Consider the following 57,671-nt stretch of genomic DNA (forward strand, 5'->3'; position numbering starts at 1 on the left):
CCTGAGCGATCGCCTACTGCTCGTCTCAGGGGAAGGGATTGGTTGTAATAATCTAAAGCTTTCTGATTTTCTCCCAATTCTGAGTAGATACTGCCGATGTTGCTGAGGATGGTAGCTTCTCCTGAGCGATCGCCCACTGCCCGACTCAGGGGAAGGGATTGGTTGTAATAATCTAAAGCTTTCTGATTTTCTCCCAATTCTGAGTAGAGGATGCCGAGGTTGTTGAGGGTGGTAGCTTCTCCTGAGCGATCGCCTACTGCTCGTCTCAGGGGAAGGGATTGGTTGTAATAATCTAAAGCTTTCTGATTTTCTCCCAAATCTGAGTAGACTTTGCCGATGTTGTTGAGGGTGGTAGCTTCTCCTGAGCGATCACCGGTTGCCCGTCTCAGGGGAAGGGACTGGCTGTAATACTCTAGCGCTTTCTGTTTTTCTCCCAATACTGAGTAGACACTGCCAATTTTGTTGAGGGTGATAGCTTCCTGCGAGCGATCGCCTACTGCCCTAAACAGGGGAAGGGATTGGCTGTAATACTCTAGCGCTTTCTGTTTCTCTCCCAATTCGGAGTAGACTTTGCCAAGAACCAAGAGGCTAAGTGCTTGCGCTCTATTGTCGCCCGCTTCACGATACAGTTTTAATGCTTCTTCAAATTTGACGATCGCACCTCTTAAAGCTTCCGCCGTTCCTTGCTTGTATAGTTGCACTCCCTGATTTGCTGCTTTTTCAGCAGCCTCGCTACTGTTAGTTTGTGCTGTTTGTACGACTTTACCAACGGGCACGGCTGCTGCAACTGGCTGACTTAGCTGAACCGAAAGTGCGATCGACATACCAGCCACAAACCATTGAGCGCGATCGAGCATAGCCACCCCTTTTGTATTTGCTTCAATCTTACTCACTAGCCCGCTTAGTGTAAAGGCAGGAAGAAGTAAGGGCGATCGGCATTTTTGCTAGAGTTAACGAGTAGTGCGATTCCCTGCGGGATCGCTACGCACGCGCGTACTTTTTCCCAGCATGAACAACATCCTAACTACCCCCGAGCCCGTAACCAGCCACTGGGATTGCCCCGAATGCGGCGGCACCGGTACCCTCAGCCCCGAAATTTGCCCTGTTTGTCTCGGAGCAAAATACATCGATCTCGCTACAATAACGAACTGGATGCTCGATTTTATGGAATCTCGCGGCTGCGATCGAGCTGAGATCGATCGATTGCGAACCGAAAGCCCAGACCCCCTAACATTAACTTTTTGCCTCGAAGTTTGTATCGCCCTGAAATAAACAAGGATATCAAGTCTGCTTAATTGCTTATAAATCATTTACGGGCATCTGGCATCGGGCATGGTCGGAAAAAAAACGCACTCTACAAGTTGATTTAACTGAAACGAAATAATGCCCAATTCCCTATTCCCAATGCCCTATTCCCAATATTCAGTGTCCCTTAACCGGATGTTGCCCGTAAAAAGGCAAAGCACCCGACCAATCAGGGCGACTTCCTTGTTTCCACTCCAAATAAGCCAATTCCAACACACTAGAAACCGACCAACCCAACTCGCTACCAACTTCAATTAACTGATAAGAATTCCCCCAATTATCCAATTTTTCCTGCCAAGATTCAGGAGTCATCACCGTATCGGTAAACAACTCAGTTAAACCAGAATCTTTGTTAACTGAATAAACCGCCCCAAACAATTGTCCCCGCTGTGCAGGCATTTGCAGCGCAATATCCTCTCTCAAAAGCCCCCCCTTAGCAAGGGGGAGTTCTGCACTCAAAAGCCCCCCCTTACTAAGGGGGGGTTGGGGGGGTTCTAATTCCCAAATCCCCTTAGCAAGGGGGGGTTGGGGGGGTTCCGCCCAAGCGACAGCGGCCAAAGTTGAAACCGCAAAAACCGGAATATCCAACTGTTGAGCCAAAGTCCGCGCCGTCACCATACCCATCCGAGTCCCCGTGAAACCTCCGGGCCCCTTCGCCACTGCAATAAAAGCCAAATCCGCCCATGTTTGCGGCCCAATAAACTCGACTAAATACTGATGCAAATGAGTGGCTAAATCGCGATCCAAATTCCAAGTTTGACAGCGAGAATCCCCGGCAAAATTGCTGATGGCTAAACCGAGATCGCGACTAGCTGTGTGCAGGGCTAAGCCGTATTTTTTAACAGATGTTCCGTCTTGGGGATTGCTATTCACGATTACTGATAATTTTCCTTAACAAAAAACAGCGGCAACGCCACAACTAAGCAACCCAAAAGAATGCCAAATATTCCCGTGTTTAAAATCCTGGAATTACCCATGCCCCCAGTCATCAAAAACAGCACTACTAAACTTGCAAATAAATTTTTATTGGCAAATTCTTTGTGTTGGGAAACTTGATGCTTCACCGTCATAAAACCCGAGGTAACTATTAGCGCAAACCAAGAATTAAAAATGACTATTTGAGAGCCAAAGATAAACCAAACTAAGGCAAACATTAGCGCATCTATCCAAAAATCCTGAGTTTTCAACTTCGGCCGCCAAAATTCTTGGGTAGCAACAGGGGCGATTTTCTTGAGTAATTGATTGTGTTGCAGCCGCACGAGTTTGTTTCTCAATTTAATCTTGGGCTCGATTTGCAATAGTTCCTTCCACTCGGGGACGCGAGAATTGTTGACTCTTCCCAACAGCTTCACGGCTGCGACTTTATTTAACTGCAAATGGGTGAGTCTGGTGGCAATTATTTGGGATAAGTGCGGATAGTAAACGGGATTGTCTTCGGTTCTGTTGATGACGATATTGAGCTTTTGCTTGGCTTGACTGAGTTGGATTGTAACATTGTACGGGGCGAGATCCTCTTGCAAAGCTTGCTGAATTTCGGCTTGCTCTTGGCGAGTGAAAAGCGACACACCGGGCGCGGGTGTAACCACCCGTTCTGCGGGCGTTTCCGGCGCGTCTAGCACGGGCGGCGCGTCTAAATACACCGGCTTGGGGTTTAACTGCCGGATGACTGCGGATGCTGAACTGTAGCGCCGATTGGTGGCACTTTGGAGCATGGTGTCGAGGATGCGGCCGAAATCGTCGCTAACAGCAGTCTTCAAATAATTTCGCCAAGCCCAAGAATCCTCGGCGCTGTCGAACAAGTCGAAGGGGGGAATGTGAGTCAGCAAGTGAATGCAAGTAACGCCCAAACTGTAGATATCGCTGGCAAAAACTGCTTTTCCCATCAATTGTTCTGGGGCTGTATAAGCAGCGCTGCCGATCATTGTACCAGTTTGCGGCAATCCGGTTGCTGTTACTTTCTTTGCTGCACCAAAGTCTACTAAAACGATATCTTTTTGGAAAGGAGAGGGTTGATAGGAATTTTCTAAGGCGGGTAAAGGGGCTGGAGATAGGCGGCGGCGAATGATATTTTCGGGTTTGATATCGCGGTGAATGACTTTGGATTTGTGGACAAAGTGGAGCACGGGCAATAAATCGTTGAGGATTTGCCGAATTTGAGTTTCGGTGAATGCTCCTTTTTGTTCTAATTCTCGGGCTAGGTTTTTGCCGTCTATAAATTCTTGTACTAAATATTGTCTGCCGTCTTGTTCAAAATGTGCGATTAATTCGGGAATTTGGGGATGTTTCCCCAAGGTTTCTAGCTGGGCGGCTTCTTGGTGAAATAGTTGGGCGGCTTTTTCGGCTGCGGTGTTTTGCGGGAAAGATTGCTTGATTACGCACTGCGAAAAAGTCTGGGGTTTGGTTTCATCAACTGCTAGAAATGTTCTGCCAAATCCTCCTTGCGCGATCGGCTTTATGGTACGGTAGCGAGATGCTGATGAGGCTTGTGCGTTAGTTAACAACAATTTTGAGCCGCAACTTTGGCACAATTCTGCATCACCGGGGTTTTGCGGATTCTGACAAGTTGGGTTTAAGCAGTAGGACATTGGATTTTAGATTTTGGATTTGTTATTAGTTATTAGTTATTGGTTATTGGTTATTAGTTATTGGTTGTTGGTTATTAACTATTAGTTATTGATGAGTGGTTATTAGTTATTGGTTATTAGTAGTTTTTTGTCAGTTATTATTACCAACAACGAACACCGAAAAACCCACAACTAACTAATAACTAATAACTAATAACTAATAACTAATAACTAATAACTAATAACTAATAACCACTGACTTGGGCTTAAGTCGGGACGAGTTCGCCGGGCCGCAATGAGGCCCATTTGCCGGTCTCTTGCTTGAAACTCAGACATCCGACTACATCCCATTCCATTTCTATTTCGTCTTGGCGGGGGCGGATGTTGACGTTGATGGTGGGTTCTACGGGGTCGAAATCGGGTGTTTCGGTGAGGTGGATTTGTTCGTGCTGTTCTTCTACGGCGTGGTAGGTGAAGCAGCGGTCTACATAGTGGCAGTTAATACAAATACACATTCTTGATATCCTCTGTGCATTTCAAAAAGATTGGTGAAATTTGAGCTTTCTGTTAATCTAGCGTAGCAAGAGTTTAATTGTTTGTAAGGAAAGTAGATTTTTGTTGCGATGCCGATGAATTTGCCACCTGCGCTATCTCCTGAGACTTGGCCGTTTGATTTGGAACTGCTGACACCGCCTGTTTATTTGGTGGGCGGCGCGGTGCGGGATGCGCTGCTCGGCCGCCGATCGCACTATTTTGATTTGGATTTCGTTATGCTAGCACGAGCGGTGAAAACTGCTCGAAAAATTGCCGATCGCACGAAAGGTGGATTTGTGTTGTTGGATGCGGAACGACAGATTGCGCGGGTGGTGTTTGCGGGCGGTACGGTGGATTTTGCACAGGCTTTCGGGGGGAGTCTGGAGGGGGATTTGCTGCGCCGAGATTTTCGGATAAATGCGATCGCCTGCAATCCTTTTACCGGAGAAATCATCGATCCTTTGGACGGTCAAACTGATTTGCGCTTGGGTTTGCTGCGGATGGTTTCGCGGACAAATTTGGAGGACGATCCGCTGAGGTTATTAAGAGCTTACCGCCAAGCGGCGCAGTTGGGTTTTGCGATCGAGCCGGAAACTCAGTCGGCGATTCGGGAATTGGCGCCGCTGTTGAGTCGGGTGGCGGTGGAACGGGTGCGGACGGAATTGGGTTATTTGTTGAGCAATAATAACGGTGTTCCTTGGATTTGTAGGGGTTGCGAAGATGGGTTGTTTTCGATTTGGTTTGAAAGTGCGATCGACCGTTTCGATATTTTGACAAAAATTGACTCGTGTGCTGCTGATTTGGCGATTGTTTATCCAGAGTTGGGGAGAGAATTTTCGCGATCGATTCGAGATACAATTAAAACGCCGTTGTTGGCGATCGGGAAGTTGGCTGTTTTGGCAAATTCCGACCCGACAATCGCTGAAACCGAGTTGCTGCGGTTGAAGTACAGCAATGCAGAGATTAAAAGTGCGATCGGGCTTTTGACATACTTACCAAAACTGCAAGCAAAACCGATTGCGGAAATGTCGTTGCGAGAACAGTATTTTTTGTTTCGCGAGGTAGGAATAGTATTTCCAATTTTAGCAGTTTTAGCCGTGGCGGCGGGAGTTGCGGTTGATGAAATTTCGCTGTTAATTAATCGTTATCTCGATGCCGATGATATTGTTGCTCATCCGACACAATTAGTTAGCGGCAACGATTTAATGGAATATTTGAATTTGCCCAGAAGTCCGCGCATCGGTCAATTGTTAATGGAGATTCAATTAGCGCGGGTGGAGGGGAGAATTGCGACTCGCGAAGATGCGCTGAAATTGGTGGCCGAGTTGGTTGATGTTGATTGATATTTGGGAAATATCGCAACAGTGCGATATCTTCAAAAATCTCTTGACAATCATCAATACAATTACTATGATTGAAGTGAAAATTGTTTAAAATAAATAGTTAAATGCAAGCTGTGAGTCTGATATCATCTGTGAAGGCAGCCGATGCGGGATTGCGAGAGGTGTATCAAAGCGAATACGGCATTCTCTACCACGAAGACTGTCTCAAATTTTTAGGTATTATTCCCGATTCCTGTGCGGATATTGTGTTTGCAGACCCGCCATTTAATCTCGGCAAAGATTATGGTAACGGTACGAGCGATCTCTTGAATTCCCGCGATTATCTTGCTTGGTCTAAACAGTGGCTAAAAGAAAGCATTCGAGTGATCAAACCGGGCGGAAGTCTATTTATTTTCAACTTACCTAAGTGGTGCATTGAGTACGGTGCATACTTAAACCAACAGGGCATGGAATTTCGTCACTGGATAGCCTGTAGAATGCCTAAAGCCTTTCCTCGTGGCAAGAAAATGTCTCCCGCCCACTACGGATTGCTTTACTACACAAAAGGCGAACCAGCCGTTTTCAATAAAGTTTATACGCCGATTCAAGTTTGCAGACATTGCGGCGGAGAGATTAAAGATTACGGCGGACACCGCAAAAAATTAAATCCTCAAGGTATTAACTTAATGGATGTTTGGGATGCTCCAGAAGATGTCTGGGAAGATGCTTCTGAGGATATTCGGTCAGAAAATTTGTGGACGTTAATTGAGGAAATGTGGACAGATATTCCGCCAGTAAGACACCGACAGCACAAAAAAAGGGGAGCCAACGAATTAGCTCCGATCATGCTGGAACGCATCGTTGCTATGGCATCGCATCCGGGACAAGTTGTAATCGATCCTTTTGGAGGTTCTGGCACTACATTTTATGCAGCAGAGAAGCTGGGTAGGTATTGGCTGGGTACAGAAATCGGCGATATTGAACCAGCAGTGAAGCGGTTACAAGACTTGGCAAATGGCAACGTAGAAAACTGGGAATCAGCAAGGGGAAAGACAAAAAATAAAATCCAAAAAATTCAACAAAACGAGTCACTCCAACTCGAATTGTTTTCTTGAAAAACAACATTTTATATCATGTCCGTTTGATTCGGACTTGTATCATTTTAAGTCTTGTAGGGGCGGGTTCGCTCTGATATTTGATAATTATCGACAAATTACATAAACCCGCCCCGTCCATACCCAGGACGATCCTACCGGACACAATATTATATTAAAGCGCGACCATCTGTGCCTTTAGTAATTGTAGGTACGCTGCTGTCAACGGCATCATGTTCAATGACAAATATGGCTAAAAAACCTGCTGGGATGTTAACGGCGCGCCAGACATCAAAGTAAGGTTCTAGTTCCTCATAGTTACCAATTCTATCAGTGAGATAAGGGTACAGTTTGCGGCTGGGCAATACTAATGCCGTCCCTAAAAAAATACCTCGTAAAATACCGAGAACCAGTTTGTTAACACTGCGGTGACTTGATGAGATATTTCCGGTTTCCCATTCAAAGGCAAATAAATCATTGTCTAAAATTTTGGTAGCATCTACTCGTCCGGGGGATCTAGTTGCAAATCTGATTTTAGTTTCAAGCTGCCATCCAAAATTGTCCTGTAGAGCAGCCATACAAGCAGTTTTGATAGGTTTGACACCGTTTCCGTGCCTGGTTGGATTTATCGTAAAGTTTGATGCACCCACAGGCCAGGCGATGGCGTCAATAGCAATCCTGATTTCATTTTTAATCACTCCCCATTCCGCTGACTCCTCAAAGTTACCGCGACTAATAAGTGATATTTCTTGAACTATTTTCACAGCATACTAAGCCTGTTCATTGATACTGGCTGTTAGTTCTTCCGGCAGTTCAAACTTGCCATCTGCACCCGGTTCAAACTCAACAACTTTCAACACAGCATCCACATTCAGCGGCCCGTAAATGTGCGGATAATCCTCACCGGCGGCAAATTCATACTTAAGTTCAGATTCTACTTTTTCCGAGTCAATCCACAGCAGCAGCAATCCCGTTTGTCCCACAAAGAATTTATTGGCAGATTTAAGAACTTGCGGCAGAGTCGAACAGTGGATAAATCCTTCTGTATCTAGCGTATCGCCGCGATAGGATTGCACTTGTTTTGCTTGTTCCCACTGTTGGCTGCGGGTGATGTGAAAGATAACGCTCATAGTTTAGATGGGTTTAGCCGTGCGATCGACAATTGGCAGTAAAATCTGAGAAGGACAACTCCCGCCGCAACTTACTGTCAGCGTCACAATTTTAGCATCGATCGCCCGCGCTGCACCCGGAGGCGCGCCAGTTCCCGGATTCACGTCGTAAGCGGGAAAACAAGCCGCACTCAAACTCAGGCGCAAAGCATTACCTCGGGCAATTTGCATACAAGTTGATTGCAGCACAATTCTCACAGGTGTTTCACCTAAATTCACCCGCACGTAACCTTGAGTAAAATTGTAGGCGCTGCCATTATCTTTGACTTCCGAAAGTATGGCGCACAAGTCAAAAGTCGGCGCATCCGCAGTACAAAATACTTCGACAAATACTTCTCCTGCAAGGTGCAAATCTGCTGCGAACGGTGCAGAAGTGTATGTTAGCACATCGGTGCGGCAGTCAATTGTCGATCGCTCGATCGCACCAGCAGGAAAAGCCGCGTGTCCTCCCAACGACGGCACCGGGCGCCAAGGGTCATGTACGAATATATCATCAGTGGAAACATCCGCGCAAGTTTCTGTTAAAATACCCGCATCTTCTCGCATCGCCGCAAGTCCGGTACTTGCTAAAAAATAGGATTTATGATTATTGTGAGGCCACTTATCAAACTTCTGCCAATCATTCCTCCCCATCTCAAACAAAGAAATTGGCCGCTCATCTAATATTCCTGTATCAACTTTTTTCAGAAAGCGATCGAACCAGCGAATTTGCAACTCATCCACAGGATTAGAAGCTGCCAAACCGTAATCCACCGCTCCAACTTTTCGCCCCCAAGGTAAATGCGCCCAAGGCCCAACAATCAAATGCTGCGGATAGGAACTCCGGCCCGCCATTTCCTTGTAAAGATGGATTGTTCCCCGCAAATAAGTATCAAACCAACCGCCAACGTGCAGCATTGGCAAGTCTAAATCTTTGATGTTTGGTGAGAGTTTCTCCCAATACTCGATCTGTTGATAATTATCTAACCAATCGTGATAATATGAGTCTGGTGCTAATTTTTTAATAATCTCAGGACGCGCTGGGACAGTATCGTATAGTGGCAGGTTTCTCGAAGCTGCGTAGAGGGATTGATGGGCAGAAATATCGCCTTGTAAGCGAGCGGTTTCGGCGGCTAGCTGAATTGCCCAGCCGAGATTTGATTGCAAACAAAATGCGCCGCCTTCATAGGCCCAATCGGCGTATAAATCGCAGCCTACCATTGCCGGACAAATTGCGCTCAAGGCGCTGGGTTTAGCAGCCGCTGCGTAGAGTTGAGTCATGCCTTGGTAGGAAAAGCCGTACATTCCCACTTTGCCGCTGCTTCCGGGCAAATTAGCGGCCCAATTGACGGTATCAAAACCGTCTGCTGTTTCGCTAACAAATAAGTTGAATTCGCCTTCGGAAGTGCCGCGCCCCCGCACGTCTTGAATGACCACGATGTAGCCGTGTTTGGCGTACCATGCTGGATGGGAATATACTACCGTAGATGCGATCGCCCTGCCGTAAGGTTGCCGCATTAACAATACTGGAAATTCGCCCGCCGCATCGGGGCGGTAGATGTCAGCATCCAAACGCACGCCATCTCTAGTTAGCATTGATGCTGTTTCTTTCGGGCAAACTTTCAGCATAAATCATGAAAAAAATTAAAAAACAGGTTCGCAGTTAGGAATACAAGTCCTTTCTTTTCTTTTGAGGACTGAAGTCCTCACTACAAACTGGTTCGATCGTTCAAAATGCAAGTTTTTTCTTTTGCGGACTGAAGTCCGAACGATCGAACCTAACACGGCACGAGTACATCCGATCGCCCTAAAACTCTCATATCTTCCTCATCGAGTTCGACTGGCGTACCGCTGCGAATTAGTTCCACAAAATCCTCGTTGGGAACCATAATGCACAAAGTGTAAAGACGTTCGCTGCCTGTATTCTCAATGAGGTGAGTGCCCGTTGGAGGCACTAACAAACTATCACCCGGTTTAATACTAACTGTTTTGCCGTCGCAAGTCGCTTGCCCTCTTCCTTTGAGTACAAAAAACATTTCTACCGCAAATTGATGGCGGTTGGGAGGAGTTTTTCCGCCCGGATCGAAAATCTCGACGCAAACAGTTAATGAAACATTAGCTGTTGCCGGATCGAAGACGATCGCTAATCTATTCGTATCGCCCGGGCTGATGCGAAATGCTTGGTAATCTTGAGGAGATTTCATAACAGGAATCATGCACTGATTTGTCATTTTTTTTATGGTGAGTTGTGAGTTGTTATGTTTCTGCTGTCATTAGTGGGAATCCAGAGTCATTAGCCCGTGGCTCAACCTCCCAAGTTTATTGCTAATGACGGCAGGAGTGCTGACTGATGACTTCTGACTGATGACTGCTATTTAATTGCTTCTAACATAGCCTGAGAATCAGACAAAAACCCAAAACATTGTTTAACGTTATAAAGAGTAGCGTGCCAGCAATACTCGGGAGATGTCGTGGCGGTACAATCTTTGAGCAAGATGCAGTCGTAGTTGAGAAAACTAGCATCTTGCAGGGTAGCCATGACGCACTGATCGGCGTTGACTCCTGCAAAGAAAAGTGTAGTTCTTCCCAGGTTGCGCAGGATACTATCTAAAGGAGTATCCCAAAAGGCGCTCATGCGATATTTATCAATGCAAATATCCTCTGGTTTCTGTTCTAATTCATCGACAACGGCGGCCGCCCAACTCCCCGCCATCAATACAGATGCGCCGTTTTTTGGTAGCGGATCTCCCAAACCTACGCCGTCGCCTGTGGGATTGTAAACGTGGCGCGAAGCTGCGCTAATATTGAGCAAATCCGGGCGGTTTCCCCAGTTTATCCAAATAATGGGCATCGCGTGCGATCGCAATTTTGGCAGCAAATTTTGTAAAGGATTAATTGGAGTGCGGGCGGGCGTTACATCGACGCCAATGTGTGCTAGCCAACCGTCGGGGTGACAGAAATCGTTTTGCATATCTATCACCAACATTGCTGCTTTTGCTAAGTCCAAACGCAGGGTTTTCGTTTCTGTTTCTAGGGTAACAGGTTGAGGCGCGATCGGCGATCGGGTGATGTCAGCAATTTTAGCATCAACTTTCCAAGCATTCGGCGGCACGCCCAAGGTGCGGAGAAGATCGGGATTCATATTGATTGTCACTCAAAAACAACTTCTATCTTATAACTCTTTTATTGTTGCTAACTTGTGATACCTTAAATCTTTGCTAAGATTAAGTATCAGACGTAACTGTTTTGATTAATTTTAGGATTTATTTCTCGTTCCCAGGCTAGGCCTGGGAATGCCTTGCAGGAGGCTCTGCCTGCAGTAAAGCACAGGCGAGGCAGAGCGTCGCTTATCTGCGTTCCCCGGCTAGGGCTGGGAACGAGATTAATAGATGTGAATTCACAAAAAAGGTAAATGTGTGATACAATTTACAATAAAAATGCCATTGTAGGCAATCTCCCAACCCTTGATTCATCAGCAGTCATTCCCAATCTAAAATCTCAAATCTAACATCTAAAATGGTATGAGTTTTACAATCAAAAATGCTTTAATTCCGGTTGAGAGCGGTTATGAAACAGCCGACGTGCAAGTGGCGGATAACTGCATAAGTGCGATCGCCCAAAATTTAGATTCTGCGGGAACAGTAATCGACGGCAAAAATAAGCTGCTGCTGCCCGGTTTTGTCAACGCGCACACTCACTCTTCTGAAATGTGGCAGCGCGGGATTATTCCCCCTTTACCGCTGGAATTGTGGATTGGCGAACTGTACGATTTCACGCCTCTCGATCCCGAACAAGTTTACTTGAGCGCGTTGGGTACTGCGGTAGAAACATTGCTCTCGGGCGGCACAAGCGTAGTCGATCATTTAGTTTTGATTCCGGGAAAAGAATTAGAGACGATCGCCGCCGCAGTTCGCGCTTATCAAGAAATCGGCATCCGAGCTTTTATCGGGCCGCTAATTCAAGATGAATCCCTGACAGCGGGAATGCCTGCGGGCGATGGCAGCATCGAACACGCGGCTTACATTCGATCGACAAAGGCAACTTTAGAGTTAATGGAGTCGGCCATAAAACAGTTTCACAATTCCGAAAAAGGTGTTAATATGTTGTTGGCGCCGACGGGAATTCAACTGTGCTCCGATGCTTTGTTTGAAGGCTGCATCGATTTGGGCGATCGCTACAATCTTTGCCTGCACGCCCACCTCTTGGAAACACCCGCTCAAAAACAGTTAGCTCAGGAAAAATACGGCTGTAGCGCCGTCGAACATTTGCAACAAATCGGTTATTTAAGTCCGCGAACTTCCTTAGCACACTGCGTTTGGCTCGACGATTCCGACATTGCGATTATGGCAGAAACCCAATCGACAGTCGTACACAATCCCCTCAGCAACCTGCGCTTGGGAAGCGGGATTGCACCGATTTTGAAATACCGCCAAGCGGGAGTCAACGTATCTTTCGGCTGCGACGGCGCCGCTAGCAACGACTCTCAAGATTTGCTGGAAGCAATTAAAATGGGTTCGATTTTGCACAATATCACGGATTTGGATTACCGCCACTGGATTACACCGCGCCAGTCTGTAGAAATGGCATCGCTGGGCGGAGCAAAAGGCTTGAATCTCGGCGATGAAATGGGTTCGCTGACGGTCGGCAAAAAAGCAGATTTTGTGCTGTACGATTTAACCAGTTTATCATTGTTGCCGCGCACAGATCCGATTGGCTTGCTAATTTTGGGGCGCCCGACAAATGCGGTAGACAGCGTTTGGGTAAACGGCAAACAAATTGTCGCTGAAGGTAAGGTGAAAACGATTGATGTTGATGATTTGAGGCGGCAATTATTCGATCGCAGCGAGTGGAGCAGCAAGCGTCAATCGCCAATGGTGGGCGAGATTGAATCGCACTACCGCCAAGTGATGAAATTGCCGGGTTATTCTTAAGGGGCTCGCAGAAACTCGGCGCTTGAAACCGCGTCTATACAGACAAAACCCGCTTGTATAGCGGGTTGAAGAATAAAGGTGCGCCATGCGCACCCTACAGTATGATGTTAAGCTGTGGTGTTTGCGAAAAATTGATGATTAAACTGCACAAATGGCGGCGGATACTGGCTTTAATAGTTGTTTTTGCGATCGCCCTTACATCCTCCGCAATTTTCTCCCCCCGAATGGAGGCTCAAACTGCGCCCAAAACCCCAACAACCGAATTGCGCGGCATCTGGCTGACTAACATTGACAGCGACGTTATTTTCTCCCGCAGCAACATCATTGACGCTGTAAATCGACTGGACAAACTTAACTTTAACACCATCTATCCCACGGTTTGGCAAGGAGGCTATACGCTTTATCCGAGTGCTGTCGCCAAACGAGTATTCGGAGAGCCGATCGATCCATCGCCCGGATTGCAAGACCGAGACATCCTCAAAGAAATTATAGCACAATCGCATCAAAAAGGTATAGCAGTAATCCCGTGGTTTGAGTTTGGTTTCATGGCTCCCGCAGAATCGGAATTAGCCCGACTTCATCCCGACTGGCTGGCGCGGCGGCGCGACGGTTCAACTATTTGGAAAGAAGGCGTACACGATCGAGTTTGGCTGAATCCTTTTCATGCCGAAGTCCAGAAATTTATCTTAGATTTAATCCTAGAAATTGTCGATAATTACGATATAGATGGCATTCAATTTGACGACCATTTCGGTTTGCCCGTAGAATTTGGCTACGAGCCGCTCACAGTGTTAATGTATCAGGAACAAATCAAAAGCCCTCCCTCCAACGATGCCCGTGAAACCTTCTGGGTGCGCTGGCGCGCCGACAAAATCAACGACTTCATGGGGCGAATTTCCCGCGGCATCAAATCCCGCAAACAAAAATGTATTGTCAGCTTATCTCCCAACCCCCTGCACTTTGCTTTACCCGCCCACTTGCAGGACTGGTTTACCTGGGAAAGACGCGGCTATATCGAAGAACTTATAATTCAGGTTTATCGCAGCGATATCAAGCGTTTTAATGCCGAACTGGAACGGGAAGAAGTCAAACTGGCCAAAGCGCACCTTCCAACTGCGATCGGCATTTTGACAGGTTTGAAAAATAGTTCTATTCCGCTGAAACAAATTCAAGAGCAAGTGCAAGAAGTCCGAAACAGAAATTTTGCAGGCGTTTCGTTCTTTTTCTACGAAAGCTTGTCGAGTTGGGCCAGCGAAACCCCCGATCGGCGCAATGGGGCATTGCGAGAATTCTTTCCCACAAAAATGCAGCGCCCGCCAGTTTAAAACCGTTTGTAGTGAGGACTTTAGTCCTTCTTTTTAGGATTGTTAAGGACTTGCATTCCGATGCTGCGAACCTTTGGTTAAGGACTAAAGTTTTCACTCCGAACCTTTGCTTAAGGACTAAAGTCCTCACTGCGAACCAAATTTCAGTTGGTAGTCAGGACTAAGGACTAAAGTCATTATTACAAACCAAATCTCAGCAAATTGGCGGTTAAAAAATTATTCTAGATGAGACTTCACCCGTTTGCAGGAGTTGGGAAATATTAGATATGTTTTAATTAATGCGCGGTTTCAAGAGCCAATGTTTGATAAAATGTCAAGTTAATCTAAGGTGAAGTTTATGAATGTAATTCCAGCGATCGACCTTTTGGACGGAAAATGCGTCAGATTGTATCAAGGAGACTACACCAAGTCGCAAACTTTTAACGAAAATCCCGTCGAAGTCGCCAGACAGTGGGTAAATGAAGGGGCGACAATGCTGCATTTGGTAGACCTCGACGGCGCCAAAGCGGGTCATCCCGTCAACCTAGCCGCCATTGAGGCGATCGTCCGCGCAGTAGACGTTCCCTGTCAATTAGGAGGCGGAATGCGCGATCGCCCTTCTGTCGCGGCAATTCTCAAATTAGGCGTTCAGCGCGCCATTCTCGGCACTGTCGCCGTCGAACAACCGCAATTAGTCGGCGAATTGTGCGCCGAATTTCCCGGTCAAATTCTCGTCGGAATCGATGCCAGAAACGGTAAAGTTGCTACCAGAGGCTGGCTGGAAACTTCCGAAGTTTTAGCGACAGAATTGGCGCAAAAAATGGCAGAATTAGGTGCCGCTGAAATTATTTACACCGACATTCACCGCGACGGTACCATGGAAGGGCCGAATTTGGAATCTTTGCGAGAAATTGCTAACGCTATCTCGATTCCGGTGATTGCTTCCGGCGGCGTCAGTTCGATCGCAGATTTGTTGAGTTTGTTGGCTTTGGAACCAATTGGTGTCAAAAGTGCGATCGTCGGTAGAGCAATTTATACCGGCGATATCATACTAAAAGAAGCAATTCAAGCAGTCGGACAAGGGCGGTGGCAGGATGTACCGCCAGATTTAGGTTCTTCGAGTTTTGCGTAACAATAGATCTCTTGCACTCATTACACAAACTCTCTCGAAATTATCTGGGTTCATTTGTTTTGTGTTTATCTGCCTTTCATCTGCGGTTGACTTATCAATCAAAGATTTATGCAAGAGGTCTAATCTAAATCCGCACAGCCCGCGTTAACAAAACCGGAACCCTTGAGTTTGTCTGCGTCCGGGATTATCTGGTTTCAACGTCTTTCTTACCAGAAAGAATTGGTTTAAAGCCGAAACCCCGATCGGGAGAAATTAAAAGAAGACTATTCATTACTCCAATCCTCGGACTTCCAAGTAGAGGTCGCCCCCCGTGCGGTCAACTGTCAACTGTCAACTGTCAACTGTCAACTGAACATCATCATACCCATGTTTTTGAACCCTACAATTACAGCTTTAAGTTCTGGGATGGCATCGCTAATTGCTCCCATACCTTTGTTAGCCACACTCGATCCCGAAAATTCGCCGATCGTACTCAGCGGAGTTTTGCTCAGTTTAGTAGTGATATATCTCGCCAGTAAAATCGGCGCGGAAGTGGCTAAAAACTTTGATTTTCCGCCAGTTTTGGGCGAACTTGTAGCAGGCGTGATTGTTGGCGTATCTGCTTTACACTTGATCGTTTTTCCCGAAAGCGGGCTGTCAGCATCCAACTCAGGGATTATGAGAGTTCTGCAATCGATTAACGATCTGTCTCCCGCCGCCCTCACCAGCGTCTTTGAATCGCAGAGCGAAGTCGTTTCAGTCTTGGCTGAATTGGGCGTGATTGTTTTGCTGTTTGAAATTGGCTTGGAGTCGGATCTCAAACAACTAAAAGAAGTGGGAATTCAAGCCACCGTTGTCGCTTGTGTCGGGGTAGCAGTTCCCTTTGCCGCCGGTACTGCGGGCTTGATGCTCATTTTTCACACGGCGGCGATTCCGGCAATTTTTGCGGGGGCTGCTTTGACGGCAACCAGCATCGGAATTACATCTAAAGTGTTGTCAGAATTGGGACGGCTGCAATCGAAAGAAGGTCAAATCATTGTCGGTGCGGCGGTGATTGATGATGTGTTGGGAATTATTGTCTTGGCTGTTGTCGCCAGTTTAGCGAAAACAGGTGAGATTGACGTTGTTAATGTCATCTATTTAATAGTCAGTGCAACTGCATTTCTGTTAGGTTCGATGCTGTTGAGCGGTGTCTTTAACAAAACCTTTTCTGCGGTTGTGCATACACTCAAAACTCGCGGCAATATCGTCATCCCGGCGTTTACCTTTGCTTTCTTCATGGCTTTTCTCGGCAATGCAATTCATCTCGAAGCGATTTTGGGTGCGTTTGCGGCCGGTTTAGTTTTGGATGACGGTGATGCTCGCAATGAGTTGGATGAATTGGTAAAGCCGATCGCCGATTTGTTTGTTCCCATCTTTTTTGTAACCGTCGGCGCGCGCGCTGATTTGGGGGTTTTGAACCCAACAGTGCCGGAGAATCGGGCGGGGCTTTTGATTGCGGTATTTTTGATTGCGGTGGCGATTGCGGGCAAATTAGTGACAGGCTGGGCGGTATTTGGCCAGCCGGGAATCAATCGATGGGCGATCGGAGTGGGGATGATTCCTCGGGGCGAAGTCGGGTTAGTGTTTGCCGGGATCGGTTCGGCTAGCGGGGTTTTGGATAAGCCGTTGGAAGTTTCGATTATTATCATGGTGATTCTGACGACTTTTTTAGCTCCGCCTTTTCTGCGGATTGCCTTTGGCGATACGGTTGAACCTCCAGCTACTGGGGAACTTTCTAGCGAGAAAATAGTTTGATATCATTTCCGGTTACACCGTCCGTGATGTTCACTGTTGACGGTTGACTGTTGACGCCGTGAACAGTCAACCGTCAACAGTGAACTCGAATTTACTATTCCGATGCTAACGGATTTGATATGATTGAGGGAATTTGAGTCGGGGCGATCGACTGATTGAGAAACAAACGTCGATCGTCCAAATTTATTTAGTCGTAATAATAAGTCCTAAGTTGTTAGAAGCGGCTACAACTTGACTTTCAACTGATAACAATTGTCAGCGAGTTTAATCAGTTCGCCCAGACCCCAAGTACCCCGATCGTTCAAAAATTCCGCTAGTTGATTCGGGATGGCTTCTCGGCCCAGAAATGCCCCGCTGATGGCACAAGCCATTGCTGCGGTGGTATCCACATCGCCACCGACGGCGATGCTAGTGCAGAGAGTTTCCCAGTAATCTTGAGGCGTTCTCAAAAACGCATATAAACTCCACAAGACGCTACCAACGACAAAAGGCGAGATTCCTTGCCAAGAGTGCTCGTAGTTTAACGGGAGTCCAGCTCTAGAAATCAACTCTACGGCTGACTCTGGAGGCAATTTGACCCAATCAATCAAATCTTTGAGCAAAGCGGCAAAGGAAGAATCAACTTCTCCTACCCATTCGCTCAGTTGACCGAGAAATGGCTCAGTTTCAATCATGTCAGATTGAAGGGCGATCGCCACAGCCCCGGCGATCGCCACAGCCCCGGCAGAACACCGCGAATCTTGATGGGTGATGCGCCCTTGATCGCAAGCAGCTTGTACAAGCTGGGACGGGCGATCGTAGAATATTAAGCCGATCGGTCCAGCCCTCATAGCACTGCCATTACCAGCATTGGGAGCACGAGTACCAGCTTCTTGCCAAGCAACGCCCCGTATCAGGCGGTTTGCAGCTTCTTCTGTCGCTCGACCCCGCCCGACAATGCGCTGTTGAGCGAAAATGTCAGCAATACGGGTGGCGTAGTCGCTGGGGTCGAATTCGCCACAAGCGAGGTAGCTTTGGAGGAGTTCGCGGGCGAGTTGGGAGTCGTCGGTGTATTGACCAAAAGGAAAGCCGAAGCGATCGCGATCTTTGATTTTTTTGAGTCTAACTTCGTAGCTGACAAAGTTTTGGCAAACTTCCGGAGGATAGCCTTCTACTCTACAGCCTATAGCGTCGCCGAGACACTGACCGATCAGACAACCTCTAAATTGTTCCAGACGCGGTACTGTCATTTATCTAGCTTTAAGTAGGTGTATCTAATCTTATGTTAAATCTCCGACTTCTTAAAGCCTGCCGGGAGTTGGACGCTGCCCATTTGTGTCAACTTAAGACTAAAACCCTCTGTAATTCTGAATTTTAAAATTAATGTCTTCCTCGGTCTCTATCTCCCAGATGACCGAACATGAGTCCCAAAATAACCCATAGTAATATCAGTCCTAAAAGATGTCTTTTCCCTGAATTTTGGCGTGGGTCAGTAACTTTTTTTTTAGTCAGGAGATTAGAGTCAGCATATATATTTGTTTTTAAGCTATCGCTCAAGATTTTATCAGACAAGCGATGTTTTTACTTTTGACAATGGAATGCGAGAAAGAAACTCCAAGCGCTCTCGCCCCAAATCTTAGTTGTGAGGGTTTGAGGAGCCGTTCGCTACGATCGCCTGGTTAGGTGTGCGATCGCCTGCTGTCGCGAGTCGGAGCGCCCGCTGCTGGCACTAACTACTTGTCTGCCCCCTTTTTTTATTGAATTTGAACTCACCACTTTTCTTTTATTTACACAAATCATTCAGAGGCGCTATAGCAGTTTCCCAGCTACTTTAAAAACGCTATATATAGAGGAATGCGATCGCAGTTATATCGTTTCCGGCTGCATCGGAATGATAAATTAGAGGGCAATTCATGAATAATTTTTACAAGTCGCCACCTATCTCGGCGCAATTTTCAGTTGTTCGCTTCACAGTCAATAGTCAACAGTCAACAGTCAACAGTCAACATCATGTATGAGTGCAACCGGAATTGATATTATTTACCCACGAGTGCTACAGCACCGCTTTGCAAAACAGGAATTTCAATGCGGAACTCTGCTCCTTGATGGGGTTGAGAAAAGCACTGGAGGAAGCCACCGTGCTTATCAACTACAATTTGATAGCTGATGGATAGCCCTAATCCAGTTCCTTTACCAGTTGGTTTTGTGGTGAAGAAGGGATTGAACACCTGTTGTCTGACAGTTTCCGTCATCCCAGGCCCATTGTCTTGAACTTGAATCACCACGTTTTTAGAATAACCAGCCTGAGTTTCGTTGGTGACTAGCTTAGTCCGAATAGTGATGCGACTGGGATTCTTTTGGATATCTTTTGGAGAACGCTGATTGTCGTAGTTTTCTAAAGCATCAATCGCATTTGCCAGAATATTCATAAAGACTTGGTTCAACTGTCCGGCATAGCACTCTACTCGCGGTAAGTCGCCGTACTCCTTGACAATTTCAATAGCAGTACGATCCGGATTTGCCTTCAGTCGATTTTGCAAAATCATCAATGTGCTGTCAATTCCCTCGTGGATATCAACTGGCTTCATTTCTGCCTCATCGAGCCGCGAGAAGTTTCGTAGCGACAGGACAATTTGACGAATGCGATCGGCTCCTACCTTCATTGAAGTCAGGATTTTGGGCAAATCTTCACTAATGAAGTCCAGCTCGAACTCTTCAATTTTTTCCTCAATTTGGGCATTAGTTGGATAGGTTTGCTGGTAAAGCTGAATCAACTGTAGTAAATTTTGCGTGTACTCGGATGTATAGCTCAGGTTGCCATAGATAAAGTTGACTGGATTATTAATTTCGTGAGCAACACCAGCAACCAGTTGCCCTAAACCTGACATTTTCTCTGCCTGAATAAGCTGTGCCTGAGTTTGCTGTAAGGTTTTGAGTGCAACCTCAGCTTCCTCTTTTGCTTGCCTTAACGCAGCTTCGGCTTGCTTGCGCTCAGTAATATCCAGTGCCAAGGATGCAACTCCAACAATATTTCCACCATCCCCTACTAAAGGCGTATTGAACCATTCGCAAATAATGATTTTGCCGTTTTTTGTAAAATTTTCATTGACGCTGTAGATTCCTTGGCTCTGCATCAACAACTCGTTCATAATTTGATCGACCACCTTTCTGGCAGATGCAGGCACAATTAATTCTGCGGCATGGTGTCCGATCGCCTCTGTAGCCGTGTAACCAAAAATCTTCTCTGCCGCTGGATTCCAGGCAGTGACTTTAAAGTTTAAATCCCATTCCACCACTGCCAGTGCACTTTGGCGGAATAGAAAAGATAGTCGCTGTTCCGACGCTTTGAGTTCCTCTTCTGCCTGTTTCCGTTGAGTAATGTCAATCCCTGTTTTGATGATGTACTCAATTTCACCTCGATCATCGACTAAAGCAGTATCTGACCAGGCAATGAGTCTGAGTTGTCGATCTTTGCTCACCCAACTGCCTTCATACTGCTGGGGAAAATTACCAGATTGTAAAGACTCAAAAGCAGTTTTGGCAAGTCCTGCTAAGTCTGAGTTCGGGAACAATTCCCAAATGTAGCGCCCTTTCACTTCACTAAACGAGTAATGAGTCATTTGTTCGCAAGCTCGGTTAAAGCGAACGATTTGTCCCTGCGGGTCGAGCACAACTACCAGGGCACCTGCAATTTCAAGAATTGCTGAAACAAAATTGCGTTCCACTTCAACTGCTTTAATCAGTTCCTCTAACTGGGTTGCCATATTGTTAAATGCGATCGCCAATGTCCCCAATTCGTTTTGGCTATCAATGTTGACCCGTGTCTCTAATTGCCCCGCACTGAGTTGAGTAGCTGCCGTGGTTAAGCGCTGGAGTGGCACCACAATTTGCCGAATAAATAGAAAGCCAATGCCAACAGCGACGATCGTCACCACCACCAATGAGCCTCCCATAATTGAGAGCATTTGGTAAACGGGAGCATAAGCCTCAGCCGTTGGCAGTTCTACAACCACATTCCAATTCACGCTCCGAACTAAGGCACTGGCTCCCAATACTTCTACCTGCTTTAGACCCGGATAAACGTTAAGGCGCTTCGTATCTTCGGATGCTTTCAAGAATTGAAAGAAGGGGCGCTTAGAAATATCTTGAAGTTGAAAGGTTTCTGGCTTACTACCCTTTTGAGCAATGAGAAAATTACGCTCATCAACTACATAGACATAACCCGTTTTGCCAACCTCGGTTTGGGAAACAATAAACCAGAGAAAGTTGAGATTTACCTGTGCTAATAGCACCCCATCCACCTCATCTCGCTCATTGCGAATCGGAACCGCCAGAATGGTGGTTGGTTGGTGAGTTTTAGGATTAATTTCTACAGGACTGACATAATCTTCCTGTTGTTTGAAGGCACGAATAAACAGTGGCGAATTGGCTGGATTTTCTAACTTGAGCGGTTGGTAGGGTGAAACTGACGCGACAACTTGTCCCTTCCGGTTCAAAATGGCAACGGCTTCATAAGCATCATTATGACGAGTCAACCCTTCCAACAGGCTCTGCTGCACTTGAGGTTGAAAGTTTGTGAGTCCTTTGACCCTAGCTAAATAGCTCAGTTTTCGTTTCAAGTCATCTAGATAATTATCAATCTGCCCTGCTGCTGTCTGACTGCGCTCTTGTTGGAGCGATCGCGATTGCTGGATCTGCGCCTGAAAGCTGAGGTAGATCAGCAAGCCACCAGTGGGCAGTAAGCTCAGGAGAACCAAAAATATCAAACCATAGCGGAGCTGATGTGCAATAGAAAAGAAGCGTTGCCAGGGATGATGAGAACGGGAGCTTCTGGCAATCGGCAGAACGCGATCGTGGCGTTGATTTTTCATCGGACTTAGGACTAATATTGGTAAATCAATTCATGGGCGCACTAAGGAGAAACATCTATTTTGCCAGTCGTCACAGCTTCTCGGATAATCTTGAAAGTATCCTCTTCCTGAGACGTGAGAGTGCCACGGAAAGGGGCAAAGTCGTAGATCTTTTCCTTCAGCCCAAACTTGTAAAGTTTACCTTCCCAGCGACCTTGCTGGGTTAACACGGCCGCATTTAGCACCAGATTGGGAATGTCCTGCAGAACGCTAGTTAGGACTTTGCGGGGAGCCAGTTCGTACTGATCCTTTGCCCAACCAATCACAAAGACTCCTGGCTTTTGCGTAACGGCTTTTAGGGCGGCTAATCCTGCCTCATCCGCGTTGAATGCCAAAACATCTACTCCAGAGGCAACCATATCCATTGCGACTTTGGTGGCTTTGTCCGTATCACTCCAAGTGTTGAGAAAAGCAGTCGAGGCTTGGACAGAGGGATTCGTTGCCTTCACTCCCCGCCTAAACAAAGCTTCTTCTTCTTTATAAACCGGATAAGCTGCACCCACAAGATAGCCAACTTTATTGCTTTTGGTCTTCATGGCAGCCAAAGTGCCTGTGAGGTACCCCACCTCACCCGATCGAAAGGCAACAGCCCCCAAATTTCTGTTATTCCCTGGATGCGTTGTAATCAGGGCAAATTTCGTTCGCGGAAATTCTTTAGCGACCTTTTCGGCAGCTTTGGCATAGGCACCACTGGCTGCAATTACCAGGTCATAGCCTGACTGGGCATATTTGCGAATGGCAGCTTCACTATGTTCACCGTCAATACTGCCAGTAAAGTCTACCTGAGCATTAAATTTATTTTTGATGAGATTCAATCCTTCAAAGCAAGCTTGATCCCAACTGTTGTTATCTTTAGGTCCTGTCGTGAGCAACGCCACTCTAAAGGTGCTAGAGGTACTTGCTTCAGGGGAAGAGTTTACGTTCGGAGTCGATCGACTGCAAGCGATCGCAAAAAATAGAGCTAGAGCCGCCAGAGTCATTTGTTTGAAAAGAGATTGAATTTGCATAATAGCTTTTCGCAGCAATATTACTTTTTCTACGCCGATAAACTTGTTGAGGGGTATCTCAACAATCTTCACGACTCTTACTCTAGCTGGCATTTAATGACTCTGACCGAAAGCATCCAGGATACAAGCCCCCGGATTCATCCGTCGGGTCAATGCTTCAATTCTTTAATCTTTAATCTTTAATCTTTAATCTTTAATCGCTTGACCGAAAGCATCCAGGATACAAGCCCCCGGATTCATCCGTCGGGTCAATGCTTCAATTCTTTAATCTTTAATCTCAAATCTCAAATCTCAAATCGCTTGACCGAAAGCATCCAGGATACAAGCCCCCGGATTCATCCGTGGAGAAATAAAAAACCTGTATCCGATAAACAAGCTCCCGAATTTACCCGTGGGGTCAATGCTTCAATTCTTTAATCTAAAATCTAAAATCTAAAATCGATTGGCAGATTCAGCGTAACACTCATTTAACCTCACAAATAAGTAAGGACACGGCAGTGCCGTGTCCCTACAAATATCACCGGAAATTAACCAGGTTTGCGATTACTTAACAAACAGCATTTCTTGATAAGTAGGCAGCGGCCACAAATCATCAGCCACTTCAGCTTCCAAAGCATCAGCATACTGGCGAACCTCATCCATCAAAGGACGAATTGTTTGCGAAGCATACTGCATATGCTCTTCTGTCGAAGCAAAATCGTGCTTGCTCAAAGCATCACTCAACTTGCTCGCAGTATCCATCATCGACTTAACCAGCGCCGCGACTTTTTGAGCAGTTGCCTTTTCTAATTCAATGCCAATCTCTTTCAAGCCAGCAATTGTGTTAGAAAGATCCGACAAATATCTCACCGCTGCGGGATAAATCATTGTTTTGGCAATGCTTCCTACCAGTTTTGCTTCGACTTCAATAGCCAGCAAATACTGCTCTGCATACACATCATAACGGCTTTCCAATTCAACCGGAGTCAGAACACCTGTCTTTTCAAACAAGTCCTCAATGTATTCTGCCTTCAACACGGGCAAAGCATCTGCCGTAGTCCGCAAGTTAGCTAAACCCCGTTCCTCAACGGCCATTTTGTGCCATTCTTCAGAATAGCCGTTGCCGCCAAAGACCACAGCGCCGTGCTCGTCCATCACTTCTTTCAAGAGTGTTTGGATGGCAGAATTCAGTTCAGTTCCCTTGGCTAAATCGCTTTCTAATTTGTTAGCAACCCAGTCCAAAGAATCTGCGAGAATTGTATTCATTGCCACCAGCGGGCCGGAAACAGATTGACCGGAACCTACGGCACGGAATTCAAAGCGGTTTCCTGTAAAGGCAAAGGGCGAAGTCCGGTTTCTGTCGCCGGCATCTTTTACGAAAACAGGCAGTGTTTCTACGCCTAAATTCATGATTCCCCGACCTTGAGAGCCCTTAACTCCTCCCTGGCGAATTTGCTCGAAGATATCTTCTAATTGCGAACCCAAATAGACAGAGATAATGGCTGGCGGAGCTTCATTTGCACCCAAGCGGTGGTCGTTGCTGGCAGTTGCAACTACGGCACGCAACAAGGGGCCGTATTTGTGAACGCCGCGAATTACAGCGCCGCAGAAAACTAGGAACTGTATGTTGGAGTGCGGTGTATCGCCGGGGTCTAATAAGTTGCCTTGGGTGGCGTTACCGACTGACCAGTTGACGTGTTTGCCGGAACCGTTGATTCCTGCAAAGGGCTTCTCGTGCAGCAAGCACATAAAACCGTGTTTCTTCGCAGTGTTGCGGAGAATTGTCATGGTTAATTGTTGGTGGTCGCTGGCGACGTTTGCTGCTTCAAAAACTGGTGCAATTTCAAACTGACCTGGTGCTACTTCGTTGTGGCGGGTTTTGGCGGGAATGCCCAGGCGGTACATTCTTTCTTCTACTTCCTGCATGAAGACTTGAACGCGCTCTGGAATTGCTCCAAAATAGTGGTCGTCAAATTGCTGACCTTTGGCGGGAGGTTTGCCGAACAGGGTGCGACCTGCTAATAACAAATCGGGGCGGCTGTTGGCGAAGTTGGCATCTATTAGGAAGTATTCTTGCTCGGAACCGCAACTGGAATTTACGGGAGCTACTTCGGTATTTCCTAACAGCTTTAACACTCGGGTTGCTGCTTTGTTCATTGCGGCAATGGAACGTAAAAGCGGCGTTTTCTTGTCTAAGGCTTCACCTGTCCAGGAGATGAAAACAGTGGGAATGCACAAAGTCATGCCGTTGTCTGTTTCCATGACATAGGCGGGGCTGGTGACATCCCAGGCTGTGTATCCGCGAGCGGCTGCGGTGGAGCGAATGCCGCCGTTGGGGAACGAGGAACCGTCGGGTTCGCCTTGTACTAGAAGTTTACCTGCAAATTCTGAGATGACGGAGCCGTCGCTTTGGACTGAGATGAAACCGTCGTGTTTTTCGGCGGTGCTGTTGGTTAGCGGGTAAAATACGTGGGCGTAGTAGAGGGCTCCTTTGGAAATAGCCCAATCTTTCATTGCTACTGCAACTACATCGGCTACGGAAGGATCGAGGGTTTGCCCGGTTTGAATGGTGTTTTTTACTGATTTGAAAATGCTTTTGGGCAGGCTTTCTTGCATTTTGCTCAGACTGAAAACGTCTGTTGCCCACATCTCTTCTAACCGCTTGGGAGGTTTGGCGGGGGTCAGTTTGCGGTTGACGATTTGAGAAATTGCTTGAACGCGCGATTCGTTTCCACTCATGGTTATTTTTATTGGGATTGCGAGACGAGTATTTGTGAAAAAATAAAGGTTAGCAAAAGTATAACGCTTGACTAATCTGTTGGATTTACTCAACATTTTTAGTCAAAGCTCACTTTTTGGAGAATGCCTTTTTTGGCAGGCTCTAAAAGATTGGAGGAGCGAGGCTCAATCACTTCGCCGTCCATCTGGGTGACAATGAGCGTGTCAGATAGATGCGGTTGGATTTTGGTTATTAGCAAGAAAATAGATGACAGGAGCCTGTACTAAGTTGAGTCAACATCGTAGATAGATGTCGGCGCTGTACGGATTTAGTAGCTAATTTTCACCCTGGTAAGCTCAAAAATTTTGTGCGAGTCAATTCCGATGAATTCTGGTCAAAACTACTTATGGTTTTTAACGGTTCGACGATCGATAAATCGCAGTCCAGCAAACAACGCACTTGTTTAGGGTTTTGGAGAATTATGGAGAGTACACAATCTACACTTGGAAAGTGTAAACAATCATTAACCAAATAAATGTATCGCAGGCTACAGAATTTTATGTTTTTTGGGCGAAGGGTCGATCGCCCGATCGCACGTAACGGCAGGATGGAAGTTGTAGGGTGCGTCAGCAGCGCGTTATTTTATCCATAATTGACGGCTCTAAGCTGACGTACTCTACTAACGGGATACTCTCAATAGCTTCTTGGGAGTCTGATGTTTCCGATTCCAAGATCCGAGTTAGCATTTGGGCAGCCACAACGCTAATATCTTGTCCCTGTCGCGAGGCTTTTTCGCGAAGCAGTGCCTCTATTTCTGGACTGAGGGAAATCGCAATAGTCATAGACTTGCTTCCTTAGCATTAAGACTCGTGCAAGTAATTATAGCAAACTGGGAAAGTGAAACTAGGGGCGATCGCACATAAGGCAGTTCGGCAACGGATTCCGTAACGGATTTAACGGATGAAAGTTGTAAGGTGCGTCAGCATTGCGTTATTTTCTCAATAATTGACGGTTGACAACTGACGCACCATACTAGCTCATTTCATGTCCGTTGAATTGCGCGCGATCTAATTTTGTCGCGTGGTGGGGGCGGGTTTATAGATATTGTTGGTTTGAGTCAGAGATTGTTGCTGAAACCCGCCCCTACAAGTATTGCGGTTAATTTACCGGAGATATCAATTATCCAATAAACCTCACTTAGTTTTTGCTTTCGCAGCCCGAGACTCCACTGTGAATCCGGGAATATCTTGCAATTCTGTGGCGCTCAAACTGTACTGTTCGCAAACCAAACTCAAGCGAGTTCCGGTACTTTTAACAGCGCTGACAGAGTGAGTCAAATCTCCTTGAAAATAGATGAGTGAATTGACTTGCGGCTTAATCTGTCCGACTTGCTGTTTGTTGCGCCGCAGTATCAACTCTCCGCCTTGCAAATTTGGCGGCACTTGTACGTACAAAACGCTGACGGCTGCGGGAGGTTCAACCGTTTTGCAGTACGATCGCAAAGATCGATCGATATGCGGATCGACGCGGGAACCTTCGCCCAGCAGCAGGGGATTGAGGTAAAAAGCATTGCATTCCGGCTGTAATGCTCGGTCTAGATAGGGTTTGAACAACGGGAAGCGGCGCTCTACTTCGGCGATTTCCGCACGTTGAAACACCACGGAAAAGCCTTTTGTGCCAATGAAATCGCGGTTGAGGTTGTTGGTTGCAAAGTAAGGTGAGGCTAGAATTGCTCCTCGCAAGTCGTTGAGATAGTCGATCGAGAAAGCGTTAGGATGTTGGCTGTAGTATTTCAAGGCGCTCAAAAATCATCAAAGTTTAAGGAAACAGCGGATAGGAATGCAGCAATTGCTCAGACTTGGGAAAAGCTTGGTTCCTCGCCCAGGATATGCGGAAGTTTCGCAACCGAGTAGTAACGGCAGAATATTATTGTACAGGCGATCGGCGATCGTCGCTCGTGGTTGTGATTCGATTATATTGGCAATACCATTATACATGATGCAGATCGGCAGCCGATCGCCCATTTATTTTAACTTGTCCAATTGCAGGGGCGAGCCTAATTTCCGCGATCGCATCCGGCCTCTGTTTTATAACCGATTTCTTGAGTTTGCTAGCTGGAAAACCGATGGCTGTTGGCGCTGTGTAGGAAACATCTTGCTAAAACAAGCAATCCGTGCATTAGGTCAAAATGCTGGGAGGGCGATCGACAATATCTAACTGGCGATCGAACGTTAATAAAGTTTACAAATAGAGGCTGGTCTAAAAAATACCAGCAGTCGCAACAGTTACTAAATAATTATTTTAGATAAAATTAATATTTCACAGGGTGAAAAAGCAAAGCTGCCAGCTATAATTAAAGAGTAAGTGAAAAAAAACAACTCGCTGAAACGATATGGCAACAACATTGTACGAAAAAATGGGTGGAGAGTCAGCCATTAAAGAGATGGTGGATGATTTTTACCGCGATGTTTTGGCGGACGAGATAGTGAGCCACTTCTTCGAGCATACAGATATGGAAAAGCAGCGGCGCCATCAAACTGCTTTTATCTCTTATGCCCTCGGCGGCCCCAAGCAATATTCAGGCCGTTCAATGGAGAAGGCCCACACAGGTTTGAATTTACAGCCAGAACACTTTGATGCAATTGTGAAGCATTTGACCGATGCCATCATTGCCCACGGCGCCTCCCAAGAGGATCTCGATGAAGCGCTAGGTAAGATCGCGACTTTGAAAGAGGCTATTTTGTACAAGTAATATCTAGTGAAGACAAGAGGTTTTTTGCTGCCACTAGAATAGTGATAAAAGTGGAGATTTCGTAATTGTGAAGCGAAAGCTCCACTTCGTTTTTTGCCGGATATAATGAACCGCGAAGACGCGAAGGAAGAGAAGAGAATAGTTCACAAGTGAGGCGAAGATAGCTAAAGTTATTTAACCGCTACCCCGTAGCAGTTGTGGGAAGCAATCGCGAGCGATATTGTAGACTTTTTAAGTTATTTTCCACTTAATTTATGGATACCTGTTTCATTTTTTATAGTAGCTTATTCGGCTAGCCACGGTATTGCTAAAGTATATTTTACCGCATTTGTTCATTTACTTGAAATGCTGAGAACTTATATTCCTCCTTTAGCTAGATGACGGTAGTCAAGTGCAGCTTGCACTATCGGTTTACTAATTGCCAATTACCAAATCCTATATGCCGCAATACTTCGGAAAACTCCAAACTACTGAACAACCTTGGTCAACGATCGGCTCCGTAGAATCCATAAATAAAACCGATTCCCTACGGGATAGCTGCGCCGCGCGTACAATTCACTTCAACTGTGGCGGAACTTCCCTAAACATCAGCGTACTTGCGCCAAATTTAATCCGAGTGCGAATGTCCCCGACAGGTGAATTCAAAAGCCGATCGCACTCAATAACTGTCCCTGACGAAGAGTGGGAAATTACACCATTTGAAGTGCGAGAAACAGACGAAAAAATAGAAATTGAAACACCGCAAATAACAATTTCAGTCAAGCGATCTCGCACTTCCATCGAATGCTTTGACAAATCGGGAAAACCCTTTGCTAGCGACTGCGATCCTAGTATGGGATGGCGCGCAGGTGCAACCGCGGGCTGGAAGCGCATCGAAGCAGACGAACACTTCTACGGTTTCGGCGAACGCACCGGCTTTCTCGACAAACTCTCCGAAGTCAAGACAAACTGGACAACCGACTCCCTCGACTACAATTCCCTCACCGATGAAATGTACCAGGCGATCGCATTTTACATCGCCCTGAATCCCGATCGCGCTTACGGCATTTTCTTCAACACGACATTTTGGAGTCAATTCGATATCGGCGCGGAACAACCGGGGGTTTTGCGGATGGAAACCAGAGACCCGGAACTCGACTACTACATCATTTACGGCCCGGAACCCGCCCAAATTATCGCCACCTACACCCAGTTAACCGGCCGGATGCCGCTTCCCCCAAAATGGGCGCTGGGATACCACCAATGTCGCTGGAGCTACGAATCAGAGGACATTGTGCGGGAGTTGGCGAAGGAATTTCGCGATCGGGCGATTCCCTGCGATGTCATCCACCTCGACATCGACTATATGCGCGGCTACCGCGTTTTTACCTGGAGCCCGAAGCGTTTCCCCGATCCCGCGAAACTGATCGCAGACTTGAAAGCAGCGGGTTTTAAGGTTGTCACGATTGTCGATCCCGGTGTCAAGTACGAACCGGAAGCAGATTATGAAATATTCGATCGGGGTGTGGAGAATGACTATTTCGTCCGCACCGCAGAGGGAAAGCTATTCCACGGTTACGTTTGGCCGGACAAAGCGGTGTTTCCCGACTTCCTGCGGCCGGAGGTGCGCCAGTGGTGGGGCGAATTGCACCAAACCCTGACAGATGTTGGGATTGCGGGGATTTGGAACGACATGAACGAACCTGCGATCGCAGAACGGCCTTTTGGTGACGGCGGCGAACACATCAGCTTTCCCCTGGATGCACCGCAAGGCCCGGAATCCGATCGCGCTACCCACGCGGAAACGCACAATTTGTATGGGTTGATGATGGCGAAAGCTTGTGCTGAGGGCTTGCAAAAATTGCGATCGGGCGATCGATCTTTTGTGCTGACGCGATCGGGTTTTGCGGGCGTTCAGCGTTACTCCTCGGTGTGGATGGGCGACAATCAATCGCAGTGGGAACACTTAGAAATGTCGCTACCAATGCTTTGCAACATGGGGCTTTCCGGCGTGGCCTTTGTCGGTTGCGACATCGGCGGTTTTGCGGGGAATGCAACCGCTGAACTGTTCGCGCGGTGGATGCAGGTGGGGATGCTGTATCCCTTGATGCGCGGTCATTCGGCGATGAGTACGGCGCAGCACGAACCGTGGGTTTTTGGCGATCGTACTGAGAAGATTTGCCGCGAATACATCAATTTGCGCTATCAGTTGTTGCCTTACATTTACACGTTGTTTTGGGAAGCTGCGACGACGGGAACGCCGATTTTGCGACCGCTACTGTATCACTTTCCGCGCGATCGGGCAACTTATCACCTTTACGATCAAGTATTGCTGGGCCCGTCGCTGATGGCTGCACCTGTTTACCGCCCGGGAGTTGAACACCGCGCCGTGTATTTGCCGGAGGGGACTTGGTTTGATTGGTGGACGGGCGAATGCTATCAGGGCCCGAGGCACATTTTAACTTATGCACCTTTGGAGAGAATGCCGCTTTACGTGCGGGGTGGGGGCATAATTGCGTTAGCGAAGCCCTCGAAGAGGATCGCGCCTGTGAGGCAATTTGTCAGCGAAGAACCGCTTGATTCATTGAAAATGCGAATTTGGCCCGGAAGCGGTGAATGGACGCTTTATGAGGATGACGGACACAGTTTTGAACACGAACAAGGTGTCTGGGCAACGACTAATTACAAAGTGTATTTGGAAGAGGAAAAAATCATCGTTGAAATTGCCGCGCGGGAGGGGGAATTTGCGATTTGCGATCGCGAAGTTATTGTGGAAGTTGTTGGCGTTGGCGAACAGCGATTTACGGATGACGGCAAGTTCCGCCGCCTGACATTTTGATAGTTGGGGCATAAAGCGGTTTATAAATCTCGCTGTCAACTGTCAACTGTCAACTGTCAACTGTTTATGCTATGGTGGGATTCATTCAGGACGATCGCTCGATCTGGCAGAGTTTGAGATGGAAAGGGCGATCGTCTGTGATTCATGTGTAGCTACATAAAATTCATTTCTAGGGTAGCAAAGATGTTAACGGGTTAGAGAAATCCCAAAAAATCTCCAAAAAATTCGGCAAAGGAGTGGGATAAATTGTAAAGTAAAGGTTTTCAGGATATTGTTTCCCCTGAAGAGCGAAACACTTTTAAAGTCTTACAAGAACAATGGAAATTTGATCGGTATGATTATCTCCCATATAGCTCTGAAAAATTGGCGCAATTTTCAGTCAGTGAATGTTGATTTGCGCGATCGCGTTTTTGTGGTAGGCCCTAATGCTTGTGGTAAGTCAAACTTTCTCGATTCATTGCGCTTTTTGCGGGATCTGGCTAAAGCAGGAGGCGGATTGCAGAAAGCCGTGAGCGATCGAGGCGGCGTATCAAAAATTCGCAGTCTTTATGCGCGCCGTTATCCAGATGTAGAAATAGAAATTCAGCTTTCAGACTCTAATAATGAAAGTCCCTCATGGAAATATGCCATTGGAATTAAACATAAAAAAGGCGGCAAAAATGAGCCTATTGTTGCCTACGAACGAGTTTGGAAAGGCGATGAGCAAATTGTCAATCGCCCTACTGAAGAAGATGACAAAGATGAGCTACGTCTCACCCAGACTTATTTAGAGCAAATTAATGCCAATGCAGAATTCCGAGAAATTTCTAAATTTTTAGAATCGATTTTATATTTACATTTAATTCCTCAGTTAGTTCGCCATCCCGAAGCTTTTGCTACCCCTGGACTTTCCGAAGATCCTTTTGGCAGAACTTTTTTAGAGCGAGTTGTTAAAACTTCCGAAAAAACTCGAAGATCGCGATTAAAAAAAATTGAAGATGCTTTAAAGCTGGCTGTCCCACAATTGAAAAACCTCACAGATACCAAAGATGTGATGGGAGTTCCGCATTTGGAAGCTGTTTACGAACATTGGCGACCCGGAGCGGGAAAACAACGGGAAGACCAATTTTCTGACGGAACGTTACGGTTAATTGGTTTGCTCTGGTCGCTGTTAGAAAGCGAGTCATTATTGTTACTAGAAGAACCAGAACTTTCCTTAAATTCAGCGATTGTTAGCCATCTCCCCTCTCTGATTTATCGCCTTCAGCGTCCGAGAAAGCGACAGGTTATTCTCAGTACCCATAGTGCTGATTTGCTCTCAGACAAAGGCATTGGTGGCGAAGAGGTGCTGCTAATGACACCGACTCCTGAAGGAACTCAGGTAAAACTTGCTTCAAGTAATGAACAAATCAAAATGCTATTAGAAGGAAATTTAAGCATAGCCGATGCGGCACTTCCTCTCACAGCGCCACCCGCGATTGAAAAACTGAGTTTATTCAAATGACGGATATTCCCATCAATTTAGTGTTTGAGGATGTGCTGAGTGAAGCAGTTCTTAAACAAATGCTCAAACAGTCTCAACGTCCATTTTCAGTGGGACAGTGCTTGAATCAGAGAGGATATGGCAAAATTAAAAAGATTATTTCGGGATTAAATTATGCGGCCAAGGGAATGCCATACTTAGTATTAACGGATTTGGATAACGCAGAATGTCCCCTAGTAATTATTTCGGAGTGGTTAACTCAACCAAAACATCCTAATCTGCTGTTTCGGATTGCTGTTAAAGAAGTGGAAGCGTGGTTACTTGCACATCGATCGGCATTTGCCGAATTTCTGGGTATTTCAGTAGACTTGATTCCTGGCGACGCGGATCGAATTCCTGACCCCAAGCAGCTTTTAATCAATCTGGCTAAAAAGTCAAAGAAGCGAAATCTGCGGGATGCGATCGTCCCCGATCCTAATAGTACGGCAAAAATTGGTAAAGACTACAATGGTCAACTGATCCAGTTTGTCAATCAAAGTTGGCAGGTTGCGTCAGCACAGACTAATTCCCCCAGTTTGGAACGAGCTATGGATGCACTCATAAATTTTCAACCAACCTGGGAAAATTGAGGAGAAAGACCAATACTGCGCCCTGTCTATGCTTGGCAAACAGTTAATAAATACTGTTACAATATACCGTCCGGGATGAGTAGACCACACACCTACCCACAAACTATGCAACCCATCCAAATTACCACATTTCAAGCCTTGCGGCGCAGCCTGGGCCTGATCGTCAAAGCCGCACCAATAGAACTCCGCAACTTAATAATACTCAACATCATCCGCGGTGCAGCCCCATCTGGCGTGCTATTTTTAGATAAATTAATTATTGATGAAGTATCTCGGTTGCTGTCGCGAACCCAAACAGCACAGCCCTTAGCTTTGATGCTTTCTCAGCCAATCTTGCTGTGGAGTATTGTCGGAGTCTTAACTCTCAAATTAGTCGGCGACTCCCTCGAAACCATGAGCTCATTTGCAGCGACATCTTTGCGCGATCGCGTTCAAGGCGCAGTCGAAGGAAAAGTCCTCGAAAAAGTCGCCAATTTCGACGATATCGCCCTGTTTGAAAACCCCGAACTATTAAATATTGTAGAACTAGCGAAAACCGGAGTCTCCAAAATACAGCAACTAGCATTTACCCTCAGCATGACAATCACCGGAATTTTTATTTTGATTCCATCTATCAGCCTTGCTGCTGCCATAGCTTGGTGGGTTCCTCTGCTGATGTTGATTTCATCATCTCCCTCAATTTACATCCAAAGAAAGTATAGCAGAATCATTTGGAGAGTTCAAAAAAAGCAAGCTAAAATCAGTCGCGAAATGAACTTATCCGCTAGAGTATTGACGGGCGAAGAATATGCTAAAGAATTGCGTTTGTTTGGCTTGCAGGAACTTTGGCTAAAACGCTGGCAGGGTCAGTTTTTGCAGTTTTTTAGCGAAATGCAGCGCATCCGAAAAAAAGGAGCGCTTGTTGTACTATTGTGGTCAATATTTAGTAGAATAGGAGTAGCCTTGCCATTTGTTTATGTGGTAATGGGAGCTTTGGGAGGGCGCTATACTTTGGGGGATTTGGCGCTTTATTCGGGTTTGATTGTCCAAGTAGAGAACAGTTTGCAATTATTGATTGGGAATTACACTAATTTGTACGATATCTCCCTCGGCGTTAGTCCGATTTTTCAACTGTTGGAACTCAACCCAGAATTGCAGTCTCCGCTTGGAGATGTGGCGTCTCGTTTACCAGATGGCAGGCAAGATGCCCGCCCCACAAAAGATAAAATTGGCATCGAGATTAAGCATTTATCTTTTTGCTATCCCGGTAGCAATAAAAGCACGGTTGAAGATATCAATTTAACCATTAATCCGGGTGAAATGCTAGTGCTTGTTGGTGAAAATGGCGCGGGTAAAACAACTCTTGGCAAACTACTCGGTCGCCTGTACGACCCGACAAGTGGTACGATCGCCTGGAACGGCAAAGATTTGCGATCGTACTCTCTAGCATACGTGCGATCGCGCATCGCCGTCGTTATGCAAGATTACGCCCGTTTCCCCTCGACAGTCCGCGAAAACGTCGGTTTCGGCGACTTGCTTTCACTGTCGGATGACACCGCAATTAACGAAGCTATTTCCGAAGCAGGAATTGCAGCTAAAGTCAATACTTTAGAGCAAGGTTTAGAAACACCCTTGGGGAAACAATTAGAAGACGGCATAGACTTATCGGGGGGACAGTGGCAAAGAATTGCGATCGCCCGCGCCTTAATGCGGCTTTCTACAGCCGAAGTGCTCATTTTTGACGAACCAACCGCCGCCCTAGACCCCAAGACAGAACACGAAATTTACAGCATCTTCCGCCAAATAGCCGCCGGGAAAACCACGATTGTCATCAGCCACAGGTTGGGATTGGCCAAAATTGCCGATCGTATCGCCGTCATGGAAAACGGTAAAATAGCAGAAATAGGAACTCACGACGAATTGATCGCATCAAACGGAATTTATTGTGCGATGTTCACCCGTCAAGCCAGTAGTTACATTTAGAGTTCAACAAACAGTCCGCCAGGGGTTAAAACCCCTGTCTCATAGCGAAAGTCGGTTGAAACCGACTGGGGAGATATTGCAATGCTTCTTCAAAAATGTGTCTTTCAGTCCTCTTTGAGAGGACTTTTGCTATGAGACGGGGGTTTTCAACCCCCGGCGGACTTGTGGGTTAGCGTGGGGAATTTGGCGCGGGTGATTGTGATAAATTATCGCGGATTTGCGATCTAATTTCTCTCGCTGCGTGGCAAGAAACCTGGTTTCTGCGACAATTTTCGACCTCGCACGAGAAATATCCGAAGAAACCCGGTTTCTGGGATTAGCTGCGTGGCGAGAAACCTGGTTTCTGCGACAATTTTCAGTTTAGTACGAGAAATATCGGAAGAAACCCGGTTTCTGAGCGTGCGATCTTTTTGAGAAAATTGTCAGAAAGTGCGAGCTATAATAAAATCAACCTAGTTGGCGATAATATCAACGATGGAAACTATAACTCTCAACCTACCTGCCGCCGTCGCTTTAACCGACGAACAATTTTATCAATTATCCATCGCTAATGAAGAGTGGCGATTAGAACAAACCCCCGAAGGAGAACTAATTATTATGCCTCCAACAGGCGGCGAAAGCGGCATCAGAAATTCCGATCTCAACCTGCGAGTCGGCTTGTGGAATGAACGGACTCAATTAGGAAAAGTCTTTGACTCTTCCACCGTCTTTCAATTACCCAACGGTGCGAAGCGTTCCCCTGATGCTGCTTGGGTACTCCGAGAACGCTGGGAAGCACTATCCGCAGAAGATAAGCGCAAGTTTCCTCCACTGTGCCCGGACTTTATAATTGAATTGCGTTCCCAAACTGATTCGTTAGAAACATTGCGGGCTAAAATGCGGTATTATCGAACTAACGGCTGTCGCTTAGGTTGGCTAATTGACCCGCAAACCCCTTTAGTAGAAATCTATCGGTTGTCTGAAGATGTAGCAGAAGTTATTAATTTCTCTTTTGACCAACCGCCAACACTTTCCGGTGAAGATGTACTTCCCGGATTTCTTCTAGATCTTACACGTGTTCTCAATCCTTGAATTTCAATCCATTTTCTTTAGTTGAGTAGCGAGAAACCGGGTTTCTGCGACAATTTTGGTGTGAGGACGAAAAATGTAGGAAGAAACCCGGTTTCTGGGATTAGTGCGAGCTAATTTGATTCCCTGCGTGGCGAGAAACCGGGTTTCTATGAAGATTTTCGGCCCAGTACGAGAGATACAGGAAGAAACCCGGTTTCTGAGATTATTGTGCCTCCGAAAAGTCGATCGCAAATTATCTCCCCGTCAGCGTATCCGCATAAGGATCGGGCAAAGCTTGCTGCACTTCAAGCGACAAAGAATCTCCAGTCAACGCTTGGCTAATCAAATTTTTTTTTACCCCATCCCCCCGGCGATCGCGCTCTTGCAACTTCAGCAATTCCTCTTGATAAACAGCAACAATTCGCCCTAAACTCAGCACCAAATCATCCCAATTATCATCTCCCACCAACTTCTCAGAAATGCCCTCAAATAACTCTCCCGCTTGCCTTTTTTGAACATAAGCTTTCAAAAGCTTTCCCGACTTTTGCAAAACCGCCTGATAAATATCCCCATCAGACCACCACAGCCCCTGTTGACTCAGCAGCCAAGTCAAAATATACTCGCGAGCGTGTTGCTCCTTCACCCAGGCCGCGAGATACTGCAAATCTTCCATAATGACAACAGTCTCCTAAATTTTCCTTAAAATGTCCGCTTGTTTGTATCTACCGTTACTGCGATCGACATAATACTTGCCTTATCATCTCCTGCCCGCGTCATTAATACCCCTTAAATCTTAAAAAAACCCTACTGATTTACCAAACAGCAATTCAGAGAATATAAAAATAAACCTAAACCTCCTAGGTCTATTGTCCAATACTTTTAGTCCACCGGAAAGCGGTACACCCCGCCTCGCTTTCCTCTTTCCCAAATCAATCCTCAAGCGGGAACAACCAGCGGGTTATTAGCATGACAAAGCAAAATTTTGGTTTAATCGGTCTAGCAGTGATGGGCGAAAACCTAGCCCTCAACGTCGAAAGCAGAGGCTTCTCAGTAGCCGTGTACAACCGCACAGCAGCCAAAACCGACGACTTCATGGCAAAACGCGCCCCCGGCAAAAACATTGTCGCCGCCAAGACTCTCACAGAATTCGTCGATGCCCTAGAAACCCCGCGCCGCATCTTAGTCATGGTGCAAGCTGGCAAACCAGTAGATGCAGTCATCGAGCAGCTCAAACCCATGCTGTCACCGGGCGACATGATTATTGACGGCGGCAACTCGCTTTACGACGACACCGAACGCCGCACCAAAGATTTAGAAGCAGCCGGATTGGGATTTGTCGGCATGGGCATCAGCGGCGGCGAAGAAGGCGCCCTCAACGGTGCTAGCCTCATGCCCGGTGGCACCCACGCTGCATACGGCATCCTAGAGCCAATTCTCACCAAAATTGCGGCTCAAGTAGATGACGGCCCCTGCGTCACATTCATCGGCCCAGGTGGCGCCGGTCACTACGTGAAGATGGTTCACAACGGCATTGAGTACGGGGATATGCAGCTCATTGCGGAAGCCTACGATTTGCTCAAAAACGTGGCGGGACTCAGCGGCCAGGAGTTGCAGGAAGTGTTTGCCGAATGGAATACTACCGACGAACTCAACTCGTTTTTGATTGAAATTACGGCTAACATTTTCAAGTACATTGACCCGGAAACTAAGCAACCCTTAGTTGAGGTAATTATGGACGCCGCCGGTCAAAAAGGCACCGGCCGCTGGACTGTAATGAGTGCTTTGGAATTGGGCGTGAGCATTCCCACAATTATCGCTGCTGTGAATGCCAGAATCATGTCTTCTTACAAGGAAGAGCGCGTCAAAGCTTCGCAACAACTGACGGGGCCTAGCACCAAGTACGAAGGCGATCCTAAAGAGTTTGTGAACAAAGTTCGGGATGCGCTTTACTGCTCGAAGATTTGCTCCTACGCGCAAGGCATGGCGCTGTTGAGCGCGGCCTCGAAGTCGTACAACTATGACTTGAGTTTGAGCGAAATTTCCAGAATTTGGAAGGGCGGCTGTATTATTCGGGCTGGATTTTTGGACAAGATTAAAAAAGCTTTCAAGGACGATCCCGCGCTGCCGAATTTGTTATTAGCACCGGAGTTCAAACAGAGCATTCTCGATCGCCAATCAGCTTGGCGGGAAGTGTTATCTACTGCTAGCCTGCTGGGTATCGCAGTACCGGCCTTCAGCGCGTCGCTGGACTATTTCGACAGCTACCGGCGCGAAAGATTGCCGCAAAACCTGACGCAAGCTCAGCGCGATTATTTCGGGGCTCACACCTACGAGCGCACCGACAAACCCCGCGGCGAATTCTTCCACTCAGAGTGGACGCAGGCTGCTAAAGAGTCGCTGCAAACCGGTACTACCGACTAATTAATTTTTGTAGGGTGCGTTTCGGCGCACCTTACTAATTTATCTGGGGTTGTAAATTGTTTTGACGTTTGTTTTTGAGATAGGTTTTAATATATTCGTCGTTAAAGAGCGATCGGGCGATCGTGAGTGCTTCTTGTCTTTCTTCGTCTGTCATGTAATCGTCGCCTTTTAAACCTGATGGCGGGTGTCGAGGATCGCCGCCAGCATCGAGGAATCGCTGACGTGCGATCGCCATTAATTCTCCTAATCTGCGGTCTTGTTCTCGAATGATATCATGCGGTTTCGTCATAGTCTTCAAGCTCGTCTATACGAACAACCTCGCCACTTTGTAGTATAGCAGCTCTTGGTAAAACTCGACTAGGGGTTTCGATGTACCAAAAGCCCTTTTCTTCATCATATATTCTCCAGATTAGCAAGTCGAGAGTTTCCAAGGCATTGATAATTAAGTATTGAACTCCTGATGATGGCATAGGTCGATCGAGTTTAGTTGAGCCTGTTGGCTATTGTATCACCCATTGCTGACAGGATTTTCAGTTATCATTGATTGTATCCCTCCACCTATTATCAATTCTCAAAAAATCAGGGTTTCCGTAGATGATCAGTAATTAAGATCACAATGTGCTTGTGATATGGGTAGATAACTATACTGAATAAATCTGGTACGCTCGTAAATACTTCTTTAAACTAAATATAATTTTATGTTGGATTTTATATTAGATTTTATATTAGTAGCCGCTCTCGTTATCACTGCGGTAAGTATGATTGTGGAATGGGTAGATACATGGAAAGAAGAAGAGTCAAGAAAATGTTTATCAGACAGTGGTATTCTGGAAGTGGATGAAATGACTGGAAAAGAGTTTGAAAGATTTCTAGCTGTCCATTTTAGAAACTGTGGTTATATTGTTAATTTAACTCGAGATAGTCAAGATTATGGAGCTGATTTAATTTTGTACAAAGATGGCTTAAAAACGGTGGTTCAAGCAAAAAGAAGCAAAAACCCAGTTGGGATTAAAGCAGTTCAAGAAGTAGCAGGAGCCGTCAGACATTACAAAGGAAATAAAGGCAGAGTAATCACTAACAACAGATTTACAGCAAACGCTTACAAACTTGCTCAATCTAACGACGTAGAGTTATGGGATAGAAAAAGACTCATCGAATTCATCCTGACAGCTAATCATTATTAACTATACTGAGCAAATCTGGTACAATCCTAACTACTCCTTTAAAATAAATGTAATTTTATGAAGTCTTTTATAGTAAGAGCCGCTGCCGTTATCGGTGATATTGCGGTATCGGTATTTGATACATTGAAAGAAGAAGAATCAAGAAAACGTTTATTAGACAGTGGTATTATGGAAGTGGATGAAATGACTGGAAAAGAGTTTGAAAGATTTCTAGCTGTCCATTTTAGAAACAGTGGTTATATTGTTAATTTAACTCAAGACAGTCAAGATTATGGAGCTGATTTAATTTTGGACAAAGATGGCTCAAAAACGGTGGTTCAAGCAAAAAGAAGCAAAAACCCAGTTGGGATTAAAGCAGTTCAAGAAGTAGCAGGAGCCGTCAGACATTACAAAGGAAATAAAGGCAGAGTAATCACTAACAACAGATTTACAGAAAACGCTTGCAAACTTGCTCAATCTAACGACGTAGAGTTATGGGATAGAAAAAAACTAATCGAATTCATCCTGAAAGCTAAGAATTCAGGACTTACGCACTCCGACTAAAGAAACCGGGTTTTTTACGCCCGTGTGCGGGCTGCAACGCGTCTTTTGGTAAAAAACCCGGTTTCACCAGCCCCCATGCGTCAGTCCTAGACTAAGCTAAGTTATAGACATCTCCTAAAAATCAGGTTTTGAACAGGTAGGATGCCTGTTCCACAAGAATTATGGGAGATGTCTTATATATAAAAATCGATCGTGCTACAAATTTCTAACACAGTGTTCATTGACGATCGCGAAATCGAGATTAGCGCCATTCGCTCTCAAGGCGCGGGCGGGCAAAATGTCAATAAGGTAGCAACCGCTATTCACCTGCGCTTTGACATCGGCGCTTCTTCATTGCCCGATCGCTACAAGCAGCGTTTGTTGCAAATCAACGACCAGCGCATCACCTCCGAAGGTGTGATTGTCATCAAAGCGCAGGAACACCGCAGCCAGGAACAAAACCGGGAGGAGGCTTTGAGACGGCTGCAAGAACTGATTAAAAGTGCGATCGTCATACCGAAAAGGCGCAAACCCACCAAAGCAACTCGCAGTTCCCAGCGCCAGCGTCTCGACAGCAAAACCAAGCGGGGCCAGATAAAGGCTCTGAGAGGGAAAATCACGGATTGAGTGATGACTCGGGCCGGTACGTAGTTGCGCTTCAGCGCTCTTTATTATATGGAAAGAGCGCTGAAGCGCAACTACGTACCTTATGTTGTGCCAGTTACGATCGACCTTTTGGACTTTTTATGTGTCAGGATTTCGTGGCCCTAAGTCATTCGGTAAATCGTTAAGCGTTTTTCCGAGAGCTTTGCAAAGAGCTTTCATGTAAACTACCCGCCACCAACCGCTAAGAGCGGTATGGTGGGGGCTTTCAATAGCCCTGAGACATCACTGCTCAAACAACAGCAAAGCCCCGAACCTTTAGGCTGGTTTACAACAGCCCCAAGAGCCGAAATATTTTTCGCCCCGTTATAGTCAGCATCACCAACATAGCCACAGTGTCCACAAGCAAACTTCTTGCCTTTCCGATAAGATTCACCTCGAACAGGGTGGATATGGTTGCAATTGTGGCAAGTTTGCGACGTGTGTCTCGGGTCGACCAACAAGATTTTTACGCCATATTTTATCGCTTTGTAGATCAAAAATTGCCGTAACTGGAAAAACGCCCAACTATTGCTAAGTCTCCGCTCTTTTTTGCTGCGCTTAAGGCTATTAGTTCGTTCTCTGATTCCGGTCAAGTCTTCCAACGCAATAGCTTGGCTACTCGATTTAGCTCTAGATATCAATCGGTGGCTGATGGTGTGATTTACCAATTCTTGGAAGCGTTTTTCCTTGCCCGACAACCGTTTCAACAATGCCCGACATCTGCGTCGAGTACTGCGTGTGCCTCTCGTAGCTTTTTGTTGGAGATCCGCTCTAAGTTTGGCGTAATGATTCCTAATTCTAGTAATTTCTTTGCCGCTAAATTTACCCCCTTCAGAGGTAACAACAATGTCAGTTCGACCCAAATCACACCCCAAAACCTTGTCGGTTTCGATTGGTTCTGGGGGGACAGATTCAAGCTGAATATTCAGATAGTAAGTACCATCTTTGCGTTTTACCAGCGTGGCTGTTTTAGGAACTTGTCCTTTCAACAATCCAAGCTGATAGTTGCCGATAGCCAGCTTAAACCGCTCTCTACCGTCAATAGTGGTCAAGCTTACAGTCCAATCTTTCTCCCTAAAAGAGAAAGTACGGGGGTCGTAAGTGGCACTGGTTGGGGCAAAGTTTTTAACTGGCTTGCCATCTTTTTTAGCCGTCTTCCTATTACCAGAAACTCGTCTAATTGCATGAATAGCCAACTGAGCAGACAAGCCGAATCTAGCTCTGACATCGTGATAAACCAAGGACTGCATCGCCAACTCGTTTGTCAAAGTTGGAGGGACAGTCTGGTTCACGTATTCGCAAGCAGCAGCAAACGCCAAGAGCGTAGAATCGATTTTTGTCGATTGCTCTGGTGCTACTTCGAGCTTGCAAGATACTGTCAGGACTTGTTTCATGATTCCATTATATCTCAATACGTGAAATTTTGGCAATAACAAGGGATTTGTTCGCCTCCTCATGCACCGCCTCTCGTGTCGAGAGCTGCGAAGAGTCGAATTGGTCGGCGGTGCAATCGTCTTCTCACGCGAATTCCTCCCACCGCTCACCTGGGTACAGGTAGAGCGGGGGACTCCTTCTGTTCGAGTTGAATAACCGCCTTACTTGTGCTGTCTATCAATTGTGCTGGCATACAAGAGCCTATTTTCGGGGTGTGAGTGCATACCTCAAGCCCCTTTCTCTGAACTCCGAGGAGGTGATGCGATGTAAAAGGTCGATCGACCCACAGCACAACCCAACTCAAAATTGTACCAAAGATCCCGACCAAAACATCGCTCTGTTGGTTAGCTGTCCCTCGGCGGCACATAATCATCAACAAGTCCTGACACATCTAGCCCGATCGAGTGACAGAACTGTTTCAAGCTAATATTTAGGGCTGTACAGATGGCTATTGCAGTATCAACTCTGGGTTTTTGTTTTCTTTTTTCTATGGAATACAAAGTATCTTCAGAGACTTTCCCCGTCAGTTGCAGGCTAAGCTCACGGCGACTAAAGCCCCTGTATTCTCTAATTTCCGCAAGGCTCATTTCGTATAAATCCCGTACTTCTTGATTCATTATGCAGGATATTTCGTAGTTTACCCTTGACAAAAGCAGGAAGCCTGACTAAACTACGATTAGTGGACATAGCAAAGCGGCCTAGCAAGCCTCCTTTCGTCAAAATGCAGGTTTGAAGAACCGCCTTATTTGTAGTGTCTATCAATTATGCACCTGCATACCCTTAGTATTTTCGGGGTTTGAGTGCATACCTCAAGCCCCTTTCTCTGAACTCCGAGGAGGTGATGCGATGTAAAAGGTCGATCGACCCACAGCACAACCCAACTCAAAATTGTACCAAAGATACCGACCAAAACTTCAACTTTGCGATCGCCCAACTTCCGTGCTATCGTTCCCTTTCTCGAACCATTCCAGATCATGACCACATCTACCGACAACTTCTACCTAGGCGATGTCGCCTCCAACTTTCACTTTGCAGGCCCGCTGCTAGACTTTGAAGAAGAAATCCAGAATCAATCGCCCTTTCACGATTTAGACTACCTCACAGGCGAAATTAAAAGGGGATTCCTCGACTACGTGCGGCAAGGGATCATGCTGGACGCGATCCGAAAACTGCGATTGTACAAACACAAGTTCAAAACCTTTAAAAGTTACTGCGAACAAGCATTAGGCAGGCAGTATTTTTACTGCACCCAAATTATCAAATCTGCTGCTATTTGCCTGCGCTTAATTAAAGCCGGATTTGAGATTTTGCCGAGCTGCGTCGCTCAAGTTGTCCCTTTGTTCAAACACGCAGTCACCGACCAATACGGCGACTGTGCTTTGCAGGAAAAGTGGCAAGAAGTTGTGGATGTCATCCCCAAAGAAAGGATTACAGCAATAACTATTGCCGAAACAGTTGACAACAACCCCAACCTCAGGTTAAAACAAATTCGGATCAAAACCGACACCTACGCTCTTTTAACGAAAAAAGCAGCCGCTGCGGGAATGTCAATTTCGGAATTTTTGGGCAGGCTGGTTGACGAATACAACCCCAGAAATTTAGAGCAACCCGCAGAGCACACTCCCGAACAGGAGGAGATTTTAGACCAGTTAGACGCCCAGTTTAAGAAGCCGGCAGCCGAACCGACTTCTACGGCAGCTAAAGACAAAGTTAAATCTAAAGGTTTTGGAGTAAAAATTGAGGCAAAAGGTGGTACAAGGGAGGTGAAGGCGAAAAGTTCGGAAGGTAAGGTTAAGGCTAAAAGTGCAGAAAGTGAAATTAAGTTGAAAACTAAGCAAACTGAAATCCCCGCAACAAAACTGTCTAATTCATTTAACGAGAAAAATCATGAAGTCATCTGCCCAAAATCCAATCATGCGTCAACTGAAACTGATGGAAGCTCAATTGAGCGAGATTCAGTGCCAACTGATTAAAGCCACTGTGTTGAATTGGTGGCAAATAGTTTTGCCTGACGGACAGAAGATTGCGATCGAGCACGCGGGCGGCGGACACTGGATTTTTCGGGCTAACGGGCTGGAAAAATCGCATCCTGAAGTGCGGAAAGCTGTGTTAATGGCGATCGCCGAAGGTTGTCGCCGATAAGCTACGCTAAGGACACGGCGCGGTGCCGTGTCCCTACTGGGTGATGGGATTTGGTGTGATTTGGGGATGTTGGGGCGATCGAGATTAGTTGCGATTGCGATCGAAGTGTCCCAACTGTGGGGCAAAGTTTAAAGTTCCGGCGTTGTGGGCGGATGGCTGGTGTCAACGATGTTTTCTGGGGTTTGGGAAGATGGCGGAGTATCAGAAATCTTGCTGATTCCTGGAGACAATAAGGTTCTGTATGCTTGCTGAGGATGAGTTGGTTCGTCAGGATATTTGAGTTCTAGTAATTTTTCTGACAACATTGGATTAATAAAATGAGTCCTAATTGTTTCAGAACTGCGATTCAATAGTTCAGCTAATCTTTTGACAGTTAAATATCTTTCCGAGCAAAGTTTCAGAATAGTATTTCTCATCAACTCAGGACTTACCCGTTGCTTTTCTCGAATAGGAGCAGCTATTTCTAGTAAAAATAAGTTTTCATCATTATGCACAGAGTTAGGCTCGTTATGCACGGAGCTTGATTCATTATGCACGGAGTTAGGAGCGTTACGCACGGAGCTAGGCTCATTATGCACGGAGCTAGGCTCGTTATGTTCGGAGCTTGGAAGCAGTGAAAGCAAATCCGATTGACCTTTATTTGGTAGAGCGTACTGGGTTCCACGCCCACGTCCTGATTGCGCCAACCAGCCGTTATTGACCAAGTGCTTTAGGCACTCTCCTATGTCTCTAGGATGTTCCTGTCTGTAACACTGAATGTCACTATTACTAATTTCTCCAAACTGATGCGCTAGTACCAAAATAATCCGATCTAATTCTGTTAGTTGACAGTAGTTATCTCCCACTATTTCTTTTAGTTCTTGCTCCACGTCTTCGGGAATTAAACTAAGCATTGGTAGGGCAACTGATGTCATTTCTAAATCAAATTTTTCTGAGACGAGTGGCCTAAACCATTGTTGTTCTTTCCAGGCTCGTAGAATCTTTCTAAAACCAGAGCCGGCTTTTTCACCTAAACCAAGCATTTGAAACATCGTTTGCAGTTTAGGATTGCGCGGATCGCTGATACCCCCATCATAAAGTTGCAAAAGAGAAATCCTTAATCGACCTGGATTATTGAATAAAAAACCATTAGGAAACTTAGTTACTATAACAGGACGAGAAGATAAGTGATCCGCATGAATTAAAGCATTTACCAGAGCCTCTCTAACAGCTTCATGGACATGAGTTTCTCCTCGTCTCACGGCATCTTTATCTAGTTTAAAGGGAATATCTAAATCATTAACTAAACGACTATAGACGCGATAATAAAAATTGAAAAGATTAGGCTCCCACTTGCCATCAAGTGTCAGCCGATATGTCCAGCGAACTTCTGGATCGTTAGACAGTCGTTCTTGATAGTCTAGTTGATAGCGGGGAAGTGCATCTAAAATACTATTTCCTCTCCCAAACATCAGTAAACCAGCTATAGTTAACCCTTCTTTATCAGTATTTCTATCGCGCCTCCATCCCCCTAACTGAATCAATAAATTGCGATCGTCGAATCCGAGCCAAGGATGATCTGGTTCTCTGGAACTAAACCGTTGGCGAAAAGATTTTAAAGTTTCTGAATCGAGGTCGCCAAGGTCAAATTTATCTAAAATTTGGATATCTTGAGGATCGTTGCTGGCATCGCGCAACATTTGACGAACTTCATCATCAGTGCAAGGATAATCCCCGTCATGGTTACGTTTATAGGTTCCCATCATGGGATTTTTATTAAGATAAACTGGGCGTTGGGTTCTTGTTGCTCTGGGGACTTTAATAATAACTAAATTACGATCTTCTATCTTCAAAGTTTGTACGTCAGAATTGCCGCAAATTGAGAAACTCAGTTTTTGCAGATTATTATGATTATTCCAAAACTCTTTAAGTAAAACGTTAGGATTGCGGACACCTGAAATCTCGAACCTATTTCGATTTTCCGTGACACCTAGAACAATATAGCCGCCATCTGTATTGGCAAATGCTGATACAGTTTTCCAAACTTCATTGGGGAAACCACCGTCAGCAGACTTAAATTCAATGTCTTGGTCTTCTCCAAGGTTTATGCGATCGAGTAATGTTTCTAAATCCATTACCTTTATACCCTCCGAAATGTCAAAATCTCTGTGATGTCAGTCAGCATAATTCGATTAGCTTTAGCTTGATTATTCATTCTAGCCATCTGTGGGGTTTGATTTTGCTGAATTCTTCGACTTGAATAAGCTTTATCGTAAAGCGTATAGCCAGCAGATTCCCACAATGCTCGAATTATATCTGTAACCATCACAATTAATTCTTTTGCTACATCTCGATAGTTGGAAGATATAACGGTGCAAAGGGTTCCTGAACGTTGCGCGACAGCGCAATTTTTGGCTATCGCCCCCATTGCTACCTGCCAATCTTCTAAAGCCATGTTAGCTAAATCTTCAGGCTTGTTAGAATACTGTTGGGCAACCATCCCATAATAAGGAATGTCCATAACAATGTAATCAGGATTTTCAACCGGGAAGCTTTTTGTCAAATCATGTTGAGTAATTAAATCTTTGTACTTCCCGCGTGGAGTCAGATCAAACATTTTTAATTTAAAATCATAAACGTGCTGACCCATCCATTCTTGACGAGCTTCATACACTCGCAAAACCTGACCAGATCCTGCCATCGGTGAAATTACTAAATTCCCTGGCTTGACGTAGTACCAGAAGCAGTTAGCATAAATTTCTCCAGGAATGTAACCTCTGTATTCCCCCAATTTTTCATCGATCCGACCATATTGAACCGTGCTAAAGTTCCAGTTGTCAGAAGGCTTGATAATAGGGCTAAATAGTGGTTCGCTATCTTTTTTATGCTCATTCCGAATAGCCCGTACTATTCCGGTTGTGGATAAGGCTGTCTGCCTTTTAATGGCTGCTTCAGTCCTCAGATCAGTTATAACAGCCTCAAATACTTTTTGTGGAGTGCTTGCAAGTTCCTGGAATTTTGACAACTCATTTTTTGTGAAACTAAGGTTCGATTGGATGCTTTTATAATTTTCCGAATCAAAATCGACCTTACCTAAGTTTTGATTCGTGTTTTTTATATCTTCTTTTCTGCTTTCAGTTTTTTGGTTTAATATTTTTCCCAATTGGCGTTCAATCCGAATCCGTAATTCAGTAGCATCAAGCTGGACTTCCTTACTTAATCGGAATTTTTTAGATAGAGCTTCCAGCGCATTTACTTTTTGCCAAACCTCCTGGATTTCTTCTAGAGTTTTAGCTTGCTTAACTAATTCTGTTGCCGCTGTCAAAAACTGGACAACAACCGTTTCTTGATTGCCACTAACAATAGTGGGGATAATAGCAAATTGGTCGTCAGAGAAATGATTTTTCATTGATTGATTTCCTCCTGACTACCGAGAACAATAGTTAGGACGACAGAAGATGAAGCCAGGAACTCTGGCTGTTGATTTTGTATCTCTTGCATGGGCTATATTTTATCGCCGAATAGTTTTTATGATGTCCTTGCAATTAGAATGGCATTTCTTCTTCCTGTGCCAATAGTTCCTGCTGTGGTTGTTGTGCTTGCTGTAGCTGTTGCTCTTGCTGCTGCAATAACTCCTCAGTAGTAAGCTGAAAAGGCGATAAACGCATTCTGGCATTAACTACTGCTGAAGCACCAAATAGATCGACAAGTGCCTCACCAGGCCCAAAATTCTTGGTCATCGAAATTTGGGCATCTGCGGCTTTCTCTAATGCTCGCTGTGCTTCACTGGCTCGGTTATGCCGATGAATAATGCGAGTGTTTAAATTATTTAAGATATCATCAGGTATTTGAGCAGCACTCTGAACAGCAATTGTAAAAGCAATTTGTCGGCTTCTGCCTTTACGGACTCCTTCACTAAGCACATTACCCATTGCAGAGGCAAACTGCTTGCTACCATTAAAGAGGTCTTGAGCTTCATCAATATGATGCAGGACTGGGAAAGTAATGTGGCGTTGCTCTTTCAGCTCGTAAACTCTCTTCAGCATATAGTTGAGAAACAATCCATAGTCACGTCCTCCACCGGCCTGTCCCACGCGGATAACTAATGCTCTTCCAGTTTGTAATAGAGTAGTAGGATCAAACCATTGTGGTTGCTGAGGGGTCTGAACCAAATTTAACATAGCCGCATTTGGATCGATCCTGATATTTCTATTACCGTTAGAATTCCCTGTTGGACGGATTGGTAGTCCACCGTCAACCCAAGCCGGACGACGATTACGACGGAGCATTTTGCTCACCATAGTTTTGTAAGTTGATGCTTGTTTTCCTGCCAGTCGCTCTCTGGCAGATTCAGGTGGCTGCCAAGAATTTTGGTTGCTAGTGACCCATTGGAAAAAGTCCCTTAGCGTCCAAATTACTGGCTCATTACCATTCTGATTTGCCTGTTGCTCGTCGTCGAATTCTTCTAATAAAGTCTCGAATTCTTCACGTTGGTTTGTTTCATTAGGAGGATAGTACATTACTGCTGCCAGAACTGCTGGATCGAACTCTGAGGCAGGAATAGCAATTGAAGTACCTTGAAAGGCAGTTGATTCCTCTCCCAAGTAGTAAAAATTAGCATTAACTCCTTCAATCCAGGTTGTGTCTTGGTCTGTTTGACCATTCCTATTTAAAATGTCTATTGCATCTTGATTTGGTCTATTAATATGCTGATAATCAGGTTTATGATCGTAAATGATAACCGCAAAGTCCATTTGTAATGCTGCGCGGATGTAATTGGCACAAGAATTAGTTTTTCCGCTCCCTGTTGAACCAGCAATCAAGCTTTGATAAAAAAGAGTTCTGGAATTGACATAAACGCCAATGTTTGTATCGATAATTTGTCCAATTCGATAGCGTTCATCCGCAGGAGGTAAGCTTAGGTATCTGATGATCTCATCTTCTGTTGCTTGTCTGGCAATAGAGCCAATTTGAGGTCGCCGACGCGCGCTACTTGGTGGGTCTTGAGTAATATCTTTAATCAGATTTACCTGGTAAAAATAAACCTCTCGAACTACAACTTCACGAGCGTAGTTATTCTGCTCTAGCTGCTCAAAAGCATTGATGGTCGCGTTATCTTGTGGGCCAAGTGCCGAGCGATTTAAGTTGGCTTGTGGCCCAACAACTTGTCCAAAATAGTTCCTTTGGCTGGCGCGATCTTCAACGATTACAAAATCGTTGGCTGATAATTCTGGCTGATTAAAAGTGTAGCCACAGATTAAACTTAAGTCGGAATTGATTGTGTCAGGAATTTGAATGAGTGTCATCGGTAGTTACCTTCATTTGTAATATCTACTCCCATGCGATAGTTATTGCGTTGGATTTCGCTAATAAAGGAGTGTTTAATTGCCTGGGAGTTGTTGCTTCCTCTGAGATGCCAATCAACAGTTTCAAGCAAAAGCGGGATTTCGTGGTTAATTGTTGGACTAGCATCTTGCCGCAACAAGCTGACTGCGTATGAAAAATCAGCTAGAGCGCATTCAAAGGCAAATGCTTTCTCAGCAGGACGATAAACGACCCGAACATACTGCCCAGACAATGAGCCAATCCAGTTATTAATGCTTCTGTTATCTTGGAACCTTATTTGATATTGTTCTTGGATAGGACACAGGACAAATCCCTCTCCTCGCTCTAAACTCATTGCTGTCCACTTACTCATTGCCCATGAGCTCCCTAAATCTTTGATGACACCAATAAAACGCTTCCCTGTTTGCATCATCCTAGAATAAAGTTCTCGTCCCGAACGCTGAGTAATCAAGTTTTGAGTAAAAACAGGTCCATCTAGTAGCACGGTTTTTTGCTCACAGCAATCAATTGCAAACTCTCTTTCTTTGTATTCCCGAAATGTAGTTGCCCAAGATCCTTTAGTCTCCCGAACTTTGTCTAATTCGTTGCATAAACTAAGCAAATCTTCATTTTTCAATACAATCTCTTCACGTCTTATATAGCGAGTGTCTGTAGTAGTCAAAACAACCTCTGGACTATGGCGAGTCCGACTGGTAATACATCCAACTCCAACGGCATAAAAGGAAGTATTCATTAAGTCAGTAACAGGCAAAACATCTGTGGAATCAATTGCAGCAATTGCTCCACCGCTTAAATCTGCTGCTACTTCTTCATCGGAATCATTACCGTATGTTTGGAAGTCAAATAAAAATTGAGTTGGACTCTTGGCGGATTCCATGAATTGGCGAATCCGACGCTGCACTGCTTCATCAGATTGGTGAACATTCTGGGCAATTGTTTGGTCTGCCGAAAAATCAAGGAAGAAGGTTTCTGAAACTGGGCGTTGATTGGTGAGCGCAGAATCGAATATCCCCTCATCAGGCTGTGTATTTCTATTGGTCATCAAGCATTATCTCCCATACAGATTAAGTATATTCGTTCCGCTTATTGAGTCAGTCTGTCATTTAACTGCTGATGAATCACATTTAACCACATCGGAATTACAGGCTGACATTTATCTAGGAATTAATCGCCCTTACCACACAATCCAACACCACAAACAACAAAACCCGCTACCAGAGCGGGCTTCAGAAGATGGACACAACTGGACTCGAACCAGTGACCCCTACGATGTCAACGTAGTGCTCTAACCAACTGAGCTATGCGTCCTCACGAATTACTAACTTAGCACAACATTCGATCGCCTGTCAAGCATAAATATAAAATTTTTCCAGCAGACACCCACAGCCACCGCCCTAATTCCCAACCCGCCAAATCTTAACAGTTCGATCGCCCGCACCGCTAGCCAAACACCCCCCACCAGCACCAAACGCCACCGACAAAACCTCCCCCCCGTGCCCCGTCAGAAGTTCCAGCAAACCCCCCGTAGCAGCATCCCACAAATAAATCGAACCATCCCGACTCCCCGTCGCCAAAACCCGACCATCCGGGCTTAACGCCACACACAAAACATCCCCAGAATTGTCCCTCATACTCCGCAGCAGCGTACCTCGCCCATCAGCATCCACCCGCCACAGCTTCGCCGTACCGTCCCGACTCCCACTAACCAAAATCGATCCTTCTCCTACTCCCCCCCTTACCAAGGGGGGGCTGGGGGGGGTAGATGCTCCCCCCCTTACCAAGGGGGGGCTGGGGGGGGTAGATGCTCCCCCCCTTACCAAGGGGGGGCTGGGGGGGGTTCCAGCAAATGCGATCGCCCGCACCCAATCCCCGTGCTCTGCTAAAGTACAAATCGATCGACCATTTCGCCAATCCCACAACTGCAAACTCTTATCCCGACTACCACTAGCCAAAAACTCCCCACCAGGACTAAAAGCCACAGCCTCCACCCCACCAGCGTGACCATTCAAAGCCGACATCGGCCTACCCTTATTCAAATTCCACAACTGCACAGTCTTGTCCCGACTCCCCGTCGCCAAAACCTGACCGTCGGGACTGAAGGCCACAGCATAAACCCGATCCTCATGGCCGCGCAAAGCGTACCACCACTTACCCTTATTCAAATCCCAAATTTGAATAGTTTTATCCCGGCCGCCGCTAGCCAAAGTCGCGCCATCAGGACTAAACGCCACACAAGTCACCCAGTCAGAATGACCCGTGAGAGTGTACCACCGCTTACCCGCGTCCAACTTCCACATCTCAATCGTCTTATCCTCACTCCCGCTAGCTAAAGTCGCGCCGTCGGGACTGAAAGCTACCGATGTAACAGCCTGGGAATGCCCTACCAGAGTGTGAACGCACCTCCAAGTAGGCGCGCGTGCGGGAACAACCCGCTGCATCAGCGGCACAGGTATAATAGTGCCTGCAACCGTTGGCGGGACTGCATTCTGCACCGCAGGCGCAGTCTGCGGCACCGAAATTGCTCTTGGCGCCGGAGTCGGGGGAATTTGCGCAGGCGAATGCTGCGGCTGCAAATCTTGGAGAACTTCAGCGACAGATTTGTAGCGGCGACTGAGACTCGGTTCGATCGTTTTGTCGAGGATGCGGCTTAATTTCGGATCGATTTGAACCTTCAAAAAATCTCGCCAAACCCAAACATCTTGATTGATATCGAACAAATCAAACGGAGATATTTGAGTCAGCAAATAAATGCAAGTTACTCCCAAACTGTACAAATCGCTGGCATAAACCGCTTGACCTCGAATTTGTTCCGGCGCGACGAATTCGGGCGAACCGATGACTGTACCTGTTTCTCTCAAACCCTCGACCAGTTTTGCAGCGCCAAAATCAACTAAAACTAATTCCCCAGTTAATGTTGGGTAAGTATAAATAATCGGAGTTTGAGAAATGCGGCGGCGGATAATATTTGGCGGTTTGATGTCTCGGTGAATTACACTGCGATCGTGCACGAACTGCAATACTGGCAATAAATCTTTCAGCAGCCCCAGAATTTGACTTTCGCTGAAAGGGCCAGTCCGCGCCAACTCTTCCTGTAAATTCTGACCTTCTATAAATTCCTGTACCAAATACTGATAGCGTTCCTGCTGAAAGTGCGCCAGCAGTTCGGGAATTTGCGGGTGTTTCCCCAATTCGTCCAGCCGCACTGCTTCTCGGTTGAATAATTCTGCTGCTTTTTCGGCGCTGCTGGTTCCTTGGGATAGGGGGAAAAATTGTTTGATTGCACAGCGCGGTTTCGAGGGTTTGTCTTCGTCAACGGCTAAAAAAGTACGGCCGAAACCGCCTCTACCGAGGGGTTTGATGGCGCGGTAACGCTCTCTGAGCAACAGTTTGGTGCCGCAATTCAGGCAGAATTGAGTTCGATCGGCATTTTGCGGGTTTTGACAGGCGGGGTTTAGGCAATAACTCATACCATTTTCGATTTTCGATTTTCGATTTTCGATCGGGAATGACTGATGACATCCGGGTTGGGAAGTTGCCTGCAGTTGCTTTTTTTTATAAGTGAACCGGGAAGCAATCAGCAGCATATCTCTATGATACTGATGCCGGGGGGCGATCGACCTTCGCGTTACAATTTAAAATTAAAGGACTGAAGTCCTTACTACAAACCAGTTTGTAGTGAGGACTTCAGTCCGCAGCATTTAAGATCTAGCTTTAACATTCAGAGCATACTCTTTAAACCTTTCCAAGTCAGCCTGAATAGTCGATTCAACAACTCGCCCTACAAATGAATTGTCCATCAATTTTGCCAGCCAGCCGGGAACTCCATAAGCCACCGTCAGTTTGACAATGCTGCTGTTTTTGCGATCGTAAAACCGCACCGCACCCCGATTGGGCAAACCGTCTACCGATTCCCACTGAATTATCTGATTCGGCACTAATTTGACAATCCGAGAAAGCCAGCTAAATTCTAACCCGCCTGTGGCGAGTTTCCAGCGAGACAATTCTGGATTTTCTTCGAGAACGCGAACTGAGTCTATCCACTTCATCCAGCGCGGCATTTGCTCTAAGTCAGACCAAAGTTCCCACGCTAATTCGATAGGAATTGCCACTTCTACTTGTACGCTGTGCTCTAACCAATCAGTCATGGGATTTTAGATTTTAGATTTTAGATTTTAGATTGTTTCTTTTTCGTTCTTGTCTCGTTACCAGGCTCTGCCTGGTAACGCATATCCAGAGGCTCTGCCTCGCTTGGACTCTCGAATATCGGGAGGCAGAGCCTCCATATTGGCATTCCCAGGCAGAGCCTGGAAACGAGAGGATAACTAACAACTAATGACTGTAAGCTTCGAGAATTGCCTTAGCCGCTTGATGGCCTGAAAGTGTCGCTCCTTCCATGCTATCAATGTAGTCTTGCTGAGTGTAACTTCCTGCTAGAAAGAAATTAACAACAGGAGTTTTTTGAGCAGGACGGTAAACATCCATTCCCGGTGCTTCGCGATACAAAGATTGAGCTAGCTTAACTACACTGTACCAAGTCATGTTTAATTCCCGTGCTGATGGAAATAAATCCTGAACTTGCTTGAGTACGTGTTGGGCGATCGCCTCATTGCTTTGTTTAATAAACGGATCTCCCGGTGTCAGCACCAACTGCAGCAGCGAGCCTTGTCCTTCTTTATAATAATCCTTGGGACTTGCCAGCGCTAGGTCTGCAAAACAGGAAAAGTCTGCATCTGCTGAATACAGCAAATTATCGATTCCTACAGCATGACTCAACTGTTTGCGCTTGGCTTCATCTTCCAGTTCCGTTACCCAACCGTCGAACCGCAATTGTACTGTAGCAACCGGTACCGCATCTAACTTATAAATGTTGTCAAATTCCGACCATTTGCGCCACGCTGGGGGCAATATTTTTTGAATCCCAGGCACGTCACAGGCAAAAACGTAAGCGTCTGCGGTAATATTTTCTTCTGTTTCGCCGTTAGCTACTACCAGACCTGTCACGCGCGTTTCTTCGGCTTCTTGAAACTGAATTTCTCGCACTCTGCGCCGCGTGTAAATTTTGGTTCCTTTGCTTTCCAAATATTCGACAATTGGTTTGTGCAAATATTCGTTGGGAGAACCGGCCAGCATCCGCATCACAGAGGCTTCGGTTTTAGATGCAAAAAATTGAAAGATTGTCAACATACACCGGGCCGAAATATTTTCGGTATCGATAAAACCCAGTGCGTAGGCGATCGGATTCCACATTCTTTTGAGCGAGTTTTGATTGCCGCCGTGGCTGCGGAACCAGTCAGCAAAGCTGATTTTATCCAAATCGCGGATGGTTTTCATTGCCCCGTCAAAGTCTATCAAACCACGGACGATCGGGCTTGTTCCCAGGGCGATCGCATTTTGAATTTTGTCTTGTACCGATAGCTGGGATGTAGTGAAAAATGCCTTCAATCCGTGCAAAGGTGCGCCCACCGGAAAGCGAAAATCCAAAGAACCAGTTTCGCCGCCTCGATTGATAAAAGTGTGGACGTGTTCTTTGAGGAGCAAATCGTCAAAAGCTCCCACTTTTTTCATCAGGGCAAATAAGTTATAATAGCAGCCGAAGAAGACGTGCAAACCCATTTCAACGTGATTCCCGTCGGGATCTACCCAACTGCTGACTTTGCCGCCGACAAAGGGGCGGGACTCAAAAATTTCTACTTCGTGGCCGGCATCCACTAAATCGACTGCTGTGGTCATTCCAGCCAGTCCCGCACCTGCGATCGCAACCCGCATTTTACAATTCCTTATCCAGTATTTTTACAGATTGTAACAAATTTTAGAGTTTCCACGCTATTCAAAGTGCGTAAATGCCGATCGCCACTTGCACCCCTCTCTGAATTCTTGCCAAAAAATCCGCACTAATTTCACCGTAAGGGCCTTGTTCCAGATAAGTTTGGCGCAAAGCAGACACATTTTCGCAGACAGCTAAAGAATCAGCTTGCAATCCTCCCTCACCTGCCGGAATTAAGATGCGAGTAGGATTATCGACGCCTGTAAGGTTACTTGTGAAAGGAACAACAATCACAGAATCGCTAAACTCGTTGCGGATGTCAGGAGAAACCACAACTACAGGTCTTTTTTTGGTATCTCCTAACTGACGCAAAGCCCTGGAAAGATAAATCTCCCCTTGTCTGGGATAAGTTGTATTTATTGAATTAGAGTCCATCGGCGTTCCATGCTTCCTCTATCTGTTCTTCTACAAAATCAAACCACTCTTTTTCATCCTGAATATCTTCCGGGCTGCGGTTGAGATAAAATTTCCGCAACTTATCTTCTATTTGCTTAGCGTACCAGAGACGGAGAGCTTGTTCGATCGCCTCCGTCCAATTATCAGTAAGCTGGTCTATTTTCTCAGCGAATTCGGCATCTAGGGCGACTAACACTTCTCGCTTTTGAGTATAATTTGACATAATCATTCTCCTGAATAATTTTACAAGTAGGGTGCGCCGAAGAGCACCTTACCTATTACTTTTACATCTTTCCTCTTTCCTCTTTCCTCTTTCCTCTTTCCTCTTACATCTTCCTTCTGTCAACTGTCAACTGTCAACTGTCAACTGTCAACCCTTCCTTCAAAACATCGGCATCAACTGAAGCGGCCCAATTCCCAAGTCTTTAGCAGACACCCAGCGCACCTCAAACAAAGCGATCATATCCTTAAACTGAGGCTGACCGCGAGAAGCACCCATCAACCCTTTAGCAATCACCAAACCGCACCAACCGTTCGTTGATTTACAGCGGCGCTCCCACTTTTTGCGAGCTTCTTGATGCACCGGATCGTTTTCATTAAACTCGCCAAACAAATACAGTTCCCCATTTTTAGTTTGCAAAATACCCAAGTCGTATTCCTCGTCTTGAAAAGGATCTTCGCCCGGATTAAAACAAATTGCCTTCACCCCTCCAGCTTCTTTCAAATCCTGAATCATAGTTTTTGCCTTCGGATTGGAAGTTTGAATCATCACTACCGGCAAACCGTCTCCAGCGGTATTAAGATCGAGTTCTGCACCTTGGTGAAACTGGACACTTCCCCGCAGAAACTCTACGGTTTCCCAAGGTACGGCGCCGAGACTCAAAAATGAATTTTGCGGTACCAAATCGTCCCGCAGCAGTGGCATTTCAAATTCATCACCGTCATCATCACCGTCATCACCAAGCATCTCTAATAATTCGTCGGACACCTCGGGCATCGTCGAAACTTTAACGGATACCTGTTGAGTTTCTCCGTCAGGCTGCGGAACTGGGATGCGGTAGCGGCTGTTGAGCGTGGGAAATGTGTCTGCTCCCAATTTCCGGCGGCTGTTGCGGAAAAAGCGGTGAAATGCTTCGAGAGCAACTAACATCGTCAGGGCTTCTTCTTCGTAAAGAATCGATCGCAATCCTTCTAAAGGATGCAGGTTGCCAAAATTCGGTTCTATTTCCGATGGAGGCAAATCGGCTAAATCAATTTCGTCTTCGTCGTCCTCATCAATATCGCCGGCACTTTCAAAGGTGAGAAACAAACAGTCTTGACCTAAAAAAGCCTGTTCTAAATCTTCAAAAGATTCATCGTTGACGACTCGCTCTCGAAACCGCTTCAAGGATTCTAGAGAGC

At 46.0% G+C, this 57,671-nt stretch carries 49 protein-coding genes and 1 tRNA gene (1 of these 50 cut by a window edge); 20 read left to right on the plus strand and 30 right to left on the minus strand.

The window, feature by feature from the left end; all coding sequences use genetic code 11:
- Positions 1 to 857: tetratricopeptide repeat protein (locus QUB63_RS03685; protein ID WP_442922315.1), on the minus strand; the 857-nt coding region annotated here is incomplete at its 3' end.
- 151 nt (positions 858 to 1,008) lie between these two features.
- On the opposite strand from QUB63_RS03685, the gene QUB63_RS03690 reads away from it, so the two are divergent.
- On the plus strand, positions 1,009 to 1,272 hold the full coding sequence (locus QUB63_RS03690) for a hypothetical protein (RefSeq protein ID WP_332943447.1): 264 nt from the start codon (positions 1,009 to 1,011) through the stop codon (positions 1,270 to 1,272).
- 150 nt (positions 1,273 to 1,422) lie between these two features.
- On the opposite strand, the gene tsaB is transcribed toward QUB63_RS03690, so the two are convergent.
- The 3 genes from tsaB to QUB63_RS03705 all read right to left on the minus strand — a co-directional run bounded on the left by tsaB (position 1,423) and on the right by QUB63_RS03705 (position 4,384).
- Positions 1,423 to 2,178, minus strand: a complete 756-nt coding sequence (tsaB, locus tag QUB63_RS03695; protein ID WP_332943448.1) for a tRNA (adenosine(37)-N6)-threonylcarbamoyltransferase complex dimerization subunit type 1 TsaB — start codon at positions 2,176 to 2,178, stop codon at positions 1,423 to 1,425.
- Between the two features lie 2 nt (positions 2,179 to 2,180).
- Positions 2,181 to 3,890 (minus strand): serine/threonine-protein kinase, encoded by a 1,710-nt coding sequence (locus QUB63_RS03700; protein ID WP_332943449.1) that lies wholly within the window; start codon positions 3,888 to 3,890, stop codon positions 2,181 to 2,183.
- 245 nt (positions 3,891 to 4,135) lie between these two features.
- Positions 4,136 to 4,384 (minus strand): Ycf34 family protein, encoded by a 249-nt coding sequence (locus tag QUB63_RS03705; protein WP_332943450.1) that lies wholly within the window; start codon positions 4,382 to 4,384, stop codon positions 4,136 to 4,138.
- 108 nt (positions 4,385 to 4,492) lie between these two features.
- Between QUB63_RS03705 and QUB63_RS03710 the strand changes: the two genes are divergently transcribed.
- Entirely contained in the window at positions 4,493 to 5,746 is a 1,254-nt protein-coding gene (locus QUB63_RS03710) for a CCA tRNA nucleotidyltransferase (protein WP_332943451.1), read from the plus strand.
- A 104-nt stretch (positions 5,747 to 5,850) separates the two neighbouring features.
- Positions 5,851 to 6,840 carry a DNA-methyltransferase gene (locus QUB63_RS03715; RefSeq protein WP_332943452.1) on the plus strand — a complete coding sequence of 330 codons (990 nt, stop codon included), beginning with the start codon at positions 5,851 to 5,853 and terminating at the stop codon, positions 6,838 to 6,840.
- 149 nt (positions 6,841 to 6,989) lie between these two features.
- Here QUB63_RS03715 and QUB63_RS03720 read toward each other — a convergent pair whose 3' ends face one another.
- The 5 genes from QUB63_RS03720 to QUB63_RS03740 form a co-directional block, all read right to left on the minus strand.
- The gene (locus QUB63_RS03720; protein WP_332943453.1) at positions 6,990 to 7,583 is read right to left on the minus strand and encodes a restriction endonuclease; all 594 of its coding nucleotides are present in this window, start codon (positions 7,581 to 7,583) and stop codon (positions 6,990 to 6,992) included.
- A 6-nt stretch (positions 7,584 to 7,589) separates the two neighbouring features.
- Positions 7,590 to 7,949 (minus strand): DUF952 domain-containing protein, encoded by a 360-nt coding sequence (locus QUB63_RS03725; protein WP_332943454.1) that lies wholly within the window; start codon positions 7,947 to 7,949, stop codon positions 7,590 to 7,592.
- Between the two features lie 3 nt (positions 7,950 to 7,952).
- Positions 7,953 to 9,563, minus strand: coding sequence for a CocE/NonD family hydrolase (locus QUB63_RS03730; RefSeq protein ID WP_332943455.1), 1,611 nt, complete (start codon positions 9,561 to 9,563; stop codon positions 7,953 to 7,955).
- A 182-nt stretch (positions 9,564 to 9,745) separates the two neighbouring features.
- Positions 9,746 to 10,183, minus strand: a complete 438-nt coding sequence (locus tag QUB63_RS03735; RefSeq protein ID WP_332943737.1) for a cupin domain-containing protein — start codon at positions 10,181 to 10,183, stop codon at positions 9,746 to 9,748.
- Positions 10,184 to 10,338: 155 nt separating this feature from the next.
- On the minus strand, positions 10,339 to 11,109 hold the full coding sequence (locus QUB63_RS03740; RefSeq protein ID WP_332943456.1) for a cysteine hydrolase family protein: 771 nt from the start codon (positions 11,107 to 11,109) through the stop codon (positions 10,339 to 10,341).
- A gap of 379 nt (positions 11,110 to 11,488) precedes the next feature.
- On the opposite strand from QUB63_RS03740, the gene QUB63_RS03745 reads away from it, so the two are divergent.
- The 4 genes from QUB63_RS03745 (at position 11,489) to QUB63_RS03760 (ending at position 17,110) form a co-directional block, all read left to right on the plus strand.
- A complete protein-coding gene (locus QUB63_RS03745; RefSeq protein WP_332943457.1) occupies positions 11,489 to 12,898 on the plus strand; it encodes an amidohydrolase in 1,410 nt (469 codons plus the stop codon).
- A gap of 134 nt (positions 12,899 to 13,032) precedes the next feature.
- The gene (locus QUB63_RS03750; RefSeq protein WP_332943458.1) at positions 13,033 to 14,223 is read left to right on the plus strand and encodes a glycoside hydrolase family 10 protein; all 1,191 of its coding nucleotides are present in this window, start codon (positions 13,033 to 13,035) and stop codon (positions 14,221 to 14,223) included.
- A gap of 337 nt (positions 14,224 to 14,560) precedes the next feature.
- Positions 14,561 to 15,334 carry a 1-(5-phosphoribosyl)-5-[(5-phosphoribosylamino)methylideneamino]imidazole-4-carboxamide isomerase gene (gene hisA, locus QUB63_RS03755; RefSeq protein WP_332943459.1) on the plus strand — a complete coding sequence of 258 codons (774 nt, stop codon included), beginning with the start codon at positions 14,561 to 14,563 and terminating at the stop codon, positions 15,332 to 15,334.
- Positions 15,335 to 15,700: 366 nt separating this feature from the next.
- On the plus strand, positions 15,701 to 17,110 hold the full coding sequence (locus tag QUB63_RS03760; RefSeq protein ID WP_332943460.1) for a cation:proton antiporter: 1,410 nt from the start codon (positions 15,701 to 15,703) through the stop codon (positions 17,108 to 17,110).
- A 224-nt stretch (positions 17,111 to 17,334) separates the two neighbouring features.
- Here QUB63_RS03760 and QUB63_RS03765 read toward each other — a convergent pair whose 3' ends face one another.
- The 6 genes from QUB63_RS03765 to QUB63_RS03790 all read right to left on the minus strand — a co-directional run bounded on the left by QUB63_RS03765 (position 17,335) and on the right by QUB63_RS03790 (position 27,509).
- The gene (locus tag QUB63_RS03765) at positions 17,335 to 18,339 is read right to left on the minus strand and encodes an ADP-ribosylglycohydrolase family protein (protein ID WP_332943461.1); all 1,005 of its coding nucleotides are present in this window, start codon (positions 18,337 to 18,339) and stop codon (positions 17,335 to 17,337) included.
- 786 nt (positions 18,340 to 19,125) lie between these two features.
- The gene (locus QUB63_RS03770; protein ID WP_332943462.1) at positions 19,126 to 21,960 is read right to left on the minus strand and encodes a PAS domain S-box protein; all 2,835 of its coding nucleotides are present in this window, start codon (positions 21,958 to 21,960) and stop codon (positions 19,126 to 19,128) included.
- A gap of 41 nt (positions 21,961 to 22,001) precedes the next feature.
- Positions 22,002 to 23,099, minus strand: a complete 1,098-nt coding sequence (locus QUB63_RS03775) for a BMP family protein (protein ID WP_332943463.1) — start codon at positions 23,097 to 23,099, stop codon at positions 22,002 to 22,004.
- Positions 23,100 to 23,549: 450 nt separating this feature from the next.
- Positions 23,550 to 25,724 (minus strand): glutamine synthetase III family protein, encoded by a 2,175-nt coding sequence (locus QUB63_RS03780; RefSeq protein ID WP_332943464.1) that lies wholly within the window; start codon positions 25,722 to 25,724, stop codon positions 23,550 to 23,552.
- Positions 25,725 to 26,330: 606 nt separating this feature from the next.
- Positions 26,331 to 26,546 carry a hypothetical protein gene (locus tag QUB63_RS03785; protein ID WP_332943465.1) on the minus strand — a complete coding sequence of 72 codons (216 nt, stop codon included), beginning with the start codon at positions 26,544 to 26,546 and terminating at the stop codon, positions 26,331 to 26,333.
- Between the two features lie 351 nt (positions 26,547 to 26,897).
- Complete coding sequence (locus tag QUB63_RS03790) at positions 26,898 to 27,509, minus strand: 2OG-Fe(II) oxygenase (protein ID WP_332943467.1); 612 nt, start codon at positions 27,507 to 27,509, stop codon at positions 26,898 to 26,900.
- Positions 27,510 to 27,543: 34 nt separating this feature from the next.
- On the opposite strand from QUB63_RS03790, the gene QUB63_RS03795 reads away from it, so the two are divergent.
- The 7 genes from QUB63_RS03795 (at position 27,544) to QUB63_RS03825 (ending at position 36,398) form a co-directional block, all read left to right on the plus strand.
- Positions 27,544 to 27,921: a hypothetical protein gene (locus tag QUB63_RS03795; RefSeq protein WP_332943468.1), complete on the plus strand. Its 378-nt coding sequence runs from the start codon at positions 27,544 to 27,546 to the stop codon at positions 27,919 to 27,921.
- 175 nt (positions 27,922 to 28,096) lie between these two features.
- Positions 28,097 to 28,456, plus strand: a complete 360-nt coding sequence (locus QUB63_RS03800) for a group I truncated hemoglobin (RefSeq protein WP_332943469.1) — start codon at positions 28,097 to 28,099, stop codon at positions 28,454 to 28,456.
- Between the two features lie 439 nt (positions 28,457 to 28,895).
- Positions 28,896 to 31,274: a glycoside hydrolase family 31 protein gene (locus QUB63_RS03805; protein WP_332943470.1), complete on the plus strand. Its 2,379-nt coding sequence runs from the start codon at positions 28,896 to 28,898 to the stop codon at positions 31,272 to 31,274.
- 334 nt (positions 31,275 to 31,608) lie between these two features.
- On the plus strand, positions 31,609 to 32,757 hold the full coding sequence (locus QUB63_RS03810) for an AAA family ATPase (protein WP_332943471.1): 1,149 nt from the start codon (positions 31,609 to 31,611) through the stop codon (positions 32,755 to 32,757).
- Positions 32,754 to 33,365 carry a hypothetical protein gene (locus QUB63_RS03815; protein WP_332943472.1) on the plus strand — a complete coding sequence of 204 codons (612 nt, stop codon included), beginning with the start codon at positions 32,754 to 32,756 and terminating at the stop codon, positions 33,363 to 33,365. The genes QUB63_RS03810 and QUB63_RS03815 overlap by 4 nt, the downstream gene beginning before the upstream one ends.
- A gap of 105 nt (positions 33,366 to 33,470) precedes the next feature.
- Positions 33,471 to 35,327, plus strand: a complete 1,857-nt coding sequence (locus tag QUB63_RS03820; RefSeq protein WP_332943473.1) for an ABC transporter ATP-binding protein — start codon at positions 33,471 to 33,473, stop codon at positions 35,325 to 35,327.
- A gap of 474 nt (positions 35,328 to 35,801) precedes the next feature.
- Positions 35,802 to 36,398 (plus strand): Uma2 family endonuclease, encoded by a 597-nt coding sequence (locus QUB63_RS03825; protein WP_332943474.1) that lies wholly within the window; start codon positions 35,802 to 35,804, stop codon positions 36,396 to 36,398.
- 232 nt (positions 36,399 to 36,630) lie between these two features.
- Here QUB63_RS03825 and QUB63_RS03830 read toward each other — a convergent pair whose 3' ends face one another.
- Positions 36,631 to 37,050, minus strand: a complete 420-nt coding sequence (locus QUB63_RS03830; RefSeq protein ID WP_332943475.1) for a hypothetical protein — start codon at positions 37,048 to 37,050, stop codon at positions 36,631 to 36,633.
- Positions 37,051 to 37,343: 293 nt separating this feature from the next.
- On the opposite strand from QUB63_RS03830, the gene gnd reads away from it, so the two are divergent.
- Complete coding sequence (gnd, locus tag QUB63_RS03835; protein ID WP_332943476.1) at positions 37,344 to 38,798, plus strand: decarboxylating NADP(+)-dependent phosphogluconate dehydrogenase; 1,455 nt, start codon at positions 37,344 to 37,346, stop codon at positions 38,796 to 38,798.
- Positions 38,799 to 38,832: 34 nt separating this feature from the next.
- Here gnd and QUB63_RS03840 read toward each other — a convergent pair whose 3' ends face one another.
- The gene (locus QUB63_RS03840; protein WP_332943477.1) at positions 38,833 to 39,087 is read right to left on the minus strand and encodes a hypothetical protein; all 255 of its coding nucleotides are present in this window, start codon (positions 39,085 to 39,087) and stop codon (positions 38,833 to 38,835) included.
- Positions 39,088 to 39,496: 409 nt separating this feature from the next.
- On the opposite strand from QUB63_RS03840, the gene QUB63_RS03845 reads away from it, so the two are divergent.
- From QUB63_RS03845 to arfB, 3 genes are all read left to right on the plus strand, one after another.
- Positions 39,497 to 39,982 (plus strand): restriction endonuclease, encoded by a 486-nt coding sequence (locus tag QUB63_RS03845; protein WP_332943479.1) that lies wholly within the window; start codon positions 39,497 to 39,499, stop codon positions 39,980 to 39,982.
- 57 nt (positions 39,983 to 40,039) lie between these two features.
- Positions 40,040 to 40,525, plus strand: a complete 486-nt coding sequence (locus QUB63_RS03850) for a restriction endonuclease (RefSeq protein WP_332943480.1) — start codon at positions 40,040 to 40,042, stop codon at positions 40,523 to 40,525.
- A 192-nt stretch (positions 40,526 to 40,717) separates the two neighbouring features.
- Entirely contained in the window at positions 40,718 to 41,131 is a 414-nt protein-coding gene (arfB, locus tag QUB63_RS03855) for an alternative ribosome rescue aminoacyl-tRNA hydrolase ArfB (protein WP_332943482.1), read from the plus strand.
- A 203-nt stretch (positions 41,132 to 41,334) separates the two neighbouring features.
- Here the strand turns inward: arfB and QUB63_RS03860 are convergent, their stop codons facing one another.
- A complete protein-coding gene (locus QUB63_RS03860) occupies positions 41,335 to 42,543 on the minus strand; it encodes an RNA-guided endonuclease InsQ/TnpB family protein (RefSeq protein ID WP_332943483.1) in 1,209 nt (402 codons plus the stop codon).
- 384 nt (positions 42,544 to 42,927) lie between these two features.
- Positions 42,928 to 43,200 (minus strand): helix-turn-helix domain-containing protein, encoded by a 273-nt coding sequence (locus QUB63_RS03865; protein WP_293176870.1) that lies wholly within the window; start codon positions 43,198 to 43,200, stop codon positions 42,928 to 42,930.
- Between the two features lie 357 nt (positions 43,201 to 43,557).
- Between QUB63_RS03865 and QUB63_RS03870 the strand changes: the two genes are divergently transcribed.
- Both QUB63_RS03870 and QUB63_RS03875 read left to right on the plus strand, forming a co-directional pair.
- The gene (locus QUB63_RS03870) at positions 43,558 to 44,556 is read left to right on the plus strand and encodes a hypothetical protein (RefSeq protein WP_332943484.1); all 999 of its coding nucleotides are present in this window, start codon (positions 43,558 to 43,560) and stop codon (positions 44,554 to 44,556) included.
- Complete coding sequence (locus tag QUB63_RS03875) at positions 44,498 to 44,725, plus strand: hypothetical protein (protein ID WP_332943485.1); 228 nt, start codon at positions 44,498 to 44,500, stop codon at positions 44,723 to 44,725. The genes QUB63_RS03870 and QUB63_RS03875 overlap by 59 nt, the downstream gene beginning before the upstream one ends.
- 128 nt (positions 44,726 to 44,853) lie before the next feature.
- On the opposite strand, the gene QUB63_RS03880 is transcribed toward QUB63_RS03875, so the two are convergent.
- From QUB63_RS03880 to QUB63_RS03930, 11 genes are all read right to left on the minus strand, one after another.
- Complete coding sequence (locus tag QUB63_RS03880; protein ID WP_332943486.1) at positions 44,854 to 46,839, minus strand: RNA-binding domain-containing protein; 1,986 nt, start codon at positions 46,837 to 46,839, stop codon at positions 44,854 to 44,856.
- Positions 46,840 to 46,844: 5 nt separating this feature from the next.
- The gene (locus QUB63_RS03885; RefSeq protein WP_332943487.1) at positions 46,845 to 48,113 is read right to left on the minus strand and encodes a hypothetical protein; all 1,269 of its coding nucleotides are present in this window, start codon (positions 48,111 to 48,113) and stop codon (positions 46,845 to 46,847) included.
- 136 nt (positions 48,114 to 48,249) lie between these two features.
- On the minus strand, positions 48,250 to 50,010 hold the full coding sequence (locus QUB63_RS03890) for an ATP-binding protein (protein ID WP_332943488.1): 1,761 nt from the start codon (positions 50,008 to 50,010) through the stop codon (positions 48,250 to 48,252).
- A complete protein-coding gene (locus tag QUB63_RS03895; RefSeq protein ID WP_332943489.1) occupies positions 50,007 to 51,092 on the minus strand; it encodes a hypothetical protein in 1,086 nt (361 codons plus the stop codon). Before QUB63_RS03895 ends, QUB63_RS03890 begins: the two co-directional genes overlap by 4 nt.
- 192 nt (positions 51,093 to 51,284) lie before the next feature.
- Positions 51,285 to 51,358 (minus strand) — tRNA-Val (locus tag QUB63_RS03900).
- 86 nt (positions 51,359 to 51,444) lie between these two features.
- Positions 51,445 to 53,517, minus strand: coding sequence for a serine/threonine-protein kinase (locus tag QUB63_RS03905; protein ID WP_332943490.1), 2,073 nt, complete (start codon positions 53,515 to 53,517; stop codon positions 51,445 to 51,447).
- A 231-nt stretch (positions 53,518 to 53,748) separates the two neighbouring features.
- Positions 53,749 to 54,195, minus strand: a complete 447-nt coding sequence (locus QUB63_RS03910) for an SRPBCC family protein (RefSeq protein WP_332943491.1) — start codon at positions 54,193 to 54,195, stop codon at positions 53,749 to 53,751.
- 184 nt (positions 54,196 to 54,379) lie between these two features.
- Positions 54,380 to 55,816: a 9,9'-di-cis-zeta-carotene desaturase gene (gene zds / locus QUB63_RS03915; protein ID WP_332943492.1), complete on the minus strand. Its 1,437-nt coding sequence runs from the start codon at positions 55,814 to 55,816 to the stop codon at positions 54,380 to 54,382.
- 61 nt (positions 55,817 to 55,877) lie between these two features.
- A complete protein-coding gene (locus QUB63_RS03920; RefSeq protein WP_332943493.1) occupies positions 55,878 to 56,249 on the minus strand; it encodes a type II toxin-antitoxin system PemK/MazF family toxin in 372 nt (123 codons plus the stop codon).
- The gene (locus tag QUB63_RS03925; protein WP_332943494.1) at positions 56,239 to 56,493 is read right to left on the minus strand and encodes a hypothetical protein; all 255 of its coding nucleotides are present in this window, start codon (positions 56,491 to 56,493) and stop codon (positions 56,239 to 56,241) included. The genes QUB63_RS03920 and QUB63_RS03925 overlap by 11 nt, the downstream gene beginning before the upstream one ends.
- Before the next feature lie 159 nt (positions 56,494 to 56,652).
- Positions 56,653 to 57,671, minus strand: partial view of a DUF6930 domain-containing protein gene (locus tag QUB63_RS03930; protein WP_332943738.1) — the 3' portion only. Its footprint extends 622 nt past the window's final position; only the last 1,019 of its 1,641 coding nucleotides appear in the window; its start codon lies off the right edge, out of view; it ends in the stop codon at positions 56,653 to 56,655.

It is taken from the genome of Microcoleus sp. ARI1-B5 (assembly GCF_036705795.1).
Taxonomy (GTDB): domain Bacteria; phylum Cyanobacteriota; class Cyanobacteriia; order Cyanobacteriales; family Microcoleaceae; genus Microcoleus.

What these genes read in the sequence shown, in the direction of transcription:
- QUB63_RS03690 (WP_332943447.1), top strand. Translation starts at nt 1,009, where the DNA reads ATGAACAACATCCTAACTACCCCCGAGCCCGTAACCAGCCACTGGGAT.
- QUB63_RS03700 (WP_332943449.1), bottom strand. Translation starts at nt 3,890, where the DNA reads ATGTCCTACTGCTTAAACCCAACTTGTCAGAATCCGCAAAACCCCGGT.
- QUB63_RS03705 (WP_332943450.1), bottom strand. Translation starts at nt 4,384, where the DNA reads ATGTGTATTTGTATTAACTGCCACTATGTAGACCGCTGCTTCACCTAC.
- QUB63_RS03710 (WP_332943451.1), top strand. Translation starts at nt 4,493, where the DNA reads ATGCCGATGAATTTGCCACCTGCGCTATCTCCTGAGACTTGGCCGTTT.
- QUB63_RS03715 (WP_332943452.1), top strand. Translation starts at nt 5,851, where the DNA reads ATGCAAGCTGTGAGTCTGATATCATCTGTGAAGGCAGCCGATGCGGGA.
- QUB63_RS03725 (WP_332943454.1), bottom strand. Translation starts at nt 7,949, where the DNA reads ATGAGCGTTATCTTTCACATCACCCGCAGCCAACAGTGGGAACAAGCA.
- QUB63_RS03730 (WP_332943455.1), bottom strand. Translation starts at nt 9,563, where the DNA reads ATGCTAACTAGAGATGGCGTGCGTTTGGATGCTGACATCTACCGCCCC.
- QUB63_RS03735 (WP_332943737.1), bottom strand. Translation starts at nt 10,183, where the DNA reads ATGATTCCTGTTATGAAATCTCCTCAAGATTACCAAGCATTTCGCATC.
- QUB63_RS03740 (WP_332943456.1), bottom strand. Translation starts at nt 11,109, where the DNA reads ATGAATCCCGATCTTCTCCGCACCTTGGGCGTGCCGCCGAATGCTTGG.
- QUB63_RS03745 (WP_332943457.1), top strand. Translation starts at nt 11,489, where the DNA reads ATGAGTTTTACAATCAAAAATGCTTTAATTCCGGTTGAGAGCGGTTAT.
- QUB63_RS03750 (WP_332943458.1), top strand. Translation starts at nt 13,033, where the DNA reads ATGATTAAACTGCACAAATGGCGGCGGATACTGGCTTTAATAGTTGTT.
- hisA (WP_332943459.1), top strand. Translation starts at nt 14,561, where the DNA reads ATGAATGTAATTCCAGCGATCGACCTTTTGGACGGAAAATGCGTCAGA.
- QUB63_RS03760 (WP_332943460.1), top strand. Translation starts at nt 15,701, where the DNA reads ATGTTTTTGAACCCTACAATTACAGCTTTAAGTTCTGGGATGGCATCG.
- QUB63_RS03765 (WP_332943461.1), bottom strand. Translation starts at nt 18,339, where the DNA reads ATGACAGTACCGCGTCTGGAACAATTTAGAGGTTGTCTGATCGGTCAG.
- QUB63_RS03770 (WP_332943462.1), bottom strand. Translation starts at nt 21,960, where the DNA reads ATGAAAAATCAACGCCACGATCGCGTTCTGCCGATTGCCAGAAGCTCC.
- QUB63_RS03775 (WP_332943463.1), bottom strand. Translation starts at nt 23,099, where the DNA reads ATGCCAGCTAGAGTAAGAGTCGTGAAGATTGTTGAGATACCCCTCAAC.
- QUB63_RS03780 (WP_332943464.1), bottom strand. Translation starts at nt 25,724, where the DNA reads ATGAGTGGAAACGAATCGCGCGTTCAAGCAATTTCTCAAATCGTCAAC.
- QUB63_RS03785 (WP_332943465.1), bottom strand. Translation starts at nt 26,546, where the DNA reads ATGACTATTGCGATTTCCCTCAGTCCAGAAATAGAGGCACTGCTTCGC.
- QUB63_RS03795 (WP_332943468.1), top strand. Translation starts at nt 27,544, where the DNA reads ATGCAGCAATTGCTCAGACTTGGGAAAAGCTTGGTTCCTCGCCCAGGA.
- QUB63_RS03800 (WP_332943469.1), top strand. Translation starts at nt 28,097, where the DNA reads ATGGCAACAACATTGTACGAAAAAATGGGTGGAGAGTCAGCCATTAAA.
- QUB63_RS03805 (WP_332943470.1), top strand. Translation starts at nt 28,896, where the DNA reads ATGCCGCAATACTTCGGAAAACTCCAAACTACTGAACAACCTTGGTCA.
- QUB63_RS03810 (WP_332943471.1), top strand. Translation starts at nt 31,609, where the DNA reads ATGATTATCTCCCATATAGCTCTGAAAAATTGGCGCAATTTTCAGTCA.
- QUB63_RS03815 (WP_332943472.1), top strand. Translation starts at nt 32,754, where the DNA reads ATGACGGATATTCCCATCAATTTAGTGTTTGAGGATGTGCTGAGTGAA.
- QUB63_RS03820 (WP_332943473.1), top strand. Translation starts at nt 33,471, where the DNA reads ATGCAACCCATCCAAATTACCACATTTCAAGCCTTGCGGCGCAGCCTG.
- QUB63_RS03825 (WP_332943474.1), top strand. Translation starts at nt 35,802, where the DNA reads ATGGAAACTATAACTCTCAACCTACCTGCCGCCGTCGCTTTAACCGAC.
- QUB63_RS03830 (WP_332943475.1), bottom strand. Translation starts at nt 37,050, where the DNA reads ATGGAAGATTTGCAGTATCTCGCGGCCTGGGTGAAGGAGCAACACGCT.
- gnd (WP_332943476.1), top strand. Translation starts at nt 37,344, where the DNA reads ATGACAAAGCAAAATTTTGGTTTAATCGGTCTAGCAGTGATGGGCGAA.
- QUB63_RS03840 (WP_332943477.1), bottom strand. Translation starts at nt 39,087, where the DNA reads ATGACGAAACCGCATGATATCATTCGAGAACAAGACCGCAGATTAGGA.
- QUB63_RS03845 (WP_332943479.1), top strand. Translation starts at nt 39,497, where the DNA reads ATGTTGGATTTTATATTAGATTTTATATTAGTAGCCGCTCTCGTTATC.
- QUB63_RS03850 (WP_332943480.1), top strand. Translation starts at nt 40,040, where the DNA reads ATGAAGTCTTTTATAGTAAGAGCCGCTGCCGTTATCGGTGATATTGCG.
- QUB63_RS03860 (WP_332943483.1), bottom strand. Translation starts at nt 42,543, where the DNA reads ATGAAACAAGTCCTGACAGTATCTTGCAAGCTCGAAGTAGCACCAGAG.
- QUB63_RS03865 (WP_293176870.1), bottom strand. Translation starts at nt 43,200, where the DNA reads ATGAATCAAGAAGTACGGGATTTATACGAAATGAGCCTTGCGGAAATT.
- QUB63_RS03870 (WP_332943484.1), top strand. Translation starts at nt 43,558, where the DNA reads ATGACCACATCTACCGACAACTTCTACCTAGGCGATGTCGCCTCCAAC.
- QUB63_RS03875 (WP_332943485.1), top strand. Translation starts at nt 44,498, where the DNA reads ATGCGTCAACTGAAACTGATGGAAGCTCAATTGAGCGAGATTCAGTGC.
- QUB63_RS03880 (WP_332943486.1), bottom strand. Translation starts at nt 46,839, where the DNA reads ATGGATTTAGAAACATTACTCGATCGCATAAACCTTGGAGAAGACCAA.
- QUB63_RS03885 (WP_332943487.1), bottom strand. Translation starts at nt 48,113, where the DNA reads ATGAAAAATCATTTCTCTGACGACCAATTTGCTATTATCCCCACTATT.
- QUB63_RS03890 (WP_332943488.1), bottom strand. Translation starts at nt 50,010, where the DNA reads ATGACACTCATTCAAATTCCTGACACAATCAATTCCGACTTAAGTTTA.
- QUB63_RS03895 (WP_332943489.1), bottom strand. Translation starts at nt 51,092, where the DNA reads ATGACCAATAGAAATACACAGCCTGATGAGGGGATATTCGATTCTGCG.
- QUB63_RS03905 (WP_332943490.1), bottom strand. Translation starts at nt 53,517, where the DNA reads ATGAGTTATTGCCTAAACCCCGCCTGTCAAAACCCGCAAAATGCCGAT.
- QUB63_RS03910 (WP_332943491.1), bottom strand. Translation starts at nt 54,195, where the DNA reads ATGACTGATTGGTTAGAGCACAGCGTACAAGTAGAAGTGGCAATTCCT.
- zds (WP_332943492.1), bottom strand. Translation starts at nt 55,816, where the DNA reads ATGCGGGTTGCGATCGCAGGTGCGGGACTGGCTGGAATGACCACAGCA.
- QUB63_RS03920 (WP_332943493.1), bottom strand. Translation starts at nt 56,249, where the DNA reads ATGGACTCTAATTCAATAAATACAACTTATCCCAGACAAGGGGAGATT.
- QUB63_RS03925 (WP_332943494.1), bottom strand. Translation starts at nt 56,493, where the DNA reads ATGTCAAATTATACTCAAAAGCGAGAAGTGTTAGTCGCCCTAGATGCC.